A 55,794-nucleotide genomic window follows, 5' to 3' on the forward strand; every position below is an offset into this window, starting at 1 on the left:
TGGGCTACACACGTGCTACAATGGTCGGTACAGAGGGTTGCCAAGCCGCGAGGTGGAGCTAATCTCACAAAACCGATCGTAGTCCGGATCGCAGTCTGCAACTCGACTGCGTGAAGTCGGAATCGCTAGTAATCGCAAATCAGAATGTTGCGGTGAATACGTTCCCGGGCCTTGTACACACCGCCCGTCACACCATGGGAGTGGGTTGCACCAGAAGTAGCTAGTCTAACCTTCGGGAGGACGGTTACCACGGTGTGATTCATGACTGGGGTGAAGTCGTAACAAGGTAGCCGTAGGGGAACCTGCGGCTGGATCACCTCCTTAATCGAAGACATCAGCCTGCTGATGAGCTCCCACACGAATTGCTTGATTCATTGTGTAAAGACGATGCTGTAACGCGACCCTGTTATAGGTCTGTAGCTCAGTTGGTTAGAGCGCACCCCTGATAAGGGTGAGGTCGGCAGTTCAAATCTGCCCAGACCTACCAATTACTTGGTGCGGCTGGTCAAATGGGGCCATAGCTCAGCTGGGAGAGCGCCTGCCTTGCACGCAGGAGGTCAGCGGTTCGATCCCGCTTGGCTCCACCACTCTTTCAGGTTTCGCAGCACTGCTCAGAACTTAGAAATGAACATTCGGTGATGAATGTTGATTTCTGACTTTTGTCAGATCGTTCTTTAAAAATTCGGATATGTGATAGAAATAGACTGAACACCAGTTTCACTGCTGGTGGATCAGGCTAAGGTAAAATTTGTGAGTTCTGCTCGAAAGAGCGACGTGCGAATTTTCGGCGAATGTCGTCTTCACAGTATAACCAGATTGCTTGGGGTTATATGGTCAAGTGAAGAAGCGCATACGGTGGATGCCTTGGCAGTCAGAGGCGATGAAAGACGTGGTAGCCTGCGATAAGCTTTGGGGAGTCGGCAAACAGACTGTGATCCAGAGATCTCTGAATGGGGGAACCCAGCCAGCACAAGCTGGTTATCTTGTACTGAATACATAGGTGCAAGAGGCGAACCAGGGGAACTGAAACATCTAAGTACCCTGAGGAAAAGAAATCAACCGAGATTCCCTTAGTAGTGGCGAGCGAACGGGGACCAGCCCTTAAGCTGGTTTGAGATTAGTGGAACGCTCTGGAAAGTGCGGCCATAGTGGGTGATAGCCCCGTACACGAAAATCTCTTGCCAGTGAAATCGAGTAGGACGGAGCACGAGAAACTTTGTCTGAACATGGGGGGACCATCCTCCAAGGCTAAATACTACTGACTGACCGATAGTGAACCAGTACCGTGAGGGAAAGGCGAAAAGAACCCCGGAGAGGGGAGTGAAATAGAACCTGAAACCGTATGCGTACAAGCAGTGGGAGCCTACTTTGTTAGGTGACTGCGTACCTTTTGTATAATGGGTCAGCGACTTATATTCAGTGGCGAGCTTAACCGAATAGGGGAGGCGTAGCGAAAGCGAGTCTTAATAGGGCGCTTTAGTCGCTGGGTATAGACCCGAAACCGGGCGATCTATCCATGGGCAGGTTGAAGGTTAGGTAACACTGACTGGAGGACCGAACCGACTACCGTTGAAAAGTTAGCGGATGACCTGTGGATCGGAGTGAAAGGCTAATCAAGCTCGGAGATAGCTGGTTCTCCTCGAAAGCTATTTAGGTAGCGCCTCATGTATCACTGTAGGGGGTAGAGCACTGTTTCGGCTAGGGGGTCATCCCGACTTACCAAACCGATGCAAACTCCGAATACCTACAAGTGCCGAGCATGGGAGACACACGGCGGGTGCTAACGTCCGTCGTGAAAAGGGAAACAACCCAGACCGTCAGCTAAGGTCCCAAAGTCATGGTTAAGTGGGAAACGATGTGGGAAGGCTTAGACAGCTAGGAGGTTGGCTTAGAAGCAGCCACCCTTTAAAGAAAGCGTAATAGCTCACTAGTCGAGTCGGCCTGCGCGGAAGATGTAACGGGGCTCAAACCATGCACCGAAGCTACGGGTATCACCTTTAGGTGATGCGGTAGAGGAGCGTTCTGTAAGCCTGTGAAGGTGAGTTGAGAAGCTTGCTGGAGGTATCAGAAGTGCGAATGCTGACATGAGTAACGACAATGCGAGTGAAAAACTCGCACGCCGAAAGACCAAGGTTTCCTGCGCAACGTTAATCGACGCAGGGTTAGTCGGTCCCTAAGGCGAGGCTGAAAAGCGTAGTCGATGGAAAACAGGTTAATATTCCTGTACTTCCAGTTATTGCGATGGAGGGACGGAGAAGGCTAGGCCAGCTTGGCGTTGGTTGTCCAAGTTTAAGGTGGTAGGCTGAGATCTTAGGCAAATCCGGGATCTCAAGGCCGAGAGCTGATGACGAGTGCTCATTAGAGCGCGAAGTGGTTGATGCCATGCTTCCAAGAAAAGCTCCTAAGCTTCAGATAACTGGGAACCGTACCCCAAACCGACACAGGTGGTTAGGTAGAGAATACCAAGGCGCTTGAGAGAACTCGGGTGAAGGAACTAGGCAAAATGGCACCGTAACTTCGGGAGAAGGTGCGCCGGTGAGGGTGAAGCACTTGCTGCGTAAGCCCACGCCGGTCGAAGATACCAGGCCGCTGCGACTGTTTATTAAAAACACAGCACTCTGCAAACACGAAAGTGGACGTATAGGGTGTGACGCCTGCCCGGTGCCGGAAGGTTAATTGATGGGGTTAGCGCAAGCGAAGCTCTTGATCGAAGCCCCGGTAAACGGCGGCCGTAACTATAACGGTCCTAAGGTAGCGAAATTCCTTGTCGGGTAAGTTCCGACCTGCACGAATGGCGTAACGATGGCGGCGCTGTCTCCACCCGAGACTCAGTGAAATTGAAATCGCTGTGAAGATGCAGTGTATCCGCGGCTAGACGGAAAGACCCCGTGAACCTTTACTATAGCTTTGCACTGGACTTTGAGCTTGCTTGTGTAGGATAGGTGGGAGGCTTTGAAGTGGGGACGCCAGTTCTCATGGAGCCATCCTTGAAATACCACCCTGGCAACCTTGAGGTTCTAACTCAGGTCCGTTATCCGGATCGAGGACAGTGTATGGTGGGTAGTTTGACTGGGGCGGTCTCCTCCCAAAGAGTAACGGAGGAGTACGAAGGTGCGCTCAGACCGGTCGGAAATCGGTCGTAGAGTATAAAGGCAAAAGCGCGCTTGACTGCGAGACACACACGTCGAGCAGGTACGAAAGTAGGTCTTAGTGATCCGGTGGTTCTGTATGGAAGGGCCATCGCTCAACGGATAAAAGGTACTCCGGGGATAACAGGCTGATACCGCCCAAGAGTTCATATCGACGGCGGTGTTTGGCACCTCGATGTCGGCTCATCACATCCTGGGGCTGAAGCCGGTCCCAAGGGTATGGCTGTTCGCCATTTAAAGTGGTACGCGAGCTGGGTTTAGAACGTCGTGAGACAGTTCGGTCCCTATCTGCCGTGGACGTTTGAGATTTGAGAGGGGCTGCTCCTAGTACGAGAGGACCGGAGTGGACGAACCTCTGGTGTTCCGGTTGTCACGCCAGTGGCATTGCCGGGTAGCTATGTTCGGAAGAGATAACCGCTGAAAGCATCTAAGCGGGAAACTTGCCTCAAGATGAGATCTCACTGGAGCCTTGAGCTCCCTGAAGGGCCGTCGAAGACTACGACGTTGATAGGTTGGGTGTGTAAGCGCTGTGAGGCGTTGAGCTAACCAATACTAATTGCCCGTGAGGCTTGACCATATAACACCCAAGCAATTTGCTCACGCAGATTGCGGTGGTGAAGACGAAACGAACCGAAAGTTCGCGACGAACCACAAGATCACATATCCGAATTGGCTGGCATGTCTGCAAGGACGTACTGGCAACCGAATTTCTTGACGACCATAGAGCATTGGAACCACCTGATCCCATCCCGAACTCAGCAGTGAAACGATGCATCGCCGATGGTAGTGTGGGGTTTCCCCATGTGAGAGTAGGTCATCGTCAAGATTCATTTCGCAAAACCCCTATCTGCGCGAGCAGGTAGGGGTTTTGTCTTTTCCGCGTCCCGAAAAGCAACGCCACCTCTGCTGTGGAATACACAACGTGGGAGCGGGCTTGCCCCGCGATAGGGCTGGTCCAGGCAAACGGATCTCACCGAGCAACCCAAAGCCCCAGGAAGCCGCTCCCACACGTTTATACTGCCCCCCATGCGAACGTTAACCTGGACGATCAAATGAATTCCTTTGACGACCTGCTAGCCGAAGCCAGTGCTGCAGATGTAACCGGCTGGGGCTTCGACTGGCTGGCAGGGCGCGCCTCCGAGCAGCGCCCACCTTGGGGCTACGCCCAGCTCCTTGCACAGCGTCTGGACGGCGTACGCGCCGCGCTGGATCTCGATACCGGCGGCGGGGAGGTGCTAGGCGAGGCCCCACGCTTCCCGCCCCTCATGTGCGTAACTGAAGCCTGGCCACCCAACGCCCGCAAGGCGCAAGAGCGCCTGGGGCCACGCGGCGTTGAAGTCATCGAGGTAACCCCCGGCACAGCGCTCCCATTCGCCGACGCCTCGTTCGAGTTGGTCACCTCACGCCACCCGGTGAATCCCGACTGGCACGAGATCCATCGCGTCCTCCGCCCTGGTGGCCATTACTTCGCCCAGCACGTAGGACCAGCCTCGGCTTTCGAGCTGATCGAGCATTTCCTGGGCCCGTTGCCACGTGAACGGCAAATGCGCGAGCCGCAGGATGAGGTAGCAGCAGCGCAGGCAGCCGGGCTGACGGTGACTGACTTGCGTACAGCCCGCTGCCGGATGCTGTTCCATGATGTGGGCGCAGTCGTATGGATTCTTCGCAAATGCTTATGGTGGGTGCCGGATTTCTCTGTGCACAAGTACCGCGCTGAGTTGCTGGCCTTGGATAGCCAGATGCGCCAGGGCGAGCCTTTTGTCGCGCATTCGACCCGTCATCTCATTGAAGCGAGGCGTTGAGCTGGTAAAACGGCGCAGGCACAAGAACGACGCCTTAGGCGAGTTCTGAAGTGAAGTGTTATGGCGGTTTTAGCTTTCTCGTTTTTAGGAAATTTCCTTCCGCGTTGGCTGTTGCGAATCAATCCTGCCTAAGGCTACAGTCCCCAAGTCGCAGCAAAATCCGCGACCAGGTGTAGGAACCTGCTGGTAAACTTGGCGCACGCACTAGGCGCCCCATTGCAACGGCTGGCGCCTTTTTTGCGCCCGCTGCGATGTCATGGCGGCTGTGTGTGGGCAGGCTTCGGCCTGGCCGGGTTCCAAGTTTCCCGGTATTCCTACCCCATGCACAGCTGCCACCCAATCCCGTAGGAAGGATCGTGGTAGCTCCAAATCGCAAACTTGGAGTCTCATGCATGCTTATTCGCATTCTGAGCAGGATCCTCGCATCCGCTCTCCGCCGCCCAACCCGTGCGGCCAGCCCATCCCCAATGTTTTACCCGATCAACAGCCAGTCCCTCGCCGAACGTGCCAAGCGGGAGGTGTCCCATGACTGACCGTGAACGCCTGTCTACCCTCCAAAGCTACGTCTGGACTCTCGAGCTGCTAGGCGAGGCCCTGGTCCAGCATGACGAGGTGCTGGAGTGCGAGCACAACCCGCAACTGAGCTTCCGCAACACAGCGGGCATTCATCAGGCGATCCGAATCATCAGCCGGCTGGCCAGCGAGCAGTTCGCCAAGCTGGAGGCGATGAAGGAGGAGGGGGAAAGGTGATGGCGTGCTGCCGCTGAGGCCCTGAATCCCAGGCACAAAAAAAGACGCCCTGGGCGTCTTCTTCTTCGGATTTGGTGGAGCCGGGGGGATTTGAACCCCCGTCCGCCAGTACTCCGCTGTCGGTACTACATGCTTAGCCGTGTCTACTGATTTAATCCGCAGCCGCCCGACGGGCAGGGTGCTTTGGATGAGTTGGGTAAGTTTTAGTCGCTTCGCCCCCAACGTGCTGCACGACGATCCTGTTCTGTATGACAATCATTTCGGGTTTACAGGCATCCCCTGATGATTGCTGGACCCGAAGGTACCAGGAGTGCATGTCAGCTGCAATTAAGCAGCGAGAGCAGCACCGTAGTGGTCGTCATTGGCAACTATAGAAAGTTGCAACAGTGGATTTACGAGTTCTGTTACCAACTCGGCATGCACCTAGAGTTTCGCTACCGGCGTCGAATCCTAATCGGCCCCACACTCAGCTCTAGCTGAACGTGCCTTTCAGCACGCAAGGGCGAGTATACGCGCTTACGCGGGCGACGTCGACAGAAGGTTCGGCCGCCCGCGTGCGCGCAGGGCCTAGGTGCCGCTGCCACCGGCCGAGCCGCTGCCTTTCTCGGTCTTTTCCAGGCGCTCGAGCACCTTGCTGGTGATGGCGATGCATTCCTTCGTATCGCCTTTCGCCTGGGCGGCCTTGGCCTGGTCCACGTGCTCGGTGATGGCCTTGTCCAGGCCTTCGGAGGTGGCGCCGGCGGTGGCCATGCTGTCGTCGATCTTCTGCAGGTTCATGGCGCACAAGTCGTCGGCGGCGAATACAGGCGAGGCCAGCAGGGTCGCGGCCGCGAACAGGGCGGATAGCGCAGTACCTTTCATGGGAGTCTCCTCGTGAGGCCTCGGGAAAGTGGGCCTGATCGATGGACTGCGCGGGTTTGGGCGGGGTTCAATCGGGTTTGCCGCCCTTGTATCGCGGGGGCATGCCCGCTCCCGCGTGTATGGATCATCCACGCATTTCGCTCCCAGGGTTTTCGCACGCGCAAATAAAAAGCCCCGGCACGGGGCCGGGGCTCTTGCATCACGCTAACGCGATCACTCCTGGTTGGCCAGTTTGTGCTCGAGGTAGTGGATGTTGACGCCGCCTTTGCAGAAACCTTCATCACGCACCAGGTCGCGGTGCAGCGGGATGTTGGTCTTGATGCCGTCGACGACGATCTCGTCCAGGGCATTGCGCATGCGCGCCATGGCTTCGTCGCGGTCCTTGCCGTAGGTGATCAGCTTGCCGATCAACGAATCGTAGTTTGGCGGAACCGAGTAGCCGCTGTACAGGTGCGAATCGACGCGCACGCCGTTGCCGCCCGGGGCGTGGAAGTGCTTCACCTTGCCTGGGCTCGGGATGAACTTCTTCGGGTCTTCGGCGTTGATCCGGCACTCCAGCGAGTGGCCGCGGATCACTACGTCTTCCTGGCGGAACGACAGCTTGTTGCCAGCGGCGATGCTGAGCATCTCCTTGACGATGTCGATACCGGTGACCATTTCCGAAACCGGGTGCTCCACCTGAACACGGGTGTTCATCTCGATGAAGTAGAAACGGCCGTTCTCGTACAGGAACTCGAAGGTACCGGCACCGCGGTAGCCGATCTCGATGCACGCGTCGACGCAACGCTTGAAGACTTCCTGGCGGGCCTTCTCGTCGATGCCCGGGGCCGGAGCTTCTTCCAGTACCTTCTGGTGACGGCGCTGCAGCGAGCAGTCACGGTCGCCCAGGTGCACGGCGTTGCCCTGGCCGTCGGACAGGACCTGCACTTCCACGTGGCGTGGGTTGGTCAGGAACTTCTCCAGGTAGACCATCGGGTTGCCGAACGCGGCACCGGCTTCGGTGCGGGTCAGCTTGGCCGATTCGATCAGGTCTTCTTCCTTGTGCACCACGCGCATGCCGCGACCACCACCGCCACCGGCGGCCTTGATGATCACCGGGTAACCCACCTCGCGGGCGATCGCCAGCGCGGTTTCCGGATCTTCCGGCAGCGGGCCGTCGGAGCCTGGCACGGTCGGCACGCCCGACTTGATCATCGCTTCCTTGGCCGACACCTTGTCGCCCATCAGGCGGATGGTGTCGGCTTTCGGGCCGATGAAGATGTAGCCGGAGTTTTCCACCTGCTCGGCGAAATCGGCGTTTTCCGCGAGGAAGCCGTAGCCCGGGTGGATGGCGGTGGCGCCTGTCACTTCGGCGGCGGCGATGATCGCCGGGATGTGCAGGTAGGATTCCTTGGACGATGCAGGGCCGATGCAGACCGATTCGTCTGCCAGGCCCAGGTGCATCAGTTCACGGTCGGCCGTGGAGTGCACGGCGACGGTCTTGATGCCCAGCTCTTTGCAGGCACGCAGGATCCGCAGGGCAATTTCCCCGCGGTTGGCGATCAGAACTTTTTCGAGCTTCCCAGACATCGTTGGCTCTCCGCGAATCAAACGATGGTGAACAGCGGCTGGTCGAACTCAACCGGCTGGCCGTCTTCTACCAGGATGGCGTCGATCACACCGCCGATATCGGATTCGATGTGGTTCATCATCTTCATGGCTTCGACGATGCACAGGGTGTCGCCCTTCTTCACGGCCTGGCCGACTTCTGCGTAGTTCGGCGAAGTTGGCGAAGGCTTGCGGTAGAAGGTGCCGACCATCGGCGAACGGATCACGGTGCCTTTCAGGGCAGGTGCGGCGGCAGCGGCTTCAGCGGCCGGGGCGGCAGCGGCGGCAACCGGGGCTGCGGCAGGCGCGGCGGCCATTGGCGCGGGTGCGTAGAACTGCTGGGCGGCCGGGGTCTTGCTGTGACGGCTGATGCGAACGGACTCTTCGCCTTCCTTGATCTCCAGTTCGTCGATGCCGGACTCTTCCAGCAGTTCGATCAGCTTTTTGACTTTACGGATATCCATTAATCAGCAACTCCCAAGGTTCGGTCGGGGACGTATTTTAAAACGTGTCGAAAACGTTTCTTCATGAGCCTCGGCCCTAAAGGGCCAAGGCCTTGTGTCATCAGGGCTGTGCGTTGGCAGCCAGGTGTTCCAGCGCGGACTCCAGGGCCAACCGGTAACCGGTGGCTCCGAGGCCGCAGATCACCCCTACGGCAACATCCGAAAAGTAGGAGTGGTGACGGAACGGCTCGCGTTTGTGCACGTTGGAAAGGTGCACTTCGATGAATGGGATGCTCACCGCGAGCAATGCGTCACGTAATGCGACGCTGGTGTGGGTGAAAGCGGCCGGATTGATCAGGATGAAGTCCACGCCTTCGTTGCGCGCGGCGTGGATGCGGTCGATCAATTCGTACTCGGCATTGCTCTGCAGGTATTGCAGATGGTGGCCGGCGGCGCGGGCGCGCTGCTCCAGGTCCTGATTTATCTGGGCCAGGGTGGCGGCGCCGTAGTGCCCCGGTTCGCGGGTCCCGAGCAGGTTCAGGTTGGGGCCGTGCAGCACCAGTAGGGTTGCCATCTGCGATTCCTTGGTTTTGTAGGGCAATTCGACATAGCGCGGCGACTATGCCGCAACAGGCGCTGAGTGTCCAGTTCCCGGCAATAGCCAGCACGATGTCCGAGATTCACGCAAAGTATGTGACCGGATGACTGACTTTGGTCACTCGCCAGCGGATTTTTCAGAGGCTGCGGGAAGTTATAGACCGAGTTGGCCGCGCACGCGCGCCAGAACCTGGGCAAAATCGCCGGCGTTTATCTCGCCAATCACCCGATCGCTGGTCATTTCGCTGCCGTTCGCCGCAAAGAACATTAACGCGGGCGGGCCGAACAGGCGGTAGCGGTCGAGCAGGGCGCGCTGTTCGGCATTGCTTTCGGTGATGTCGAAGCGCAGCAGGCGGAAGGCGCCGAGTTGCGTCTCGACCTGCGGCGCGTTGAGCACCTCGTGCTCGATCACCTTGCAGCTGATGCACCAGTCGGCGTACCAGTCGAGCAGCACTGGCTGGCCGGCGGCCTTGGCCGCGGCCAGGGCCGCATCGAGGGCGGCGGGGCTGGTGATGGTCTGCCAGGCGTCGGCCTTGGCCGCAGCGGGGCTGCCGGCCACGCTGGGTGGCGGCAGTGGGCGCAGTGGGTCGCCCTGGCCGCTCAGGGCGCCATACCAGCAGGCCAGGGCGTAGACCAGCAGCGCCAGGCCGAGCAGTTGCGCCAGGCGCTGGCGCGGGGTTTTCACCACGAACTCCAGGGCGCCGAGGAACAGCGCCACGCCGGCGGCCAGCAGGCCGATCAGCAGCAGGGTGACGGGCCCCGGCAGCACACGACTGAGCAGGCCGATGGCCAGGCCCAGCAGCAACACGCCGATGGCATTCTTCACCGTGTTCATCCACGGCCCGCTCTTGGGCAGCCAGGCGGCGCCACCGGTGGCGACCAGCAACAGTGGCGCGCCCATGCCCAGGCCAAGGGCAAACAGTTTCAGGGCGCCGCCCAGCGCGTCGCCGCTGGCGCTGATGTACAGCAGCGCACCGGCCAGCGGTGCCGACACGCAGGGCGAGACCAGCAGGCTGGACAGCACACCGAGCACCGCCGCGCCCAGCAGCGAGCCACCCTTGGTGCGGTGGGCGAGGCTGTCCAGGCGGCTGCTCAAAGCCTGCGGCAGCTTGAGATCGAACAGGCCGAACATGGCCAGGGCGAACAGCACGAAGAACGCGGCGAACGGCACCAGCACCCAGGCCGACTGCAGGCGCGCCTGCAGGTTCAGGCCGGCGCCGAACATGCCCATCAGTGCACCCAGCACGGCGAAGCTCGCCGCCATCGGCAGCACATACGCCAGCGACAGCGACAGGCCACGCAAGCCGCCGACCTGGCCGCGCAGCACCACGCCGGAAAGGATCGGCAGCATCGGCAGCACGCACGGGGTGAAGGTCAGGCCGACACCAGCGAGGAAGAACAGCAGCAGCGACCTCCAGGTCCAGCCCTGCTCGGCGCTTGCCGGCAGCGGGGCGCCCTGGCCGTCGATGCTCAGGCGCGCGGTTTCCGGTGGGTAGCACAGGCCTTTATCGGCGCAGCCCTGGTAACCCACCAGCAGGGTGAAGGCGCGCGGGTCGTTGCGCGGCAGTTCGATGTCGAGCACGCCGTGGTACACCTCGACATCGCCGAAGAACTCGTCGTGCTTGGCCTCGCCCTGGGGGATGTTCGGCGCGCCGAGCTTGATGTCCGCAGGCTCGGTGCGGAACTGGAAGCGGTGGCGGTAGAGGTAATAGCCGTCGGTGGCGACGAAGCGCAGCTTGACGGTCTGGGTGTCGGTCTCGATCAGGCTGAGCTTGAAGGCTTCGTGCACCGGGAGGAAGTCGGCGCTGTTGGACGCGGCGCCGAGGGTGGCGCTGGGGCGGTTGTCGAGCAGGCCGGTGGCGAACGCAGGGCTGGCCAGCAGCAGGAACAACAGGAAAAACAGGCGGCGCATGGCGGACTCGCGAGGTGGAACGTGGCGGCATGATAGCGGACTTGGCAGGGCTATGGGCCATCGCGGGGCAAGCCCCGCGATGCTTTCAGAGCCGGAACGCCCGCACCGCCGTGTTCAACTCACCGCCCAGCTTGAGCAACTGCTCGCCCTGCTCACGCCCTTCGCCAATACGCTGCAGGTTGTCCTCGCCCAGCTCGTGAATCCGCTCGCTGTGATCACGAATCTCGCTCACCGCCCCGGTCTGCTGCGCGGTCACATCGGCAATGCGCACCGCCGTGTCGGAAATGGTGCGGATGGCGCTGACGATCGCCTCCAGCGCACCATCGGCCGACTGTGCCTGGTTGGCCGTGGCCTCGGCGTGCTCCAGCTGGGTGCGCATGCCGTCCACCGAATCGCGGGCGGCTTGCTGCAGGCGGTCGATCAGCGCCTGGATCTCGCCGGTGGCGCCAGTGGTGCGCTGCGCCAGCGAGCGCACTTCGTCGGCCACCACGGCGAAGCCACGGCCCATCTCGCCGGCCCGGGCCGCTTCGATGGCGGCGTTGAGCGCCAGCAGGTTGGTCTGCTCGGCAATCGCGCGGATCACCGTGAGCACGCCACCGATGGTCGCCGACTCTTGCGCCAGTTGCTCGATCATCCGGGCGTTGCCCTGCACCTCGTCGACCAGCGCGCGCAGGCCGGACAGGCTCTGGCCGATCACCGTCTGGCCCTGCTCCACGGCCCGGCCGGCATCGCGGCTGGCCTCGGCGGCGGAGCTGGCATCGCCGGCCACCTGCTGGATGGTCGCCTCCAGCTCGCCCAGGGCGTCGCGGATCTGCGCCGTGTCGCCGGCCTGGCGTTCGGCGCCGTCGTGCAGGGCGCTGCTCATGCCGGCCAGGGCATGGCTGCTGCCGGCCACCTGTTCGGCGTTGTGACGGATGGTGCCGACCAGCTCCACCAGGTACTGGCGCAGGCGGTTCAGCGATTCCTGGATATCGTGCAGCTCGCGGTTGGTGCGGCCCAGGGCGATGGCTTGGGCGAAGTCGCCCTCGGCCCAGCGCGACAGCGCCGGCGCCAGGCTGGTGAGGGTGCGTGCCAGGCGACGTTGCAGGGTATCGATGAGCAGGGCGATCAGCAGGATCAGGCCGATCATCAGGCCCTGGATCAGCCGTACCTCGCCAGCGATGGTGGCGTGCAGGCCGCGCACCTCGGGCTCGAGGCCGGCGATGGCCTGCTGCACCGCCTCCAGGCGCTCACCGGTGCTGGCGGCCAGGGTAGCGCGGCGCTCGATCTGTTCGCGGGTACGTTGCAGTTCGGCAGGGTAGCGGCTGAGCAGGCTGTGCAGCTCGCGCTTCAGGCCCACGGCGACGTCTTCCTGCTCGGCGCTGGCTTGCGACTCCAGGCCCATCATCGCGGCAAAGTCATCGGCATTGGATTCGGCGGCGCGGGTCACCCCCAGCAGCGGCAGGCCGTCGATGGCCTGGGCCTGGGCGGCGATCAACTGAAGTTCGCGGTCCACTTCGTCGGCCAGCTCGGCGCGGCCGCTGCTCACCAGCTTGTCGCGGGCCAGGGACAGGCGCCCCAGGTGAAGCGAGGCTTCCAGCAGCGGCGTAAGGTAACGACTGGCGTCGGCGTTGCCGCTGTCACGGGCATAGCCGGCCAGTTGTTCGAGGTTTGCCCCCAGCTCCCGTTCGGCTTGCAGCAGCAAGGCCTGGGGATCGCCGGCCAGCTTGCCGGCGGCGAGCAGTTCGTTGGCAGTGAAGCCCTGCAGGCTGTCCAGGCTCGGGCGCAGCTTGGCCGACAGGGGCCCGGGCCAGTCGGCCAGGGCTGCCTGCAATTGCGTGTTGGCCTCCATGGCCGCCGCGTGGCGCAGGGCGTCGCCGCTGCCCAGGTAGGCCTGGATGTTGCGCGCGGCATGGTTCTGGAACTGCTGGGACAGGCCCAGGTAGCGCTCCATCAGTTGATAGGGACGTTCCAGGGCGCGTTGCGACCACCACAGGGTCGCGCCCAGGGCAATACACACGGTCACCAGCAACAGGGTGTTGAAATTGGTCAGCCACTTCAGGCGCATAGCCGCGAACTTCCTGCGGAGGGGGAGTGGAGAAGTCGGGCCTGAAGTTATTGCGATTTTGTGACGAGGTGATGACGACGACGGGTTGGCGCCATAAAAAAGTGGCACAATGCCGGTATGGTGCCCTGCGATAAGCTATGGCTCGACCCGCACCACGCAGTTGCGCCCGGCGTGCTTGGCGCGGTACAGCGCCTCGTCCGCGGCGCTGGCCATGGTCAGCGCGTCGAGCTGCTCGTCCAGCTGCACCACCCCGGCGCTGAAGGTGCATTGCAGGTCGTGGGGCTGGGCCGGGTAATGGATCTCGGCAAAGCGTCGACGGATTTCGTCGAGCACCTTGTGCGCCGCTTCCAGTCCGGTATTGGGCATGACGATGGCGAATTCCTCGCCACCGTAGCGACCAATGAAGTCGGTCTTGCGCAGCCGCTGCTTGAGGAACAGCGCCAGGCTCTTGATCACCCGGTCGCCCATGGGGTGGCCGTGGCGGTCGTTGATTTTCTTGAAGTGATCGATGTCGAGCATGGCGAAGCTCAGGGGCTGCACCTCGCGGCGGGCGCGGAAGCTGCAGTCCTCGAGCAGTTGCAGGATGTGGGTGTGGTTGTACAGCCCGGTGAGGCTGTCGCGCACCATCCGTGCCTTGAGGTGGCGGGCGCGGGCGGCGCGGTTGCGCACGGTGGTCACCAGGTGCCGCGAGCGGATCGGCTTGGTCAGGAAGTCGTCGCCGCCCTCGCTCATGGCGTCGAGCTGCTTGTCCAGGTCGTCCTCGGCCGAAAGGTAGATGATCGGCACGCTCACGTAGCGGTCGTTGTGGCGGATCACCTTGGCCAGCTCCGGGCCGGTGCACGCGGGCATGTACATGTCGAGGATGATCAGGTCGGGCTGGAAGTCGGCCAGCTCGCTCATGGTGCGGATCGGCTCGGTGAGGACGCGGGTGATGATCCCGGCGCTGTTGAGCGTTCGCTCGGTGTGCAGGGCCTGGGCCCGGGAGTCGTCGATCACCAGCACGCGGAACGGGTCGTACTGGGTGGCGCTGGTCAGCAGTTCGAGCTTCTCCAGCAGGCTGGAGGCGTCCAGGGTGCCGGTGAGGAACTCCTGGCCGCCAGCGCGTACCGCGGCCAGGCGGGTCGGGGTGTCGGTTTCATGCAGGCTGAAGAACAGCAGCGGCACCGGTTGTTCCAGGCCTTGCTGGGCCTGGGCCGCCAGTTGCAGGCCGATGCCGGCGCCGGTGAAGTCGACGTCCATGACGATCGCCGACGGCAGGCGCTCGCTCATCGACGCCTGGAACGCCTCGGCGCTGCACAGCGCCTGCACGCTGAGGCCGAAGAACTCCAGCTGCTGGGCCAGGCGTTCGGCGCGGTCGTGGTCCTGCAGCACGATGTACACCGGTTTGCGCAGCGGCGGCAGAGGCACGTTGTCGAGCTGGTCGCCCTTGCGCAGGCCGGTGCGTGACAGGCGCTGCATGAGGCGGTTGAGTTCGCTGATCAGTTCCGAGTTCAGGCGAGCGCTGTTGGCTTCGATGGCGCGCAGGGTCTGGCCGATGGCCGTGGACAGGCTGCCATGCTCGGGCTGTTCGAAGCGTTCGGCATAGCGCTGCAGGCGCAGGTTGGCCTCGCACAGTTCGCCCAGGTCGCCGCTGGACCACTCGCCACGCTGCAGGCGCTGCCAGATTTCGAGGATCTGCCGGGCCTGGTGGATCACCCGCTGGGCAAAATGCTGCTTGAGGCGTTCGTGGCTCGGCTCGGCTGGCTGGGTCATGTCCTGACTACTTATGAGTGGGAGGGCGCAGGTTCAATGATGGCTCTATGCTAGCACCGCTTTTCCGACAAGCGAGTGCCTCGGGTCAACAAAGTGTTAAGGGACGGTAATTCAGTTGCTGACCTGTTGGTCGCTTATACGAATGGCGGTGTCTGCTTTATAGTGCTGCCACCTGGGTTTGTCGTGGCACCCTGGCCGAGGCCTGTGGTCCAAACCCTGAACCGTTCGTGACTGATTAAGGACAATGCCATGCTGGATTGGAAAAACCGCGAGGCCAAGGCCGAGCCCCGCGAGCGGGTCGAAACCCGCGGCGCCGCTACCCGTAGCTATGTTGGCGGCCTGTGGAGCCGTGCCCTGGGCACCCTGATCGGCCTCTACCTGCTGGTGTGCATCGGCCTGGGCTGGTACTGGAGCCAGGAGCCCGAGCTGTTCCCGGTGCAGCAGAACGCCCAGGCCGCCGCCGAGCGCAACGGCCAGCAGATGGTGATCGGCTACACCACCATCGAAACCCTCAAGACCGTCGCCGGCACCCTGCTCGACAAGCCGGGTGGCTACATCTCCAACGACCGTTTCCCCCCAGGGCTGTGGATGGACAACATGCCGAGCTGGGAATACGGCGTGCTGGTCCAGGTGCGTGACCTGTCCCGCGCCCTGCGCAAGGACTTCGCCCGGTCGCAGTCGCAATCGACCGAGGACGCCGACCTGGCCAAGGCCGAGCCGCGCTTCAACTTCGACAACAAGAGCTGGATCCTGCCGTCGAGCGAGTCGGAGTTCGAAGAGGGCATCAAGTCGCTGAACCGCTATCAGGTGCGCCTGGCCAAGGGCGACCAGGGCGCGATCTTCTACACCCGCGCCGACAACCTGAACAACTGGCTGGGCGACGTCGCCACCCGCCTGGGCTCGCTGTCGCAGCGCCTGTCGGCCAGTGTTGGCCGGGTCAAGCTCAACAACACCCTGAAGACCGAATCCGTAGCCCCGGGCCAGGCGCCACAGGTCGACGAGGAAGTGGTCGAGACCCCATGGCTGCAGATCGACAACGTGTTCTACGAAGCCCGTGGCCAGGCCTGGGCGCTGTCGCACCTGCTGCGCGCCATCGAGGTCGACTTCGCCGACGTGCTGGCGAAGAAGAACGCCACGGTCAGCGTGCGGCAGATCATCCGCGAGCTGGAAGCCTCGCAGGAAGCGCTGTGGAGCCCGATGGTGCTCAACGGCAGTGGTTTCGGCATGTGGGCCAACCACTCGCTGGTGATGGCCAACTACATCTCCCGGGCCAACGCTGCGGTCATCGACCTGCGCCAACTGCTGTCCCAGGGCTGAGATGCCGGTCAATCCTGCCGAGGTCGCGCACCGCGCGGCCTCCGACGCCGAGCTGGTGGCCTGGGTCGATGAGCATGACCAACTGCTCGGCGCCCTGCCACGGGCTGAATTGCGCGAGCGCGGCCTGATCGGGCGCTGCACCTTCATCCTGCTGTTCAACAGCGCAGGCGACTTGTGCGTGCACCGGCGCACCCTGAGCAAGGCGCTGTATCCCGGCTACTGGGATGTGGCGGCGGGGGGAATGGTCGGGGTGCAGGAGTCCTATGCCGAATCCGCGGCCCGGGAGCTGGCCGAGGAATTGGGAGTGAGCGGCGTCGAGCTGCGCTTCCACGAGACGTTCTACTTCGAGCAGCCGGGCAACCGCCTGTGGGGCGCCGTGTTTTCCGCGGTGTGGGATGGGGCGTTGCGCCTGCAGCCCGAGGAGGTCAGCGAGGCGCGGTTCATCAGTGTCGAGCAGGCCCTGGCGGAAAGTGCAACGCTGCCGTATTGCCCGGACTCGCTGGTGGCGTTGCAGCGCTATCAGGCTGCCCCGCAATGAAGTCGCAAAACTTTCGTAAAATGGCGCAATCCTGTACTTAGCAACAGGCGGATTTATCGTTACACTGCGCGCCCTTTTCGGGCTGCCGCACAACCTTGCGGCAGTAGCGCCGCCCCTGCCAGAGTGGGGCATCGCGGTCGGCTCCCGCCGACCAGTTTTTTGTCCTCGGCACAGAGGAACAAAAGTGGCCAAGAAAGCTTCTTCCTTTTCCGCCCTGGGCGGTCTCGTCTTTTCCACCGATGCCGGTCGGCACTGTCCCGACTGCAGCAAACCGGTGGACGACTGTATCTGCAAGCAGCAGGTCATCCCCGAGGGGGATGGCATTGCCCGCGTGCGCCGTGAAAGCAAAGGCCGTGGCGGCAAGACCGTGACCACCATCACGGGCGTCCCCCTGGCCTTGGAACCGCTCAAGGAGCTCGCCAGCACGCTCAAGCGTCGTTGCGGCACCGGCGGCGCGCTCAAGGACGGGGTCATTGAAATCCAGGGCGATCACGTCGAGCTGTTGCTCGCCGAGCTGATCAAGCAGGGTTTCAAGGCGAAGAAATCCGGCGGCTGAGTGCAGCCGCGCGATTTTTTGCCCAGCGCTTTCTAAACTCGTTCCCGTGGGCAGGGTCTATGCCTGACACGGAAGAATCGTCATTTTCAGTATTTACACTGCCAGCGCCCCGAGGTGGGGCAGTGTTTCGACTTTTCATACAGGGGACTTGAATGTCCGTACGACGCACACGCAAAGACGATGGTAGCCAGTGGACCGTGGCCGACAGCCGCAGTGTTTATGGCATCCGCCATTGGGGCGCAGGTTATTTCGCCATCAATGACGCCGGGCGCGTCGAAGTGCGCCCCAACGGCCCGGACAGCGCGCCGATCGACCTCTTCGAACAGGTCCAGGAACTGCGCCAGAGCGGCCTGTCGCTGCCGCTGCTGGTGCGTTTCCCCGACATCCTGCAGGACCGCGTGCGCCAGCTGACCGGCGCCTTCGACGCCAACATCGCCCGCCTCGAGTACCAGAGCCAGTACACCGCCCTGTACCCGATCAAGGTCAACCAGCAGGAAGCGGTGGTCGAGAACATCATCGCCACCCAGAACGTCTCCATCGGCCTGGAAGCCGGCTCCAAGCCCGAGCTGCTGGCGGTGCTGGCGCTGGCGCCGAAGGGCGGCACCATCGTCTGCAACGGCTACAAGGACCGCGAGTTCATCCGCCTGGCGCTGATGGGCCAGAAGCTTGGCCACAACGTGTTCATCGTGATCGAGAAAGAGTCCGAGGTCGCCCTGGTGATCGAGGAGGCCGCGGAGCTCAAGGTCAAGCCACAGGTCGGCCTGCGCGTGCGCCTGTCGTCGCTGGCGTCGAGCAAGTGGGCCGACACCGGCGGCGAGAAATCCAAGTTCGGCCTGTCTGCCGCCCAGCTGATCTCGGTGGTGCAGCGTTTCCGTGACGCCGGGCTCGACCAGGGCATCCGCCTGCTGCACTTCCACATGGGCTCGCAGATCGCCAACCTGGCCGACTACCAGCACGGCTTCAAGGAAGCCATCCGCTACTACGGCGAATTGCGCGCCCTGGGCCTGCCGGTCGATCACATCGACGTCGGCGGCGGCCTGGGTGTCGACTACGACGGCACCCACTCGCGCAACGCCAGCTCGATCAACTACGACATGGACGACTACGCCGGCGTGGTGGTCGGGATGCTCAAGGAGTTCTGCGACGCGCAGGGCCTGCCGCACCCGCACATCTTCTCCGAGAGCGGCCGCTCGCTCACCGCGCACCACGCCATGCTGGTGATCCAGGTAACCGACGTCGAGAGTCACAACGACGAAGTGCCGACCATCGAAAACAAGGAAAGCCTGCCCGAGACCGTGCAGTGGCTGGCCGACCTGCTCGGCCCGACCGATATCGAGATGGTCACCGAGACCTACTGGCGCGCCACCCACTACATGGGCGACGTGGCCGCGCAGTACGCCGACGGCAAGCTGACCCTGGCCGAGAAGGCCCTGGCCGAGCAGTGCTACTTCGCCGTGTGCCGGCGCCTGCACAACTCGCTCAAGGCTCGTCAGCGCTCGCACCGCCAGGTGCTGGACGAACTCAACGACAAGCTGGCCGACAAGTACATCTGCAACTTCTCGGTGTTCCAGAGCCTGCCCGACACCTGGGCCATCGGCCAGGTGCTGCCGATCATCCCGCTGCACCGCCTGGACGAAGAGCCGCTGCGCCGCGCCGTGCTGCAGGACCTGACCTGTGACTCCGACGGCAAGATCAACCAGTACGTCGACGAGCAGAGCATCGAGACCAGCATGCCGGTGCACGCGGTCAAGGAAGGTGAGGACTACCTGCTCGGCGTGTTCCTGGTCGGCGCCTACCAGGAGATCCTCGGCGACATGCACAACCTGTTCGGTGACACCGACTCGGTGAACATCTACCAGAACGCCGATGGCAGCGTGTACCACGCCGGTATCGAGACCCACGACACCATCGAGGACATGCTGCGCTACGTGCATCTGTCGCCGGAGGAGTTGATGACCCACTACCGCGACAAGGTCGCCAGCGCCAGGATCACCGCCCGCGAGCGTACCCAGTACCTCGACGCGCTGCGCCTGGGGCTGACCCGGTCCTCGTACCTGTCGTCCTGATCGTGCCCGGGTCGCCATGCGGCCCTTTGGCACAGGTGCCGCTACGGGTGATCACCTGTGGCGGCAGCCTTCAGGCGCTGCTGCCCAAGCGCTCGACAAGCAGGGCGGCGTAGCCAGGCAACGCACTGAAATCCCGCGAGCACAGCAACAAGCTGCGTTCCGCCCAGGCCTCCTGCAAGGCGACCCAGCGCAGCGGCAAGCTGTGCTCCCAGCGGCGCACCGAGGTCAACGGGACCACGGCCACCCCCGCGCCACCTGCGACCATCCTGATCACCCCATCGAATCCTTCGGCGCGAACGCGCACCTGCATCCGTTTGCCGAGACGCAGGGCCTGTTCCTCCAGATGCAGCGCCAGGGCGCTGTCGGCACCCAGCCCCACATACCCATGGGCAAGGCTGGCGTTGAAGTCTGCCCGGTCGCTGGCCGCCAGCGGGTGCTCGCGCGGCATCACCAGCACCAGTGGATCGTCGCGAAACGGTAGGGTCTGCAGGGTTGCGCAGGGCGCGGCATTCGAGACGATACCCAGGTCCGCCATGCCCTGGCTGATCGCCTGGACGATATGCAGGCTGGGCAGTTCCTGGATATCCACGCTCACCCCCGGATGCTCGGCCAGGTAGCTCGCCAGCAGCTCCGGCAGGTACTCGGTCAGCGCCGCGGTGTTGCACAGCAGGCGCACCTGGCCTTGCAGGCCGTGGGCGTATTGCCCGAGGTCGAACTGCAGGCGCTCGACCTGCTGCGCGATCAGCCGCGCATGCTGCAGCAAGGCCTGGCCGGCGGGCGTGGGCAGCACGCCGCGGCGGTTGCGTTCGAGCAGGGGAATGCCCAGCGAGGCCTCCATGGCGCGAATGCGCGCACTGGCGGCCGGCAGCGAGAGGTGGCTGCGCCGGGCGCCGGCGGTGATGTTGCCGCTTTCAACGGTGTGCTGGAACAGCTTGAGGTCGATCAGGTCGAAATGCATCTGCCTCTGTCCTGGCAAGAGTCTGCCTGAGTATATGGCAGATTTTCAGCGCGCTTGCCGCACGGCAGGATGGTGGCCATGAATACCTTCCTGGCGTTTTATCAGAACATCGGCCCGGCGCTGTCTTTGCTGGTGATCCTGACCTTTTTCCTGGCCGGCGCGGTCAAGGGTGTCATCGGCCTGGGGTTGCCGACCGTCGCCATGGGATTGCTTGGCCTGGCTATGGCTCCGGCGCAGGCTGCGGCGCTGCTGATCGTGCCATCGACCTTGACCAACCTCTGGCAGCTGGCGGCGGGCGGCCACCTGCTCGCGCTGCTGCGCCGCCTGGGCGGGATGCTGACGATGATCTTCATCGGCACCCTGCTGGGCAGCGTCTGGCTGGGGATCGACAGCGGTCCGTGGGCGGCCCATGGCCTGGGCGCCGCTTTGCTGGTCTATGCCCTCTATGGCCTGGTCGGCCCAGGGCTGCGCGTGGCACCGGCCAGGGAGGCCTGGCTGGGGCCGCTCTGCGGGTTGCTCACGGGCGTGGTGACGGCCGCCACCGGCGTGTTCGTCATGCCCGCGGTGCCCTACCTGCAGGGCCTGGGCCTGAGCCGCGACGAGCTGGTCCAGGCGCTGGGCCTGTCGTTCACCGTCTCGACCCTTGCACTGGCGGTCGGCCTGGCCGGGCAGGACGCCCTGGGTGGCCAGGCCCTGGGGGCTTCACTGCTGGTGTTGGCACCGGCTTTGCTGGGCATGTTCGCCGGCCAGTGGCTGCGCGGACGGATCAGCGCAGCGCTGTTCAAGCGCTGCTTCTTCATCGGCCTTGCGCTGCTGGGCGGGCACCTGCTGGTCAACGGCTAGCGGAAGAGGCGCTGAGCATGTCGATCATCTGGATATCGAAATCGCGCTCCAGGTAATCCATGCGTTTTTCGAAGAAGGCACGCATATGTGGCAGTGCCGAATGCTCGTCCAGCGCGTCCTTGCTGGCCCACACCTCGAAGAACACGAACAGGCTCGGGTCTGCCTTGTCGCGCAGCATGTGGTACTCGATACAGCCCGGTTCCTGGCGGCTCGGCTCCACGTAAGGACGGAACAGCTGTTCGAAGGCCTCGGCCTGCTCCGGGCGGGTCTTGGCTTTGAGAATGAAAGCGTATTGCTCGGTCATGGGAAAACGCTCTGTAAGGGGAGTGAGCAAATTCTAAATCAACAATATGCTTACCATTCGTGATTTACAGGCAAAAGAATTTTGCCCTGCCCTGGCTGTTTCCCCGCCGCCTGGTTGCCTAACCTGCCGGCAACTTCACTTACAGGGCTGACCCTCCCATGAAAAAGATTCTCCTGCTCAACGGCGGTAAACGCTTCGCCCATTCCGACGGCCGTCTCAACCAGACCCTGCACGATGCCGCACTGGCCCATCTGGACCGCGCCGGTTTCGATGTGCGGGAAACCTTCATCGACGGCGGCTACGACGTCCAGGCCGAGGTGGAGAAGTTCCTCTGGGCGGATGTAGTGATCTACCAGATGCCCGGTTGGTGGATGGGCGCGCCTTGGACCGTGAAGAAGTACATCGACGACGTGTTCACCGCCGGCCACGGCAGCCTGTACGCCAACGATGGCCGTACCCGTTCGGACGCCTCGCAGAAGTACGGCAGCGGCGGCCTGGTGCAGGGCAAGCAATACATGCTGTCGCTGACCTGGAACGCGCCGCAGCAGGCGTTCGATGACCCCAGCGATTTTTTCGAGGGCAAGGGCGTGGACGCGGTGTACTTCCCGTTCCACAAGGCCAACCAGTTCCTCGGCATGAGCGGGTTGCCGACCTTCCTCGCCGTCGATGTGATGAAGCGGCCGGATGTGCCAGCGGCGCTGGCGGCCTATGAGCAGCATCTGGACCAGGTGTTTGGCAAGGCTCAATGACAGCGCGGCTCCAACTGTCTTGTTGTTCCTGCACGGGCCTCTCGCCGGCAAGCCGGCGAAAGGGGCGCGTAGCGGCCCCTTGCGCGGTTGCTGCCCAACCGCTATGAATCACGGCATCCACCTGCCAAGGCCATCCGCGTGAAAACCCGATCCGAAGAACTCCAGGTATTTGTCGCCGTCATCGACAGCGGCTCGATCTCCGCCGCCGCGGAGCAGATCGGCCAGACGCCCTCCGCAGTCAGCCGCACCCTGTCGCGCCTGGAAAGCAAGCTCGGCACCACGCTGGTCAACCGCACCACGCGGCGCATGGACCTGACCGAGGAAGGGCGCTTCTTCCTGCAGCGCGCCCGGGCGATCCTCGAGCAGATGGACGACATGGAAGAGCGCCTCTCGCTGAACCGCCAGACCCCGACCGGGCGCCTGCGCATCAACGCCGCCGCGCCGTTCATGCTGCACGCGATCCTGCCGTGGATCGGCGAGTTCCGTCAGCAGTACCCTGGCATCGAGCTGGAACTGAACACCGACGACCTGATCATCGACCTGCTGGAGCAAAGCACCGACGTGGCCATCCGCATCGGCGAACTGGCCGACTCCAGCCTGCATGCCCGTTCGCTCGGCTGCAGCCCGGTGCAGGTGCTTGCCAGCCCCGACTACCTGGCCCGGCATGGCACGCCGCAGCGGGTCGAGGATCTCGAGGCCCATTGCCTGCTCGGCTTTAGCACCCTCGAGTCGCTCAACCAGTGGCCACTGCGCCATGCCCAGGGCGACCGCTGGGCGATCCGCCCGCAGCTGGTCGCCTCGAGCGGCGAGACCTTGCGTCAGCTGGCCATCGCCGGCGAGGGCATGGTCAGCCTGTCGCACTTCATGACCCACGAGGACATCCGCGCCGGTCGGCTGAACGTGATCCTCGCCGAGCACAACAATGGCTATCGCCAGCCGATCCACGCGGTCTACTACCGCAATACCCAGCTGGCCCTGCGCATCCAGTGCTTTCTCGATTTCATCCAGAAAAAGCTGGCGGTCTATGCCTGCTGAGTTGCCTGAACGCGACAGGGTCTGCCCGTCGGCGGCGTGAAACGACCGGGGTGTTTGCTTAGTGACAGGGCTTCGGCCTTAATGACTGATCAACAAAAACAACACCAAGGAAGTGCGCATGCGTATTGTCATGTTCCAGCCCCTGGCCCTCGGGGCCGCGATCCTGAGCTGCTCCTCCGCCTTTGCCGTGACGCTTGAAGGCGGCGCGGTGGCCGCGCCTGATCAATATGGCGCACAGGTGGCCGCCGACATCCTGAAGAAGGGCGGCAACGCGGTGGACGCCGCCGTCGCCACCGCCTTCACCCTGGCGGTGACCTACCCCGAGGCCGGCAACATCGGCGGCGGTGGCTTCATGACCCTGTTCGTCGACGGCAAACCCTACTTCCTCGACTACCGCGAAGTGGCGCCCAAGGCCGCGACCAAGACCATGTACCTGGACGACAAGGGCGAGGTGATCGAGAACCTCAGCCTGGTCGGCGTGCGCGCTGCCGGTGTGCCGGGCACGGTGATGGGGCTGTGGGAGGCACACCAGAAGTTCGGCAAGCTCAAGTGGAGCGAGCTGCTGACCCCGGCCATCGGCTATGCGCACAACGGTTTCAAGATTGCCCAGAAGCAGTACCAGTACCGTGATGACGCCCAGGGCCTGTTCAAGACCGCGACCAACTTCAACGACTACTTCGGCAGCATGAAAGTCGGCGAGCTGTTCAAGCAGCCGGAGCTGGCGCAGACCCTCGAGCGTATTGCCGACAAGGGCGTCAGCGAGTTCTACCAGGGCAAGACCGCCGACTTGCTGGTGGCGCAGATGCAGGCCGACAAGGGCCTGATCAGCAAGGACGACCTCAAGGACTACAAGGCCGTGTGGCGCGACCCGATCGCCATCAACTGGCGCGGCAACGTGGTCTACACCGCGCCGCCGCCAAGCTCAGGCGGCGTCGCCCTGGCCCAGCTGCTGGGGATCAAGGAAGACCGCGCGGCGGACTTCAAGGGCGTCGAGCACAACTCCGCCAAGTACATCCACCTGCTGGCCGAGATCGAGAAGCGCGTGTTCGCCGACCGCGCCGACTATCTCGGCGATCCGGCCTTCACCAAGGTTCCGGTCGACCAGCTGGTGGCCAAGGATTACCTGGCCAAGCGTGCCGCCCAGGTCAACCCGAACGCGATTTCCGCAACCGACCAGGTCAAGCCGGGGCTGGAACCGCACCAGACCACCCACTTCTCCATCGTCGACAAGCAGGGCAACGCGGTGAGCAACACCTACACCCTCAACCTCGACTACGGCAGCGGCGTGGTGGTCAAGGGCGCGGGCTTCCTGCTCAACGACGAGATGGACGACTTCAGCGCCAAGCCGGGCGCGGCCAACGCCTTTGGCGTGGTCGGCGGCGACGCCAATGCCATCGCGCCGGGCAAGCGCATGCTCTCGTCGATGAGCCCGAGCCTGGTGGCGCGTGACGGCAAGGTGGTGCTGGTGCTGGGCACCCCGGGCGGTTCGCGGATCTTCACCTCGATCTTCCAGGTGATGAACAACCTGTACGACTTCGGCATGCCGCTGGAGAAAGCCGTGGCGGCGCAGCGCGTGCATCACCAGTTGCTGCCCAAGGACACCATCTACTTCGACAGCTATGCGCCGCTCAAGGGGCAGGTGGCTGACGACCTGAAGAAGATGGGCTACGTGCTGGAGGACCAGGGCTGGGAGATGGGCGACATCCAGGCGATCCGGGTCACCGGAGAGAAGCTGGAGACGGCGTCTGATCCGCGTGGGCGCGGGGTGGGGATGATCGTCAAGTAACCCGAGGCGCAAATGAACGCGGGGCAAGCCCGCTCCCACGAATCTGTGGGAGCGGGCTTGCCCCGCGATGCGTTACAGGATCAGACGCGGAACTGGCTGACCAGGGTCTGCAGGTGGCCACCCAGGCGCGCCAGCTCGACGCTGGAAGCGGCGGTCTCGTCGCTGGCCGCGGCGGTCTGCTCCGACACGTCGCGCACGTTGAGGATGCTGCGGCTGATCTCTTCGGCCACGGCGCTCTGCTGCTCGGCGGCGGCGGCGATCTGCTGGTTCATCGACTGGATGTTCGACACCGTGCGGGTGATGCTTTCCAGCGAACCACCGGCCTTGCGCGCCAGCTCGACGCTGCTGTCGGTCAGGTTGCGGCTGCCGTTCATCACTTCGGCAACCTGCTGGGTGCCGTGCTGCAGGCTGGCGATCAGGCCTTCGATTTCCTCGGTGGACTGCTGGGTGCGCTGGGCCAGGCCACGCACCTCGTCGGCGACCACGGCGAAACCACGCCCGGCCTCACCGGCACGGGCGGCCTCGATGGCGGCGTTGAGCGCCAGCAGGTTGGTCTGTTCGGCCACCGACTTGATCACATCCATGACGCTGCCGATCTTCTGGCTTTCCTGCTGCAGCAGGGTCATGGCTTCGGTGGAACGGTGCACTTCGTGGGCGAGGCGCTCGATCTGGCTGATCGCTTCACCCACTACCTTGTCGCCGACACGGGCTTCGTCGTCGGCGTTGGTCGCGGCGTGGGAGGCTTGTTCGGCGTTGCGCGCGACTTCCTGCACGGTGGCGGCCATCTCGTGCATGGCGGTGGCTACCTGGTCGGTCTCGACCTTCTGGCTGTTGGCGCCGGCGCTGGTCTGCTCGGTCACCGCCGACAGTTCTTCGGCGGCGCTGGCGATCTGGGTGACGCCGTCGCGGATGCCGGTGATCAGGTCACGCAGGGTCGTGCCCATGCGTGCGATGCCTTGCTGCAGGGCGCCCAGTTCGTCGCGGCGGGTGACGCGCAGTTGCTGGGTGAGGTCGCCGCTGGCGATGCGGTTGACCACGTCCATGGTCTCGCGCAGCGGACGGGTGATCTGACGGGTGATGATGAACGCGGCGAGCACGCCTACCAGCAGCGCCAGCAGGGTTGCGGTGGTTTGCAGGCTGCGGGCCTGGACGCTTTCGTCGTCACGGCGCTCGATCTGGATCTTGTACAGCTCGTCGCTGCGCTTGACGATATCGGCGCCCTGCACGGTCATTTCGGCACGGGCTACGCCAATGGCGGCAGTGGCGTCGCGGAACTGACGCACGGCATCACGGTAGGCCAGCACGGCGCTTTCGAACTGCTGGATGCGCGAGGCTTCGGCCGGCAGCTGGCGCTTGAGGCTGTCGATTTCGCTGAGGGCGTTTTCCAGCTGGCGCAGGGCGGCCTGCTCGGCTTCGCTGGTCAAGTCGGCGATGTAGCTGCGCACGTCCAGGCGGACCTGCACCAGCTGCTGCTTGGCCTTGCTGATCAGCAGGTATTGGGCCAGGCGGCTGGCATCGCTTTCGCTGCTGGACAGCACGGCGCCGCTGATCGCTTCGATGGCGTCGTTGGCGCGGGCTGCGGCCTGGTTCATCGAGTCGCGGGCGGTGAGGGTGGTCTTGTAGCCCTGGCGCATCTTCTCCAGCGAAACCCGGTACTCGCTGATGCTCTGGCCCTGCTCGCGCAGCAGCTTGAGGTTCTCGGGGCTCTTGAAGGTGTTGACCAGGTGCTGCTGCTGGCTGCCGAAGGCGTCGAGCTTGGCCTGGACGTTGGCTGCCGAGGCGTCGTCGCCGTTGGTCAGCATCCACTGCAGGCGGGCCACGCGCAGGTTGGTCAGGTCACTGTTGAGCTGGGTGATGTCGCTCATCCAGTTGCTGCGGTCGATAAGGCTGCCCAGGCTGTTCCAGCCGGTCAGGGCCAGCAGGCCGGTCAGGACCAGGACCAGGCCGAAGCCCAGGCCGAGTTTGAGGTTGACGCTGATATTGGCGAACCAACTGTTCATGCACGCTCTCCCAGAGAATGATTTCGCTCACTTGATCTCAAAAGTTGGGCGTTGTTGTTGTCAGATAGCCCGCAGATTTGTGTAGGACTTATCGGCAACGCTGGGAGAAGCTGAAACGCTTTTTCAGCAATTTTGTAACTTGTTGAATACGTTTACGTTTTTGATGTTGTCAATTGCGGGTCAGCGGACTCGCAGCAGGAGCCGGCTGACCGCCGATCGCTATTTCAGAGGCTACGCGCGCTGAAGGTATCGCACTGGTTCAGGTCGCCGCTGGAGAACCCGGCCTTGAACCAGCGCATGCGCTGCTGGGAGGTGCCATGGGTGAACGAGTCGGGCACCACGCGGCCCTGACCCTGCTGTTGCAAACGGTCGTCGCCAATGGCGTTGGCGGCGTTCAACGCCTCCTCGACGTCACCCGGCTCCAGCCAGTTCAGACGCTTCTGCGCCTGGTAGGCCCAGACCCCGGCCAGGCAGTCGGCCTGCAGCTCCTGGCGCACCAGCAAGCCATTGTCGCCCTCCATGCGCTGGCCACTGCGGCGCGCCGCATCGACTTTGGCCGAGACGCCCAGCAGGGTCTGCACATGGTGGCCGATCTCGTGGGCGATCACATAGGCCTGGGCGAAGTCGCCGGCGGCCTTGAAGCGGGTTTCCATTTCGCGGAAGAAGGTCATGTCCAGGTACACGCGCTGGTCGCCGGGGCAATAGAACGGCCCGACCGCCGAGGAGGCGAAGCCGCAGGCGGAGTTGACCTGGCCGCTGAACAGCACCAGCTTGGGGTCGCGGTACTGTTTGCCGGCCTGGGCGAACAGTGCCTTCCAGGTGTCCTCCGTGTCGCCGAGGATCGAGGCGACGAATTCGGCCTGCTCGTCGTTGGCCGGCGGTGCCTTGCCGTCGACGTTGGCAGGGGCGGTCTGTTGCTGCTCCATCTGCCCGGCCAGTTGGCCGAGGATCTGCAGTGGGTCCTGCCCGGTAAGCCAGCCGATGCCGACGATCAGCAGGATGGCGCCGAGCCCCAGGCCCTTGCCGCCGCCGAAGCGCATGCCGCCGCCACCCCCTTCGCCGCGGGCATCGACCACGTTGTCGCTGCGTCGGCCTTTTCGCCATTCCATGTAGAGCTCTCCGGTTGCTGAAACATGAAGTCCAAGATTAGTTCAGTGCAGACCGAGGTGTATCCCCGACCGCTGACGCATAACCAAATGGTTATGCCTGGGACCGCTGAATTCAATATTCATCCCGTCGCACCTGCCGGAAACTGCAAGTCCGCCTGCCACGCCCAGGCGTTCGATAATTCCAAGAGAGGAAACCGGCATGCCCGCCCAGGACACCAGCCGCTTCGTGATCCGTGATCGCAACTGGCACCCCAAGGCCTTCACCCCCGACTACAAGACCTCGGTGGCGCGCTCCCCGCGCCAGGCGCTGGTCAGCATCCCGCAGTCGATCAGCGAAAGCACCGGCCCGGACTTTTCCCACCTGCGCTTCGGCGAGCACGACCATGACCTGCTGCTCAACTTCAACCAGGGCGGCCTGCCCATTGGCGAGCGCATCATCGTTGCCGGACGGGTGGTCGACCAGTATGGCAAGCCGGTGCCCAACACCCTGGTGGAAATGTGGCAGGCCAATGCCGGTGGCCGTTACCGGCACAAGAACGACCGCTACCTGGCACCGCTGGACCCGAACTTCGGCGGTGTCGGCCGCTGCCTGACCGACCGCGACGGCTACTACAGCTTCCGCACCATCAAGCCCGGCCCGTACCCCTGGCGCAACGGCCCCAACGACTGGCGTCCGGCGCATATCCACTTCTCCATCAGCGGCCCGTCGATCGCCACCAAGCTGATCACCCAGTTGTACTTCGAGGGCGACCCGCTGATCCCGTTGTGCCCGATCGTCAAGTCGATCGCCAACCCGGATGCCGTCGAGCGGCTGATCGCCAGGCTCGACATGAGCCACGCCAACCCCATGGATTGCCTGGCCTACCGCTTCGACATCGTCCTGCGCGGCCAGCGCCAGACCCACTTCGAAAACCGCTGAGGAGCCCCGTCATGCCTATCGAACTGCTGCCGGAAACCCCTTCGCAGACCGCCGGCCCCTATGTGCATATCGGCCTTGCCCTGGAAGCGGCCGGCAACCCGACCCGTGACCATGAAATCTGCAACCGCCTGGCCCAGCCCGATGCACCGGGCGAGCACATATTGCTGATCGGCCAGGTGTACGACGGCAATGGCCACCTGGTGCGCGACTCGTTCCTGGAGGTGTGGCAGGCGGACGCCGAGGGCCGCTATCAGGACGAGTACCACCTCGAGAACGCCTTCAACAGCTTTGGCCGCACCGCGACCACCTTCGATGCCGGCGAGTGGACCCTGCACACGGTCAAGCCGGGGGTGGTGAACAACGCCGCGGGCGTGCCGATGGCGCCGCACATCAACCTCAGCCTGTTTGCCCGGGGCATCAATATCCACCTGCATACCCGGCTGTATTTCGATGACGAAGCCGAGGCGAACGCCAGGTGCCCGGTGCTGAACCTGATCGAACAGCCGCAGCGGCGCGAGACCTTGATTGCCAGGCGCTGCGAAGTGGACGGCAAGACCGCGTACCGCTTCGACATTCGTATCCAGGGCGACGGGGAGACAGTGTTCTTCGACTTCTGACGCCCCCGGTCGGCAAGCCCGGCAACACTGGCAGGGCTTGCCGCTTGTACTAATGAGTTACGACTAATCCTTTTGTGGCACATCCCTGCGCGCGTCGTCAAGCCACTGAAATTCTTCTTGTTTTCCCGCCCTCATTGCCCCTGCCACAGGTACTAACACCAAGTTGTGAGCTACCCGATTCGGCGCCATGCGCTTTCACTGCTGTTGTGAGCAAAAACAATCAGCAGCAGCGGGAGTCCTTCCATGAACACTCAAGCGTGGATCAAGGCGGCAACGGCGCTGACGATGGCCGTGAGTCTGGGCCTTGCCGGTTGCAGCAGCGGCGGCGGCGGGCATCACAGCGAGGTCGATGGTTCGTCGTCCGACGGCGGCGCGGGTGCCGGAGCCGGTGGCGGCGGGGGCGATGGCACGGGCGGCAGTGGTGGAGGCGGTAGCGGTGGCACCACGTCCCCGGGTGATGGCAGCGCCGGTACCGGTGGCGGCGGCGGTGGTGGAGGTACTGGCGGCGGCAGCACGCCTGGTGGCGGTGACGGCGGCACGGGCGGTGGTACCACACCCACCGCGCTGGTCACCGGCCAGGTGGTCGATCAATTGGGCAATACTGTGTCCGGGGTCGGTGACGGCGTGAGCAATCTCGGCCAGGTGATCGGTGCGCTGCCCATTGCCGGCAATACCTCGTTGAGCGGTGGCGTTGGCACTCTGGTGTCCTCCGCCGGCAACGCCGTGAACAGCGTCGGCGGTGGTCTGAGCGAGGGCCTGGGGCAATTGGGTACCGGCAACAATGCCGTGGGCACCACGGTCGGCGTGGTCGGTGCGGCCACCGCCGACCTGGGCGGCGGCGTCTCCGGCCTTGGCCAGGGCGTGGCCGGGCTGGCCAGCAACGGGCCGGTCGAGCAGGTGCCGGTGGTCAACCAACTGGTTGCCGGGGCCGGTCAAGGCGTCGACCGGGTCGGCCAGGCGGTGACCATGCTCGGCGACACCCTGTCGCCGGTCGGCACCAGCGGCCCGCTCGCCGGGGCGACCCAAGGCGTGAGCGATGCCTTGGTGCCGGTGGTCTCGCTGGTGGAAAACACGGCGGCCAATGCCACGCGGCAGACCGGGCTCGCCGGGCCGCTGAACCAGGCGCTGAACCAGACCGGTGGTGCCCTGAACCAGGCCGGCCAGCAACTGGCGGGGGCGGGCAACGGCAACCCCTTGAGCAACACGCTCGGTCAGGCGGTGGCCAATACCGGTACCACGGTCAGCACGGCGAGCGGGCTGGCCCCTGTCACCGGCGGCCCACGCAGCGGCCTGCTGGAAACCGTCGGCGGCGTGGTGGCCGGTGCAGGCAATGGGCTGACGGCGAGCACCACCAGCCCGACCGTGAGTGGTATTGGCGGCACTTCGGTGCAGACGGGCAATACCGTCGCCAGCCTGGGCACTGTGCTCGGTGGCAACGGCGTGGCCAACAGCGCTGCCGGGGCGCCGGTCGCGGCGCTGACCCAACAGGTGGGCAGCGGCCTCAACCCGGTGGTCACTGGTGTCTCCAGCGTCACCCAGCAAGTTGGCGCCAGCACCGGCGTCGGCGCCCCCGTGGCGGGGCTGCTGAACCAGGTCGGTGGCGCGGTGGGCTCTGCCGGCACGCAGCTGGCCGGTACCACAGGCAACCCGGTTGTCAGCCAGGTTGGCGCGACGGTGACCGCGGTCGGTACAACGCTCGGCCAGGCGGGCACCTTGGTCAACGGCGGCGCGCCCGCCGGTGGTCTTGGTGGTGCGCTCAATGGTGTGTCAGGGGCTCTGGCAGGCGGGCAGCGCTGACGCCACGGGCTACGCTCAAGGTGAGTGAGACCGACCGGTGCGCTGTTCGCCGGTCGGTCACCCCGCAATTCGTGGATCATGGAGTGTCCGAATGCGCCGATTGCTGCTGACGATGCTGGGGCTGTCCGCAGCCTGCCTGGCCCGGGGCGAGCCCCTGCCGAGTTTCCTCAACAGCAATGAGACCGAACGCCGTCTGCCCACGCCCAACCTGCCGGTGGATGCCTATCGCCCCGACCAGCCCGGCTTGCGCGTGCCCAGCGTGGACACCGCGCGGCAACCCCCATTGCTGATGAGTACCCCGGTGGCGGTGCGCAAGGTGCGTTTCGAAGGCGGCACCGTCTACCCCCTGAGCGACCTGCGCGAGCATTACCAGCCGGTGATCGGGCGCGAGGTCACGCTCGCCGAGCTGATCGAGATCACCCGCCGCTTGACCCAACGCTACCAGCAGGACGGTTACCTGCTGTCATACGCCTACCTGCCGCCCCAGGACTTCGCCGATGGCCGGGTGCGGGTGGTGCTGGTGGAAGGCTACATCCACGACTATCACATCGAGGGCGACATTGGCGCGGCGCGGGCCTACCTGGTGCAACTGCTGGACCGGCTCAAGGCCGAGCGTCCGCTGACCCGCGAAAGCTTCGAGCGCTATACCAGCCTGGTCGGGCGCATCCCCGGGGTGACGTTCCAGGCCCAGGTGCCGCCGCCGGCGACCACCGACGGCGCGACCCGCCTGCTCGCCCAGGTTTCGCGCAAGCCGGTCACCACCACCTTGAGCCTCAACGACGGCAGCCGCGACGACCTGCAGGCACTGCTGGGCGCCAGCAGCAACGCGCAGACCCACTTCGCCGAACAATTGAGCGCCAGCGTGCTGGTACCGCCCGGCGAGGACAAGGAGCATTACTACCGCCTCGACTACAGCCAGTTCCTCGATGCCGAAGGCTCGAAACTGTTGTTGTCGGCTTCGCGCTACCGCAGCGATCCCAAGGCGCGCATTCGTCTGGACAACGGCATCGACCTGACCCAGCACCGCGAGAACGAACGCTACTCGGTGGGCATCAGCCAATCGCTGATCGCCTCGCCCAGTGAATGGCTGGAGGTGGTCGGGCGCTTCTACGTGGTCAACGACCGCATCGACTACCAGGTGGTTGGCTTGCCCCTGCGCCTGGACAGCGAAACCGATATCCGCGCTCTGTCCTTCGAAGGCGACTGGCGCAAGGCTGATGCGCGCCGCCTGCGTATCCTCAGTGCCGGGGTCTATCAGGGGCTCGACCGCCTTGGCGCCAACACCAATGCCGACTACGACCTGGACTTCCTGCGCCTGCGGGTCTCGGGCGTGCAGAGCGACAACTTCAGCGACAACTGGCAGGGCGTGGCATCGGCGGCGGCCTACTGGAGCAACGACAGCCTGCCCGACAGCGAGCGGGCGGTGTTCGGCGGGCAGAACTTCGGGCGCGGCTACCCCAGCGACCAGGGCTCCGGAGACAAGGGCTGGGGGTTGGCCTACGAGCTCAACTACAGCTTCCGGCGCGACGCTGGCTGGCTCAAGGTCGTGCAGCCGTACGTGGCGCTCGACACCGCGCGGGCCTGGTTCAACGCGCTGGACGTGCGCGACTCGAAGATGTCGTCGGCGGCGCTGGGGCTTCGCTTTGGCGATATGCGCTACTACAACATTGCGCTGGAGGTGGCCAAGCCGATGTCGGACATGGCGCTGGACAGCTTCAACCGGCGGCCACGGCTGAACCTGAGTTTCAGTTATCAATTGTAAGGGGGGCCGTGCCCCTCATCGCCGGCAAGCCGGCGATGCGCCGCGTCAGCGGCGCCTTCTGTAAGGGCGTTGTACGGTGCCGACTCCGGCGTTATTTCACCGCCTGCATCAACGGTTTGGGAAACAGGTTCTCCAGCGTCTCGAGCAAGCGGGCGTGATAGATCGGCTTGCGAAACAGGTCGAGTACCTGCAGCCGCAACAGGTCGCTGACATCGTCCATGTCGGCATGCCCGGACATGACGATTACCGGCAAGTGCTGGCGGGCGGTGTGGTCACGTAGGCGCTGGACCAGGCCCAGGCCGCTCTCCTCGGGCATGCGCAGGTCGGTGATCACCAGGGCGACATCGGGGTGGCGGGTCAGCTGTTGCAGGGCTGACCTGACCGAAGTGGCGGTGTGACAACAGAAACCTTCGTTTTCCAGCAGCTCGGCCAGCTCCAGCAAGGCCTCCTCCTCGTCGTCCACCAGCAGGATCTGTTGACGCAAGGAAGAGGTCGGCATGCTTGGCTCCGGGCGGTTGGACTACACGTCTCGCTGGCGCGGTGCGGTCACTGGGTGATCGCGGTCTGGATCTTGGTCATGATCTCCGACACTTCGCCCGAAATGGGGGTGACGAAGCCAGCCAGCACCACCGCGACCATGGCCGCGATCACCGCGTATTCGATACCGGAGGCGCCATCCTTGCGCACGAGGAAGGTCTTCACGTGGAGGAGGATCTGTTGCAGCAGCATGGCATGTCTCCTTGCGCTCGATGGGCGCCGGTCGGAGGGGCTTGATAAGTGATACCCCTTTGCCATCAGAGCATCGCCAAGCCGTGGCGGCCTGCAAATGTAAAAAAGCGGCGGTTGCAGGAGCTGAGTGCAACACGGTCATTGAATTGAAACTGGAGCATCATGCCGCATAGCCATGGCCTTCTGCATCACCTCGCCCATAACTTCGATTGGGCATTTGAAGTCGAAGCGCTTACGCGGACGCATGTTCAGTTGCAGTGCGATGGCATTCAGTTCTTCCTGGCTGTGTACCGACAGGTCTGTGCCTTTGGGCAGGTACTGGCGGATCAGGCCATTGATGTTTTCGTTGCTACCGCGCTGCCAAGGGCTGTGCGGGTCGCAGAAGTAGATCGCCACGCCGGTTCTTTGGGTGATCTCGGCGTGTCGCGCCATCTCCCGGCCCTGGTCGTAAGTCATGCTCTTTCGCATCTCCAGCGGCATGCCATTGAGCGCGGCGCTGAAGCCTTCCAGCGCCGAAGTCGCCGTCGCGTCGTTCATCTTTACCAGCATCAGGTAGCCACTGGTGCGTTCCACCAGCGTACCGACGGACGAGGCGTTGGCCTTACCCTTGATGAGGTCGCCTTCCCAATGCCCCGGCATCTGCCTGTCTTCAATCTCCGGCGGGCGCACATGAATACTGACCATCTCGGGGATCTGGCCGCGCCGATCCACACCACCAGAGCGCGGTCGGCGTGTCGTCTTGCTTTGCCGCAGGCAGATGATCAGCTCCTTGCGCAGTTCACCGACCGGCAGGGCATAGATCGCGTTATAGATCGTCTCGCGACAGACGTAGGCATCTCTGAGGCTGGGAATGTTCATGCTGCGCAGCTTGCCGGCAATCTGCTCGGGAGACAAACGCTCACGGAGCATATGCGCCACCAACTCGAAGCGCTCACCACCCGGCAACAGCTTTCGCTTCGGTCGACACACCTGGCGGCGAGCCTGCATCTGCTGCTGGGCCGCGTGGGCCGAGTAGCCGCCACAGACATCTCGATTGCGGCGCAGCTCCCGGCTGATGGTCGAAGGGGATCGGTTGATCAAGCAGGCAATCCTACGCAGGCTGAAGCCTTGAGTACGACCGATTTGAATGGTGGCGCGCTCTTCAACGCTGAGTTCGGTATAAGACATAGTGGCAGCACCGTACCGGAAAGGTCAGGTGTTGCACTCAGTTTTTGCCGCCGCCAGCATTAATCCAAAAGTATTGGTTGGAATTGGCGGCGCTAAGTTTTTGTTTTGTCGGCGCGTCAATTTCGTGGCTCGAAAAAACCAGCGCAGGTAATGGCGAAAGATTGCGCCTCAGCTACCGTCCAATAGCGAAATAGTTACTTTTTGCCATCATTGGTCCCGGGCGTAAGGGAGAGCGCAGATGAGCAGTCGCCTGACCATGATCCTCGCCGGCCTGTTCCTGCTCGCGGCCTTGCTCGCGGGGTATTGGGGCCTGCGCTTGAGCCGGCCGCCAGAGCCCGCGCCGACGCCCTTGACCCCGCCTTCCGAGGCTGCCATTCCGGTCGCTGCCGTGCCCGTCGCGCCCCCGGAACCGGCGCGTTCGCCCATCGTTATCCTGCGCAGGGCGGTCGCGGCCAACACCCCCTTGAGCGCGGAGGATGTGCTGCTCGAGCGCCTGCAGGTGGTGCCTGTCGGCGCGTTCCAGCAACTTGACCAGGTGCTTGGGCGCAGCAGTACCCGCCCCCTTGCTGCGGGCAGTTGGCTGGACGAGTCAAGTTTCCAGGCCGGCGGTCCATTGGCGCGGATGATTCGCCCCCACGAACGGGCGGTCGCGGTGGCCATCGACGATGTGATCGGTGCCGCCGGGCAACTGCGCCCAGGCGATTATGTCGACGTGCTGCTGTTCCTGCGTGAAGAAAACAACAACCCGCAATCTTCAGCCCAGGTAGTGCTGCCGGCCTTGCGTGTGCTGAGTGTCGACCAGCAGACGGGCCTGGCCAACGATGGGCGCCCGGCCCAGACCGCCGAAGAGCTCAAGGCCCGGCGAGACCAGCAGACCATCGGTGGCAATCCGGCGCGCACCGTGGGGCTGGCGGTGCCCGAGGCCCTGGCCAGCCGGCTGATGCTGGCGGCCCAGGCCGGCACCCTGCGCCTGGCAGTGCGCAGTGCCGACGAACCGCTGTTGGCGGGGTACTGGTCCGGCCAGGACGCCAGTGCGCAGGTGGAAACGGCCAACCGCAACCTCTATCGCTTCAGCCAGCTGTCCCAGGTGCCCCTGGCCAGCCAGGCGGCGGCCGCGGCGGCTGGCGCGCCGACCATGCAGATCATCCGCGGCGCGCAGAACGGCGACAACAACAAGACTCCCTGAACCGGCAAGGATGCGATCCATGCGTAGTTCTTTGCGTGTTACTCCACGAGGTAACTGGCTGGCCCCGGCGCTGCTGGCCCTGGCCCTGCTCGCACCGACGGCGCAGGCGGCCGCAAAGGGTTGCGCGGCCTTCGGCCAACTGCCCTCGGTCATCGAGATGGACCAGGGCCTGCAGCAAGAGCTGCGCTTGCCGGTGGCCATCACCCGGGCGGCGGTGGGCGAGCCCAAGGTGGCCGATGTCCAGCCCAGCGGCGCGCGGGCCGTGCTGCTCACGGCAGTGGGGCAGGGCACCACCAGCCTCATGCTGTGGACCGACTGCGCTGCCCAGCCGCATCGGGCCATGCTGTTCGTCAAGGGCCGGGCCAGCGCCGACATGGCAGAGGCCGCGCAACTGCCCACGGCCCAGGAGGACCTGCCCGTGCAGGTGCAGGCCGATATTCGCTTCGTTGAAGTGCGCCGCCTGAAATACAAGGAGGCCGGCGCGCGGTTGTTCTTCAAGGGCTCGAACAACAGCCTGATCGGCTCGCCCAATACCGTGCCCAACACCGTGGTGCGCCCCGGCTACGTGCCGGGCGTCGCCACCGGCACCAACCCGGTGACCTACGCCGATGTGCGGCCCGGCATCCCGCTCGACAACGACGTCTTCAACATCGTCTGGGGCGGCGGCAGCAGCCGCTTCCTGGCGATGATCAACGCTTTGGAGAACAGCGGCTTCGCCTACACCCTGGCCCGCCCCAGCCTGACCGTGCTCAGCGGCCTGACCGCGAGCTTCCTGGCCGGTGGCGAGATCCCCATACCGGTGCCCAGCAGCGGCAGCGACAACGTGTCGATCGAGTACAAGGAGTTCGGCGTGCGGCTGGCGCTGACCCCGACCGTGGTCAGCCGCAACCGCATCACCCTCAAGGTGGCGCCCGAGGTCAGCGAGCTCGACTACAACAACGCGGTGGTCATTGCCGGTACCCAGGTGCCGGGCCTGAGCGTGCGCCGCACCGACACCAGCATTTCGCTGGCCGATGGCGAGAGCTTCATCATCAGCGGGCTGATCAGCAGCAACGTGCGTTCGGCCGTGGACAAGATGCCGGGCCTGGGCAACCTGCCGATCATCGGCGCGTTCTTTCGCCAGTCGGCACTAAACCGCGAAGAGACCGAGCTGCTGATGATCGTCACCCCGCACCTGGTCCAGCCGTTGGCCGTCAATGCGCGCCTGCCGGAGCTGCCGGGCGAGGCGCTGCGCACCTACGACCCCAGCTGGGGCCGCCTGTTCTTCATGGAAAACGGCAACTTCGAAGGCCGTGGCGGGTTGTCCCAATGAGCGAAAGCCTGAACCAGACTTACCTGGCCCTGACCCGCAACGACGAAGACCTGCACTGGCTGCAGGGCGCGTTGGCGCCGCTTGGGCAGGTGATCGGCGCCAGCAGTGCGAACCTTGATGAGTTGCTGGCGCTGGTCGACATGACCTTCAGCAACCTGGTGTTCATCGGCCTGGACCGCGAACAGCTGATTGGCCAGTGCGCGTTGATCGAGGGCCTGCTGGAAGCCAAGCCGATGCTGGCCATCGTCGCCCTCGGCGACGGTATGGATAACCAGCTGGTGCTGCACGCCATGCGCGCCGGCGCCCGTGACTTCGTCGCCTACGGCTCGCGCGCCAGCGAGGTGGCGGGGCTGGTGCGGCGCTTGGGCAAACGCTTGCCGACGGCCACCAGCAACCCCAGCCTGGGCGGGCTCACCGTGCTCTATGGCGCCCAGCGCGGCGCCGACGGCGCGCTGCTCACCACCCACCTGGCGCGGGTGGTACAGGAGAGCGGGCAGCAGACCCTGCTGCTCGACCTCGGCCTGCCCCGTGGCGACAGCCTGGCTTTGCTTGGCCTGGAGGCGTCGTTCCATTTCGGCGATGCCCTGCGCCACCTGCGCCGGCTCGACGCCACCCTGATCGACAGCGCCTTCACCCGCGACAAGGGCGGCCTGCGCATCCTCGCCTATGCCGACAGCGACGAGGCCCTGCAACAGTCCAGCGCCGCCGAGCTGCACATGCTCCTCGGCGCCCTGCGCCAGCACTTCCAGCACATCGTCGTGAACCTCACCGGGCAGGCCGACAGCGAGGCGCTGCGGACCCTGGTCAGCCACTGCGACAAGTTGATCGTCTACACCGACCAGAACATCCTCGACTGCCGGCGCAACCTCGACGTGCTCGAGCAGTGGCGCGACCGTGGCATCAAGCTCGAGCACGCCAGCCTGCTGGTGGACCGCTACCTGCGCCAGGTGGCGCCGGATGCCGAGGCCCTGGCCAAGCGCTACGGGCTGCCCTTGCTCAAGGTCATGCCGTACAGCCCGGAAGTGCGCCTGAACGCCAAGAACCAGGGCCTGAGCCTGTTCGAACTGGCCCCGCGTGAAAGCCTTACCCAGGCCCTGCGCGGTCTCGGTGAGCGCCTGGCGCGGCGCTCGGAGAACCTTTCGCCGCCGGGCCAGACCTGGCTGCGCCGGCTGTGGGGCAACCGATGATCAGCGAAGAACCCTTTGGCGGGCCCCGTCACGCGGCCAGTGACCCGCAGGCGCTCAAGCGCGCCCTGCACCGGCACGTGATCGATGCCATCGAGGACAGCGGCCGCAACCTGCTGGAGGGCGCGCGGCCGGTGCTGGCGCAGTTCGTCCTCGAGCAGGTGGGCGACTATGTCGCGCGCCTGCGCCTGGCCCTGTCGCGCTACGAGATGGAGCGCCTGGCCGAGGAGATCGTCGACGAGCTCACCGGTTATGGACCGTTGGAGGTGCTGCTGCGCGACCCGAGCGTCACCGAGATCCTGGTCAACGGCCCGTACCGGGTGTTCGTCGAACGCTCCGGCCTGCTGCAGCAGACCGACCTGCGCTTCATCGACGCGCACCATGTCGAGCGGGTCATGCAGCGCATCCTCGCGCCCCTTGGTCGGCGCCTGGACGAGTCGTCGCCGATGGTCGATGCGCGCATGCCCGATGGCAGCCGGGTCAACGCGATCATCCCGCCGGTGGCCCTGGACGGGCCGTGCCTGTCGATCCGCAAGTTCCGCCAGGACATGCTCAAGAGCGCCGACCTGCTGGCCACCCGGGCCATCGACCAGCCCATCTACGATTTTCTCGAACGCGCCGTGGGCCGGCGCTGCAACATCCTGGTCAGTGGCGGCACCGGCACCGGCAAGACCACCCTGCTCAACATCCTCAGCCAGATGATCGCGCCCCAGGAGCGCCTGGTGACCATCGAGGACGTGGCCGAACTGCAGCTGCACCACCCGCACGTGGTGCGCCTGGAAACTCGCCCGCCGAATGCCGAGGGCCACGGCGAGATCAAGGCCAGCGAGCTGATCCGCAATGCCCTGCGCATGCGCCCCGACCGCATCATCCTCGGCGAGATCCGCGGCGCCGAAGTGCTCGACGTGATGACCGCGATGAACACCGGCCACGACGGTTCGATGAGCACGGTGCACGCCAACACCGCCCAGGACGCCCTGCTGCGCCTGGAGACCCTGGTCGGCCTGACGGGGCGGCAGATTGCCGAGAAGACCCTGCGGCAGATGATCTGCGCCGCGCTGGACGTGGTGATCCAGCTGACCCGCCTGGCCGATGGTCGGCGCTGCGTCAGCGAGGTGCTCGAGGTGGTCGGGGTGCGTGACGACGTGTATGTCACCAACACCTTGTTCCGCCTGGACCGGCGCAGTGGCGAGGGCTTTCTGCGCGAGGCGCCGAACCCCGCCGGCGGCAAGCTGCGCCACGAAGGGGTGCTGTGATGGGCCCGCTGCTGCTGGCGCTGTCGCCCCTGTGCCTGGGCATGGCCTTGCTGCTCTGGCGTCTCGGCCTGTACAAGCGCGGCGAGGAACGCATCCTCGAACGCCTGGGCCGGTCCTACCGTGTCGTGCGCAGCGGTAAGGCCCGGCGTGACTGGCTCGACCCGTTGCTGCAGCGTGCCGGCCTTGCCCATGCCGATTTTTCCCCGCGCCCCTGGCTGCTGGGCTGGCTGGCGCTGGCCCTGCTCGCCGGCCTGCTGGCCGGCTGGGTGGCGGCGCTGATGGTGCTGGCGGGCCTCCCTTTGCTCGGCCACCTGTATCTGAGTTGGCGCTGTCGGCGTCGCCTGCAGCAGATCGTCCAGCAATTGCCCGGCCTGCTCGACTACAGCGTGCGCAGCCTCAAGGCCGGACGCACCCTCAACGAGGCGGTGCTCGGCGGCGTCGACAGCACCCGCGAGCCGTTGCGCTCGGCAATGTTGCGGGTGCGGCGCAACGTGCAGCTCGGTGTGCCGCTGGAGGATGCCGTCAGCGAATTCGCCGAACTCTACGGCCAGGCCGAGCTGCGCATGTTCGCCCTGGGATTGCGCATCAACCAGCGCCACGGCGGCAACGCCAGCGAACTGATGGAGAACCTGATCAAGCTGATCCGCGAACACGAGCAGGGCGACCGGCAACTGCGCGCCATGACCGGCGAGACCCGCATCACCGCGTGGATCCTCGGCGCGCTGCCGCTGGTGATGGTCGGCTACTTCCTGTTCGCCAACCCCACCTACCTGCTGGCCATGTGGCGTGATGCCAGCGGCCAGATGATGCTGCTGTTCGCCTTTGTCATGCAGGCGGTCGGCTGCCTGGTGCTGTGGCGCATGATGAGGAGCCTGTGACCATGGCCCTGATGCTCAGCGCCCTGTGCCTGTTCGCCGCGTTCGCCCTGCTGGCCACGCAGGCCATCGGCCAGTGGCGCGCTCGCCAGCGCGTGGCGCGGCGCCTGCAGGGGCGGCTGGACCGCGACGAGCGCCTCGGCGACTGGTTGCAGTGGCTGGGCAGCAGCCCGTGGGGGCGGCGCCTGCAACGGCTGGACGGCGAGACCCAGGCGCTGCTCGACCGCCTGGGCTGGCGACGCAGCCGGCAACGCGCACTGTTCGCCGCCGTGCAATTGGGCTTGCCGGTGCTGGCAGTGGGCATGGCGCTGCTGTTGGCCCATGGCCTGCCCGGGGAAAACCGTGGGCACTGGGGAGTGCTGTTGCTTTGTGCGCTGGGCGCGGGCTACCTGTTGCCCAAGCGCCTGCTGGTCGTGGCGGCGGCCCGGCGCCAGCGGCGGATCGCTGAGGAGGTGAGCCTGCTCATCCCGTTGCTGCGCATCCTCTTCGAAACCGGGCTGGCGGTGGAGCAGGCCCTGCGCGTGCTGGCCCTGGAAGGCCGCAGCCTGGTGCCAAACATCAGCGACGAGTTGCGCCTGGTGTTGCAGCGGGTCGATTCCGGCCTGGCCCTGGGCCCGGAGCTGGAAAAGACCGCGCGCCTGCTGGCGGTGGACGAGTTCATCGACACCTGCGTCATCCTCCAGCAACTGCTGGTGCAGGGCAGTGGCTCGATGAAGTCGCTTCTGGCACTCAAGGAACTGCTCGACGACCGCCGCTTGACCGGCCTGCAGGAGCGAGTGTCGAAGATGTCGGCGAAGATGTCGGCGGTGATGATGGTGTTTCTGTTCCCGGCCCTGCTCATTGTCCTGGCCGGGCCGGGGTTTTCCGCCCTGGCGCGGGCCTTGGGCTCATGAGCGCCGGAACATTCGGGCATTGATAGGGGAGACGCGCAATGAAAGCCATCCTGACGTTCATCAGCCTGCTGCTGCTCGGCGGCTGCGCCGGGCAGCCCCCCGAAGGCCTGGCACGCCTGCTGGGCGGCGGCACCTGTGGCAAGCCCGATGCCGACCAGCAGTTGAGCCTGGACATGGCCGACCAGATGATCAGCGAAGGCCGCCCGCACGCCGGGCTGGCCCACCTGGAGCAGTTGCCCGAGCAGCTCGACCAGGTGCGTCTGCGCAAGGCCAAGGTGCTGCGCCTGCTCGGGCGCCCCGAGGCCGAACCGCTTTACCGCAGCCTGCTCGGCGGCTGCCTGGCCGCCGAAGGCGAGCACGGCCTGGGGCAACTGGCCTCGGCCCGTGGCGACGACACCCAGGCCCTGCGCAACCTGCAACGGGCGGCGCGGCTGGCGCCCACCGACGAGAAGGTGCGCAACGACCTGGGCGTGGTGCAGATGAATCTGGGCAATCACGAACAGGCGCGTTTCGAGTTTCTGACCGCCATCGAGCTCAAGGACGATAACCCGCTGCCGGCCGTCAACCTGGTGACCCTGTCGCTGGTGCAGGACAACTGGCGCCAGGCGGAGGACCTGGTCAATCGCCTGCACCTGAAGCCCGAGCAGTTCGCCGAGGCCCAGGCCCGGGCGCAGCGCATTCTTGCCAACGGGCGTGGCCCGCTGGCCGCCACCGAATCCCCGGCCGCGGCCATCAACTGAGCGGAGGTGAACATGTTCAAGCCCTGGATCGTCCTCGCCTGCCTGGCCGCGCCACTGTCGGCGCTGGCCGAGGACCCGCCGCGCCAGCCGCGCCCGCAGACCGCCACCGAAGCCCTGTTGCAGGTGCAGGCGAGCAACCGCCAGGCCTCCAGCGTGCGCCAGGTGCAGACCGACAAGGAGCGCGACCAGGCCATGCAGCGCTGGCTGGACAGCTACAAGTATCCGATCCCGGATTTCTACCGCTGGACCAAGATCAGTTCGTCGAACAATTGAGTGCCTGATCGCGGCCTGGCCCCGCGATCAGAATCAAGGCATTCAATGGGTGGTAAAGCGCTGATGCACTGGCGAAGAGCGTGGGGTCAGCGCCAGCGCCAGTTGCGTGCGGTTGTGCATGTGGGTCAGGCGCAGCACCTGGGAAACGTACAGCTTCACCGTGTTTTCGGTGATGCCCAGTTCGCAGGCGATCTGGTAGTTGGTCTTGCCCTTGCTCACCAGCCGGGCGACTTCCAGTTGCCGCGGTGACAGCTTCTCGAACGCCGCCGGCAGCTCCGGCTCGCCTTCCTCGCTATCGCCGGCGCGCCGATGGGCGCCTTGGCCCCGGGCTTTCTCCAGGTCCTGGTAGAGGTCGTCGATGGACTCGGCCAGCTCCTGCAGGCGTTGGTTGAGGCTGCCCAGTTCGCGGAAGTTGCGCCGCCGCTCCAGCAGCGCGGCTTCCTGCCGGCGCACGCCTTCGAGCAACTCTTCCAGGTTCATGGGTTTCTGGTAGTAGTCCGCAAAGCCCTCGCGCAGGGCGCGGATAACGTCCTGCTTGTCGGCGCGGCCGGTCAGCATGATCGCCTCGAACATGCGCTGCGGCCCGGCGATCTGCTTCAACGTGCGCACCAGTTCGATGCCATCGCGTTCGGGCATGTGCAGGTCACACAGGATCAGGCCGATGGTTTCGTCCGCCTTGAAGCAGTCGATGCCCTGGCCGGTGGAGTGGGCGGGGACACAACGGTAGCCCTCGCTTTCGAGGAATTCGCACAACTCTTCGACGATCACTGGCTGGTCGTCGACCACCAGCACTTTCACCTCACTGACGGGTTTGTTCACGATCAACTCCCTGTTGTATCGGCCCTGCTCCCGGGCCAGACGCTCTGGCAGTTAGAAAAGTAGTCGCACTTTGCCGTTATGTACATCGTTCCTACTCCAGAATCCGACCCTTCGGTCGTTTATTGGATCCATACCGCTGTCAGCAGGAAGCCAGCAAGCACGTAGGGGGCAAAGGGCTGCTTGTCGCCGACCTGTTCGGCCAGCGCCTGCAGGCGCTTCTTCACCTTGGGGTTGAGCAGGGTCCACAGGCGCCGGCGGCCGAACATCCAGGCCAGGACGGTGACCCCGGCGCCGATGAAGGTACCGAGCACGTACTGCGGGCTGGTGGCCAGCGCCAGGGCGCCCATCAGTTTCACGTCGCCGGCGCCGAATCGGCCGAGCATGTAGCCGGGCAGGGTCAGCAGCATGACGATGGCCAGGCCCCAACCGGCCTCGCTGGCGTCGGCGCCGATCCAGCTGCGTCCGGTGGCGAACAGCCAGGCCAGGGCGCACGCCGCGACGCCCAGGGTCAGGGCGTTGGAGATTTGTCGTTCACGGACATCTTGTTCGGTGCACAAGGCAAGCCACAGCAGGAGAACAATGCTTTGCATTGGCAAATTGCCATCCCTATTCGTTGAACGGTTCTATGCTTTCAGACAGGTCTCACAGTCAGGGTAGACGCGAACATGAAAGCAGGCCCGGCGGGACAACAAAAAGGCGCGGCTGCCATCGAGTTTGTCGCGGTATTCATGGTGTTTTTCGCGGTGTTCTACGGCCTGGTCAGCTACGCCTTGCCAATGCTCATGCTGCAGTCGTTCAACCAGGCCAGCAGCGAAGCGGTGCGCCGTTGCGTGGCCGTGGACCCGAGCAGCCAGACCTACGAGCTGGATGTGCAGGGGCTGGCCCGCCAGGTGATCGGCCAGCAACTGGCGTGGATGCCCAATGCGCTGGGCTTCAATGTGAACACCGATACCCGGGTCACCGTGGGCACGGACAAGGTGCTGACGGTGGTGATCGACTATCCCCGCGAACGCCTCAATCGGGTCTTGCCGACCCTGCTGCTGCCGGTGATCGGTGATGTGCCCAAGCTGCCCGCGCGGCTGCAGGCCCAGGCGAGCCTGCAACTGTGAGTGGCGGTCTGTTCGACCGCTGGTTCGCCGCGCCGGCTCCTGCCCAGGCGCCCGAGGCGACACCCGCCGTCGGCCTGCAACTGTGGCTCGACGACCAGGCGCGGGTGCTGCGCCTGGCCGGCCCGCTGCGCAGCTTGCTGGCATTGCCCGGCCAGGCTGGCGCACGGGTGCACGACTACCTTGAGCGACACAGCTGGCTGGTGCTCGAAGGCCATCCCGCGGACTGGCAGGGGCAGCCACTGGACCTGGATTTCCATACGGTCATGGGCCACGCCCTGCACACCCGTGGCTGGCTGCAACGCCACGAGCAGGGCTGGATGCTGCAACTGTTCGACATCGGCGACCTGCTCCGCGAACAGCGCTGGGATCGCCAGCGACCGCTGCTCGGAGAGATCGGCCATGCCCTGCGCGAATGCGGCGCCGAGCGCCTGGCGCAGACGGTGCGCGAGCAGTTGCGTAGCCTGACTGAACACTGGCAGGCCGCCGCGCTGCGCCTGGTTCTGCGCGAGCCGGGCGGCTGGCGCCACTTTGCCAGCAGCGATGATGCCTGGCCCTGGCCCGATGATCGTCGGTTGCGGGACAGGCTGGACCAGTGGCCGGCCCAGACCCTGATCGAGGTGCGCGACGACCCTGATCTGCTCGCCCTGTGCGGAGGCGCCTCGCTGTTCCTGGTGCCCTATCGGCAAGGGCTGGAGGCCGAGGCCTGGATGTTGTGCGCCGGGGCGCGCCAGGTGCCTGCGGTCGACATGGCCCTGGCCCTGGTGCGCAGCCTGACCGAGCCGCTGCTGGTACGGCATCGCCGCCAGCAACTGCAGCACCAGGCCCATCACCTCGACGACCTGCAGCAGCAGTTGGGCGCGGGGTGGTGGGAGTGGCCGGCGCACGGCGACCTGCAGTTGGACCCGGCCCTGGCCGCAGCCCTTGGTTTCGACAGCCGGGTCGGCCAGGCCCAGTGGCTTGCCCGCCTGCACCCGGCCGACCGCGAGCCCGCGCAGCTGGCCCTGGACCAGGCCCGTGACGGGCAGGCGTTGAGCCTGGGCGTGCGTCTGCTGGACCGTGACCCGCTCGCGGCGCCGCGCTGGTTCCATTGGGCCGGCCAGGGCCGGGGCGGCCAGTTGCGCGGTTTCCTGCTCGATATCAGTGCCCTCAAGGCCCAGGAGCAACAGGCTGGCGCGGCCCGGGCGCGGCTGGAGAACCTGATTGCCCGCTCACCCGCGGTGATCTATGTGCAACGCTATGCCGAGGGCGCGCTGCACAGCGATTTCTACAGTGCCAGCCTGGCGCCGTTGCTGGGTTGGGAGGCCGACGGCGAACTCGCCCGCCAGCCGGGCCTTGCGGTACATCCCGACGACCGTCCACTGTGGCTGGAGCGCACCCGCAGCCTGCTGCGCGATGGCCTGGTGCGTTGCCGCTATCGCCTGCGCGACCACCTCGGTGGTTACCACTGGATGCTCGACGAGGCCCGCCTGCTGCGTGACGACTTGGGTCAGCCGCTGGAGGTGGTCGGCCTGTGGCTGGACGTCAGCGAAGCCACCGAGGCCGCCGAGCGCATGCGCCAGAGCGAGGAACGCTACCGGGTGCTGGTGGAGGACTCGCCGGCGATGATCTGCCGCTATCGCCCGGACCTCAGCGTGCTGTTCGGCAATCGCCCGCTGGCCGATTACCTGGGTTGCACGCCCGAGCAGTTGCAGGGCGCGGACCTGGGGCAATGGTTGTCCGCCGACCAGCGCGAGGGATTCATCCAGCGCCTGCGGGCACTGACGCCCGAGCAACCGGTGAGCAGCGCGGAGATCTGCCTGCAGTTGCCTGGCCGTGAGCATGCCTGGTGGGTCTGGGCCGACCGCGGCATGTTCGACGGCGAAGGCCGCCTGCTCGAGGTCCAGGCCGTGGGCCGTGACAACACCGAGGTGCGGCGCAGCCAGCAGCAGCTGTTGCAGGGGGCCAAGATGGCTACCCTCGGCGAGTTGGCCACCGGCCTGCTGCACGAGATCAACCAGCCGCTCAACGTGATGCGCATGGCGGTGGTCAATGCGCTCAAACGCCTGGAGAACGGCGCCGCCGATCCGGCCTACCTGGAGGACAAGTTGCGTCGTATCGAGGCGCAGGTAGAGCGCGCGGCCCGGCTGGTCGAGCACATGCGCGTGTATGGCCGGCGTTCGACGGTCGAGCGCGAGCGCTTCGCCGCCTGGTGCGCGGTGCAGGGCGCCCATGCATTGCTGGAGGAGGGCCTGCGCGGCAAGGGCGTGGCGCTGCAGCTGGAATCGCCCGAGGCGATGCCACAGGTGCTCGGGCATCAGGACCAGCTGGAGCAGGTGCTGATCAACCTGATGGTCAACGCCCGCGATGCCTTGCTGGAGCAGCAGGTGGCGCAGCCATGGATCCGCGTGCGCCAGGCACTGCATGGCGAGCGGCTGTGGCTGCTGGTGGAGGATAATGCCGGCGGCATCGATGCGCGGCTTCACGAGCGGATCTTCGAACCCTTTTTCACCACCAAGCCGGCTGGTGTCGGCACCGGCCTGGGGCTATCGGTCAGCCATGGCATCGTCAGCCAGATGGGCGGCGAACTGACGGTGAGCAATACGCCCGGGGGCGCGTGCTTCTGCATCGAGCTGCCGGTTCACTGCACCAGTTGAGCGTGGCCGCTGGAGCAACTGAGGTTGGCGCCGACCTCGGCGCTGGCCAGATCGATGCCCAGCACCTTGAGCAAGCCGTTGACCAGTGGATCGAGCAGCGGGCTGAGCAGGTTCCTGATGATCGGCTCGAGGATGTTCTTCACCCCATCCAGCAGGCCGGCGGTGAGCACCAGCACCTGGCCGAGGCCACTGTTGGCAGTGGGTCTGTAGGCTTCCAGATGTACTCCCGCAAGCGTGCCGGACAGACTGCCCACCACCTGGCCCTGGTCGCTATCCATGGGCTGGAACATCGGATCCTGGCCGATAGTGCGTGGGGCATGGTCGCCGGCGAAGACCAATGGTTTTTCCGTCGGGCTGCTGCCGAGCAGCTTGGTGTCCACCCGCAGGCCGATACCGCCGCCGGCATAGGGCACGCGTGTACCGCAGGAAGGCGGCAGGATCAGCAGGCGGCTGCAGACATTGGTGCCGATATCGATTACCGGCAGGGCCTGCACTTTCACTAGGTCAGGCCCATTGCTGAGGAACTCGGCCGGTGAGTCGAACTTGCCGATCGCGATCCTCGCCGCCGAGCGCTGGGTGAGAGTGGTCAGGCTCTTGGGCGCGCAGCTGTAGTTGTCGGGTGGTGCCGGGCGCAGGCGGCTGGTGCCTTCGGCCACTTCGATGCCGATGTCGATGTGCACCTGGCTGTCCAGCAGCTTGATGTCGCTGACCTTGCACGGGATGCCCAGGGCGCAGGTCAGCGACTGCACGGTGCCCAGCAGGTTCAGGCTGAGCAGGTTGTTGAGCACGTTGGTCAAGGGCGCCGCCAGGTCCAGCACGGCATTGAGCAACCCGGCGATGCCGGTCAGCAGGGGCAGGTCCAGTGATACCAGCGCGCGGATCTGCGCGGTATGGACGCGCAACTCATCGCTGCGCGGGTCGCCCACGGCGGAGTTCTGCGGGGGCTGGATCACCTTCAGATACACGCGGCCGTTGATCAGACCCAGCACGGTGATGGGGATCTCGGCGTTCACCGCTTGCCGATTAGCCGCCAGTTGAATCATGGCCTGGACCAGTTGCAGCAGTTGCACGTTCGCGTCCAGGCCGGCCTGGACGGTGCCGGTCTGCAGGTTGAGTAATTGTCCAACGGTGATCGGCCCTTTGAGGTCCGCGGCGAGTTTGAGCAGATTGCCGGTCACCTCCACGGCGGCGCCGCTTTGCTGCAGTACCTTGACGGCGACGTCCAGCAGCTTGTCGGCGGTGGTCTGGAGGTTCAGCAGTTGCTGGTAGTCGCCCAGGTTCAGGTGCAGGTCGGTGGACAGTGCGTCGAGGTAATCGAGCAGGTTGAGCTGGGTATCGGCGATGCCTTGCCAGCCCAGCACGGTGAGTTGGGTGCTGGCGCCGATGGCCTTCAACAGGGCGTTGAGAATGGCCGACTGCATCGAACTGACCTGCAGCAGTGTGCTGCGAATGCTCAGCATTGCCTGGGGCGGCCCAGGGTTGGCGGCCACCGCGCTGGCGCGCAGGGTGGTGGTGCGGGCGATGGCACCGCCCTGCACCAGCGCGTAGATGCCACCGGCAAAGCTGGTGACCACCACATTGCTGACCTCGACCTTGATCGCCTCGTTGCGCTGGTTGTCGGCAGTGAAGGTGCGCAGGTTGTCATTGCCGGTGCGCAGGTAGCCACAGCTGGCGATCAGCGGGTTGAGCGGCGAATGGCCGTTGCGGGTGGCGGCGGTGCGGGCCAGGGTGGATGCCTGCGGGCCGCTGCCGGTGCAGGCGCCGTCATGCTCGGCGGCTTCCAGCGCAGCCATGTCGGCGATGCGTTGCAGCTTGCGTTGTTCGAGGTAGAGGCGGCCGCTGTCGACGGTCAGGAGCATGAACACCAGGGCCAGGCCCATGGTCAGCGCGGCCATCAGGCCGATCGCGCCGCGTTGGCGCACAACGGAACGGGGAACCACGGGCACTCCTTTGCCGGCCTGGGGCCCGGCAGCGTGGCGGCGGTGCAAGGAGTGTAGTCAAGGTGATGGCAAGTTGCCTTGATCGAAGTGCCCCGCCCCAGCGGCGCATCGCGGGGGCGGGGCAGCGGGTTTGCCCCGCGATCAGGGGCTCAATGTGGCGGATAGTTGCTCAGCACCTGGGTCACGGTCTTCTGGATCGCCGCGTTGCGCTCCTGCGGGCTGGGTGGGTAGTTGTTCATGATCTGTTCGGCGCTGCCACGCCACACCAGCTTGCCGTCACGCCCGTCGAACAGGTCGACCTGGATGGTCGCCACCTTGTAGTCGACGCTGCGGGTCTCGTTGTACATCGGCCCGCCCCAGTAGCCGCCCCAATAACCACCCCAGGCGCCGCCATAGTTGGTGGTGATCTGCTGCTGGCGGTCCTCGACGATCAGGTAGGCGCGCACCTTCACATCGGCCCGGGCACTGCCCTGGACCGGGCGCAGGCCACGCTGGTCGAGTTGCCCGGCGACCGCCTGACGGATGCGCTGCTCGGTCAGGTCGCTCTTGATCCGCGGATCGTCCGGACGGTATTGCAGGGCCGGCTCCTGCCAGGCCCAACTGCGGTAGGCGGCGAAGTCGCGGCTGGCATCGAAGTCCTGCTGCACGTTGTTGCTCGAACAGGCCGCCAGCAGCAGGGCGAAGGACAGAAGGACGAGACGGCGCAACATGATGGTTCTCCGTAAAGGGTCAGCTGGGAGGATAGCCGCTCATCGCCTTGCTCACCGACTCGCGCAGGGCGCTTTCGCGTTCACGCGGCGAGTCCTTGTCGCTGCCGCTTTCGGCGCTGGCGCTCCACACCGGCTGGCCGTTGCGGGCATCGAACAGGTCGATGCGCACCACCATCACTTCGACCTGGTAGGTGCGCACGATCGGCACGCTGCCATAGGCGCCATAACCATTGCGGTAGCCGCCGTAGCCGACGCTGCCATAGGGGTAGGGGCCGTAATAGGGATCGTAGTCGTAGTCGCGTACCTGGCGCAGGCGCCGCTCCAGGCGCACGTCGGCGCTGACCAGCAGGTCGGCAGGAGCATTGTGGGCCGGGCGCAGGCCGTGCTGGTCGAGGGCGCTGCTTACCGCGTCGGCCAACTGGCCCGGCGTAGCGTTCGCCAGGCCGCCGGGGGGCTGGCTGTTGCGCCAGCTCCAGCTGCGGTACCGGCCATAGTCGCGCGGTGGCGTGGGGTAGGCGCTGGCGTCGAAGGTACCGGCGGCTTGCGGCGGTGCCGGTGGCAGCGGCTTGCCGCTGGCGACATAGGGGTTGCTGCTCTGGCAGGCGGCCAGGGCGAGGGGGAGCAGGGCCAGGCAGAGCAGACGGTACGGCATGTATCCTCCTGGCGGGCGGGTCAGTGGGGCCGGCAGATCCAGTGCAGGTAACGACCCAGGCCGGCGAAGCTGGGGTGGCGACGGTGCGCCAGCTCCATCTCCAGCAGGTCGAGCAGCTCGGCCTTGGCCTGGAACTCCTTGGGCATGTAGTCGTGGAACACCCGCACGCCGCTTTCGCTTTCGACCTGCCACATGGGCTCAAGTTGCGCCTTGAGCTCGCGTGGATCAAGTGGTTTCTGTGGCGTCAGGCTCTGCTTCTCGCCGGCCAGGCGGTTATGCCGCAGCTTGCGGAAATGCCCCTTGAGCAGGTTGCGGTAGACCAGCGCGTCGCGGTTGTAGAAGGCCAGCGACAGCCAGCCGCCCGGCGCGGTCAGCTGATGAAGCACCGGCAGGATGCTTTCGGGTTCGGCCAGCCATTCGAGCACCGCGTGGCACAGCACCAGGTCGTAGGGCTCGGTGAGCTGGCCAAGCAGGTCCTGCCAGGGCGCCTGGATGAACGTCGCCTGCTGGCCGGCCTCGGCGAAGCGCGCACGGGCACCGTCGAGCATCGGCGCGGCGGGCTCGGCGAGGGTCAGTTGGTGGCCACGCTGGGCCAGCCACAGGGCCATGTGGCCCAGGCCGGCACCGATGTCGAGTACCCGCAAGGGGCGGTCGGGCAAGGTTTCGGCCAGGTCGGCCTGCAGCACCGCCAGGCGGATCGCCCCTTTGGCGCCGCCATAGATCTTCTCGGCGAAGCGGCTGGCCAGCTCATCGAAATGACGGTCGTTCATTTGGCGAAGCGCCTCTCGCTGTCGGCGAGCTTGGCCCGCACCACCTCGTTCATGTCCAGGCCAAGCTCGCTGCACAGCAGCAGCAGGTAGAGGACGATATCGCCCACTTCCTGGCCGGCGTGGGCAAGCTGGTCGGCGGGCAGCTGGCGCGACTGGTCTTCGCTCAGCCACTGGAAGATCTCCACCAGCTCGGCCATTTCGACGCTGGCGGCCATGGCCAGGTTCTTCGGGCTGTGGAAACCCCGCCAGTCGTTGGTGTCGCGGATGCGGTGCAGGCGTTCGGTCAGTTCTTGCAGGTTCATCGGGATCTCCTCGTGGCGCATAGCTTCCGGCGAGGTTCCTTGCAAAGCAAGCCCGATCAGAGCGCGCGCCAACTGCCGAGCATGTGCACCAGCCCACCGTGGCCATCCAGGCGCAGCTCGCCGGCCGGACCCGCCTCGCTGGCGCTCAGCACTACTTCCGAAGGCAGTCGCACCGGCTTATGGAAATCCACCGCGAATTCATAACCGGCTTTCGGCAGGTGCCCCTGCAGCGCCGCCAGCGCCATGGCCTTGCTCCACATGCCGTGGGCGATGGCTCTGGGGAAACCGAACAGCCGTGCGCTGAGGCGGCTCAGGTGGATCGGGTTGTAGTCGCCGCAGACCCTGGCATAGCGCCTGCCGATGTCGCTGTCGGCGTACCAGCGGGTGGCCTCGGGCAATGCGGCGGGTGTCTGCGCGGTGGCGCTGGCGGCCTGTTGCTCGAGCTTGAGGCCGCGCACCAGCATGCGGCTGGTCTCGCGCCAGAGCAGCCCGAGCCCGTCCTCGGCCTCGGTCACCAGGTCGAAGGTGCCGCCCTTTTCGTGGGGCTGCAGGTTGTCGGCGAACACCGCGAAGCGCAAGCCATCGATGCCGCCCAGTGGGCGCAGCACCCGCAGGCTGTTGTGCAGGTGCACCAGCCCGAGCAGGGGGAAGGGGAAGTCGTCGCCGGTAAGCAACTGCAATTGCAGGCTGAAGGCCATGACGTGCGGGTAGGTGCCCGGCAGGCGGCCGTCATCGGCGAAGTGGCAGAGCCGGCGGTAGGCTGCCAGGTTGGTGCCATCGACCCGCAGGTAGCAGCGCAGGCCCGGCTCAGGCAACTGGCTGCCACGGATCTTGCGTCTGCCGAGGGCGCGCAGGTAGAGGTTCAGGCGTGAGTCGGGGCTGTGCAGGTCGTGCCAGGGTCGGGTCATGGTCAGGCTCCCATCAAGGCCTGGCCGCAGACCCGCAGGGCCTGGCCGTTGACCGCGCCGGAACCTGGCTGGCTGAGCCAGGCGATGGCCTCGGCGACATCCTGCGGCAAGCCGCCCTGGCCGAGCGAGCTCAGGCGCCGGCCGGCCTCGCGCAGGCCCATGGGCATGGCCGCGGTCATGTGCGTCTCGATAAAGCCCGGCGCCACCGCGTTGATGCTGGCACCCTGTGCGGCCAGGCGCGGCGCCCAGGCCTGGGCGAAACCGATCAGCCCGGCCTTGCTGGCCGCGTAGTTGGACTGGCCGCGGTTGCCGGCGATGCCGCTGACCGAGGCGAGCAGGGTGATACGGGCGTCGCGCTGCAGCTTGCCACCCTCGAACAGCGCCTGGGTCAGCACCTGCGGGGCCTTGAGGTTGACGGCCAGCACCGCGTCCCAGTATTCCGGGGTCATGTTGGCAAGAGTCTTGTCGCGGGTGATGCCGGCGTTGTGCACCAGGATGTCCAGGCCTTGCGGCAAGGCTTCGAGCAACTGCGCGGCGGCATCGGCGGCGCAGATGTCCAGGGCCAGGGCACGGCCGCCCAGGCGCGCGGCGAGGGCGTCGAGGTCGCGCTGCGCCTGGGGCACGTCGAGCAAGGTCACCTCGGCGCCATCGCGGGCCAGGGTTTCGGCGATGGCCGCGCCGATACCTCGCGCGGCACCGGTGACCAGGGCGTGACGGCCGGCCAGCGGGCGAGTCCAGTCTTCGACCTGGGCGGCGCACGCCGACAGGCGCAGGACCTGCCCGGAAACGAACGCACTCTTGGGCGAGAGAAAGAAGCGCAGCGCGCCTTCGAGCTGGTCTTCGGTGCCGTCACCGACATACAAGAGGTTGGCCGTGGCGCCGTTGCGCAACTCCTTGGCCAGCGAACGGCTGAAACCCTCCAGGGCGCGTTGGGCGACACTGGCTTGCGCATCGTCCAGGCTTTCCGGGGCGCGCCCCAGGATCACCACATGGGCGCTGGGGGCCAGGCTGCGCAGCAAGGGCTGGAAGAATTCGTGCAACTGCTTGAGCGCGTCGCTGTCGGACAAGCGACTGGCATCGAATACCACGGCCTTGATTTTCGGCCCCAGGCCGGCGACCCAGGCGGGGGCGTCGAGTGCTTCGGCGTCGAAGCCGTAGCAATCGGCGGTCAGGCGTGGGGCGATTGCCGCGACCTGGCTGGCCAGTGGGCCGCCACCGAGCACCAGCGCGCCCTCGATGGGGCGCAGGCGCCCGGCCTGCCAGCGCTCCAGCGGCACCGGGCGCGGCAGGCCGAGGGCATCGACCAGTTTGCGGCCAAGGGTGGAGTTGGCAAAGCCCAGATAGCGGTCGCTCATGTACGGTTCTCCCTGAAGGCAAGCATGCAAGTGTGGACCAACTTTGTGGCAGGGTCGTTCGAATAGCCGAAAAGAACCTAGTCTTAAGGCTCAAATTGTTTCAGGAGGAACAGGCATGCAGTCAATTCGCCGGGTCGCGATCCTGGGGGGCAACCGGATTCCCTTCGCCCGCTCCAATGGCGCCTACGCCAAGGCCAGCAACCAGGCGATGCTCACCGCCGCCCTCGAAGGCCTGGTGGAGCGCTACCGCCTGCATGGGCTGCGCCTGGGCGAGGTCGCGGCGGGGGCGGTGCTAAAGCACTCGCGTGACATGAACCTGACCCGCGAGTGCGTGCTCGGCTCGCGCTTGTCGCCGCAGACGCCGGCCTACGATATCCAGCAGGCCTGCGGCACTGGGCTGGAGGCGGCGTTGCTGGTGGCCAACAAGATCGCCCTGGGACAGATCGACAGCGGCATCGCCGGCGGCGTCGACACCACCTCGGATGCCCCCATCGCGGTGAGCGAAGGGTTGCGTCAGATCCTGCTGCAGGCCAACCGTGGCAAGAGTCTTGGCGAGCGCCTCAAGCCTTTCCTCAAGTTGCGTCCGGGCCTGCTCAAGCCCGAGCTGCCGCGCAACGGCGAGCCGCGCACGGGGCTGTCGATGGGCGAGCATTGCGAGCGCATGGCGCAGACCTGGCAGATCGAGCGCGGCGACCAGGATGCGCTGGCGCTGCTCAGCCATCAGCACCTGGCGGCGTCCTATCGCGAGGGATGGCACGACGACCTGCTCACGCCCTACCTGGGCCTGAGCCGCGACAACAACCTGCGCGCCGACCTCACCCTGGAACAGCTGGCCAAGCTCAAGCCGGTGTTCGAGCGCAGCGGCCTTGGCACGCTCACGCCGGGCAACTCCACGCCGCTGACCGATGGTGCCTCGCTGGTACTGCTCGGCAGCGAGGCATGGGCCGAGGAACATGGCCTCAAGGTGCAGGCCTACCTGGTCGACGGCGAGGCGGCGGCGGTGGATTTCGTCCATGGCCAGGAGGGCCTGCTGATGGCGCCGGTGTACGCGGTGCCACGGCTGCTGGCACGCAACGGCCTGACCTTGCAGGACTTCGATTTCTACGAAATCCACGAAGCCTTTGCCGCCCAGGTGCTGTGCACTCTCAAGGCCTGGGAAGATGCCGACTACTGCCGCACACGGCTGGGGCTCGATGCGCCGCTCGGTGCGATTGACCGTACCAGGCTGAATGTGAAGGGCAGTTCGCTGGCTGCGGGGCACCCGTTCGCCGCGACGGGCGGGCGGATTCTGGCGAACATGGCCAAGCTGCTCAGCGAGCGGGGCAAGGGGCGCGGCCTGATCTCCATCTGCGCGGCGGGCGGCCAGGGAGTGACGGCGATCATCGAGCGATAGGTTCGGCGTTGACTGCGATGGCTGATACCCTTGTCCGTCCCGAGACACCAGGCCCAATCATGTCGACTATCGGCCCGCGCCCCATCCCCACGCTGGACCACTTGCCCAGGCCGCTCTATGCCCGCGCCGAGAGCCTCGGTGCCGGATCCTGGACCACCCGCCACCGCCACGACTGGGTGCAGTTCTCCTACGCCATCAGCGGGGTGCTTGGCGTGTACACCAGCGACGGCAGCTACTTCGCCCCGCCGCAATGGGGCGTGTGGATCCCGGCCGGCACCGAGCACGATGTGGTGACCTCGATGCAGGCCGAGATGCGCAGCCTGTATGTGCGC

The 55,794-nt window shown here is 65.1% G+C and carries 49 protein-coding genes, 2 tRNA genes, 3 rRNA genes, 1 other RNA gene and 1 pseudogene (2 of these 56 running past the window's edge); 31 read left to right on the forward strand and 25 right to left on the reverse strand.

Going from position 1 to position 55,794, the window contains the following annotated elements; all coding sequences use genetic code 11:
* The 7 genes from C3F42_RS21370 to C3F42_RS21400 all read left to right on the forward strand — a co-directional run.
* Nucleotides 1-324 (forward strand): 16S ribosomal RNA (locus C3F42_RS21370); it begins 1,213 nt to the left of the window's first position.
* Between the two features lie 86 nt (nt 325-410).
* Nucleotides 411-487, forward strand: a tRNA-Ile gene (locus tag C3F42_RS21375).
* 24 nt (nt 488-511) lie between these two features.
* Nucleotides 512-587, forward strand: a tRNA-Ala gene (locus C3F42_RS21380).
* 245 nt (nt 588-832) lie between these two features.
* Nucleotides 833-3,726 (forward strand): 23S ribosomal RNA (locus C3F42_RS21385).
* A 133-nt stretch (nt 3,727-3,859) separates the two neighbouring features.
* Nucleotides 3,860-3,975, forward strand: a 5S ribosomal RNA gene (gene rrf, locus C3F42_RS21390).
* The 16S, 23S and 5S rRNA genes sit together here with 2 tRNA genes alongside, the layout of an rRNA operon.
* Nucleotides 3,976-4,201: 226 nt before the next feature.
* Nucleotides 4,202-4,951 (forward strand): class I SAM-dependent methyltransferase, encoded by a 750-nt coding sequence (locus tag C3F42_RS21395; protein WP_104444871.1) that lies wholly within the window; start codon nt 4,202-4,204, stop codon nt 4,949-4,951.
* Nucleotides 4,952-5,476: 525 nt separating this feature from the next.
* Nucleotides 5,477-5,701: a hypothetical protein gene (locus C3F42_RS21400; RefSeq protein WP_023631555.1), complete on the forward strand. Its 225-nt coding sequence runs from the start codon at nt 5,477-5,479 to the stop codon at nt 5,699-5,701.
* 72 nt (nt 5,702-5,773) lie between these two features.
* Here the strand turns inward: C3F42_RS21400 and ssrA are convergent.
* The 8 genes from ssrA to C3F42_RS21440 form a co-directional block, all read right to left on the reverse strand.
* Nucleotides 5,774-6,163: a transfer-messenger RNA gene (gene ssrA, locus C3F42_RS21405) on the reverse strand.
* A 105-nt stretch (nt 6,164-6,268) separates the two neighbouring features.
* A complete protein-coding gene (locus C3F42_RS21410) occupies nt 6,269-6,562 on the reverse strand; it encodes a hypothetical protein (protein WP_023631557.1) in 294 nt (97 codons plus the stop codon).
* 213 nt (nt 6,563-6,775) lie between these two features.
* Complete coding sequence (gene accC / locus C3F42_RS21415) at nt 6,776-8,131, reverse strand: acetyl-CoA carboxylase biotin carboxylase subunit (protein WP_023631558.1); 1,356 nt, start codon at nt 8,129-8,131, stop codon at nt 6,776-6,778.
* 17 nt (nt 8,132-8,148) lie between these two features.
* Complete coding sequence (gene accB / locus C3F42_RS21420; protein ID WP_023631559.1) at nt 8,149-8,613, reverse strand: acetyl-CoA carboxylase biotin carboxyl carrier protein; 465 nt, start codon at nt 8,611-8,613, stop codon at nt 8,149-8,151.
* A gap of 100 nt (nt 8,614-8,713) precedes the next feature.
* Complete coding sequence (gene aroQ, locus C3F42_RS21425) at nt 8,714-9,166, reverse strand: type II 3-dehydroquinate dehydratase (protein WP_011535870.1); 453 nt, start codon at nt 9,164-9,166, stop codon at nt 8,714-8,716.
* A gap of 177 nt (nt 9,167-9,343) precedes the next feature.
* Entirely contained in the window at nt 9,344-11,101 is a 1,758-nt protein-coding gene (locus tag C3F42_RS21430; protein WP_104444872.1) for a protein-disulfide reductase DsbD, read from the reverse strand.
* 85 nt (nt 11,102-11,186) lie between these two features.
* Nucleotides 11,187-13,148 (reverse strand): methyl-accepting chemotaxis protein, encoded by a 1,962-nt coding sequence (locus C3F42_RS21435; protein ID WP_104444873.1) that lies wholly within the window; start codon nt 13,146-13,148, stop codon nt 11,187-11,189.
* A gap of 135 nt (nt 13,149-13,283) precedes the next feature.
* A complete protein-coding gene (locus C3F42_RS21440) occupies nt 13,284-14,900 on the reverse strand; it encodes a diguanylate cyclase (RefSeq protein WP_104444874.1) in 1,617 nt (538 codons plus the stop codon).
* 249 nt (nt 14,901-15,149) lie between these two features.
* Between C3F42_RS21440 and C3F42_RS21445 the strand changes: the two genes are divergently transcribed.
* From C3F42_RS21445 to speA, 4 genes are all read left to right on the forward strand, one after another.
* Nucleotides 15,150-16,217: a DUF2333 family protein gene (locus tag C3F42_RS21445; protein WP_094012484.1), complete on the forward strand. Its 1,068-nt coding sequence runs from the start codon at nt 15,150-15,152 to the stop codon at nt 16,215-16,217.
* A 1-nt stretch (nt 16,218) separates the two neighbouring features.
* Nucleotides 16,219-16,755 carry an NUDIX hydrolase gene (locus tag C3F42_RS21450; protein ID WP_094012485.1) on the forward strand — a complete coding sequence of 179 codons (537 nt, stop codon included), beginning with the start codon at nt 16,219-16,221 and terminating at the stop codon, nt 16,753-16,755.
* Between the two features lie 184 nt (nt 16,756-16,939).
* Nucleotides 16,940-17,311: a translation initiation factor Sui1 gene (locus C3F42_RS21455; protein WP_023631654.1), complete on the forward strand. Its 372-nt coding sequence runs from the start codon at nt 16,940-16,942 to the stop codon at nt 17,309-17,311.
* 152 nt (nt 17,312-17,463) lie between these two features.
* The gene (speA, locus tag C3F42_RS21460; RefSeq protein ID WP_023631655.1) at nt 17,464-19,377 is read left to right on the forward strand and encodes an arginine decarboxylase; all 1,914 of its coding nucleotides are present in this window, start codon (nt 17,464-17,466) and stop codon (nt 19,375-19,377) included.
* A 70-nt stretch (nt 19,378-19,447) separates the two neighbouring features.
* Here the strand turns inward: speA and C3F42_RS21465 are convergent, their stop codons facing one another.
* Entirely contained in the window at nt 19,448-20,335 is an 888-nt protein-coding gene (locus tag C3F42_RS21465; protein ID WP_104444875.1) for a LysR substrate-binding domain-containing protein, read from the reverse strand.
* Between the two features lie 78 nt (nt 20,336-20,413).
* Here C3F42_RS21465 and C3F42_RS21470 point away from each other — a divergent pair, with 78 nt between their 5' ends.
* The gene (locus tag C3F42_RS21470) at nt 20,414-21,178 is read left to right on the forward strand and encodes a sulfite exporter TauE/SafE family protein (protein WP_104444876.1); all 765 of its coding nucleotides are present in this window, start codon (nt 20,414-20,416) and stop codon (nt 21,176-21,178) included.
* Here C3F42_RS21470 and C3F42_RS21475 read toward each other — a convergent pair.
* Nucleotides 21,168-21,482 (reverse strand): putative quinol monooxygenase, encoded by a 315-nt coding sequence (locus C3F42_RS21475; RefSeq protein WP_023631587.1) that lies wholly within the window; start codon nt 21,480-21,482, stop codon nt 21,168-21,170. The genes C3F42_RS21470 and C3F42_RS21475 overlap by 11 nt on opposite strands.
* A gap of 158 nt (nt 21,483-21,640) precedes the next feature.
* On the opposite strand from C3F42_RS21475, the gene C3F42_RS21480 reads away from it, so the two are divergent.
* The 3 genes from C3F42_RS21480 to ggt all read left to right on the forward strand — a co-directional run bounded on the left by C3F42_RS21480 (nt 21,641) and on the right by ggt (nt 25,052).
* Nucleotides 21,641-22,231: an NAD(P)H-dependent oxidoreductase gene (locus C3F42_RS21480; RefSeq protein ID WP_023631586.1), complete on the forward strand. Its 591-nt coding sequence runs from the start codon at nt 21,641-21,643 to the stop codon at nt 22,229-22,231.
* A 138-nt stretch (nt 22,232-22,369) separates the two neighbouring features.
* Nucleotides 22,370-23,266 carry a LysR family transcriptional regulator gene (locus C3F42_RS21485; protein ID WP_094012512.1) on the forward strand — a complete coding sequence of 299 codons (897 nt, stop codon included), beginning with the start codon at nt 22,370-22,372 and terminating at the stop codon, nt 23,264-23,266.
* A 118-nt stretch (nt 23,267-23,384) separates the two neighbouring features.
* Nucleotides 23,385-25,052 (forward strand): gamma-glutamyltransferase, encoded by a 1,668-nt coding sequence (gene ggt / locus C3F42_RS21490; RefSeq protein ID WP_094012487.1) that lies wholly within the window; start codon nt 23,385-23,387, stop codon nt 25,050-25,052.
* 80 nt (nt 25,053-25,132) lie between these two features.
* On the opposite strand, the gene C3F42_RS30365 is transcribed toward ggt, so the two are convergent.
* The 3 genes and pseudogenes from C3F42_RS30365 to C3F42_RS21500 all read right to left on the reverse strand — a co-directional run bounded on the left by C3F42_RS30365 (nt 25,133) and on the right by C3F42_RS21500 (nt 28,161).
* Nucleotides 25,133-25,996, reverse strand: a complete 864-nt coding sequence (locus tag C3F42_RS30365; protein WP_371041621.1) for a methyl-accepting chemotaxis protein — start codon at nt 25,994-25,996, stop codon at nt 25,133-25,135.
* A gap of 39 nt (nt 25,997-26,035) precedes the next feature.
* A pseudogene (locus C3F42_RS30370) lies at nt 26,036-26,917 on the reverse strand (methyl-accepting chemotaxis protein); the annotation flags it as partial.
* Nucleotides 26,918-27,276: 359 nt separating this feature from the next.
* Complete coding sequence (locus tag C3F42_RS21500; RefSeq protein WP_038706842.1) at nt 27,277-28,161, reverse strand: neutral zinc metallopeptidase; 885 nt, start codon at nt 28,159-28,161, stop codon at nt 27,277-27,279.
* Nucleotides 28,162-28,360: 199 nt separating this feature from the next.
* Here C3F42_RS21500 and pcaH point away from each other — a divergent pair, with 199 nt between their 5' ends.
* From pcaH to C3F42_RS21520, 4 genes are all read left to right on the forward strand, one after another.
* Nucleotides 28,361-29,080 (forward strand): protocatechuate 3,4-dioxygenase subunit beta, encoded by a 720-nt coding sequence (gene pcaH, locus C3F42_RS21505; protein WP_094012489.1) that lies wholly within the window; start codon nt 28,361-28,363, stop codon nt 29,078-29,080.
* Between the two features lie 11 nt (nt 29,081-29,091).
* On the forward strand, nt 29,092-29,697 hold the full coding sequence (pcaG, locus tag C3F42_RS21510; RefSeq protein ID WP_023631026.1) for a protocatechuate 3,4-dioxygenase subunit alpha: 606 nt from the start codon (nt 29,092-29,094) through the stop codon (nt 29,695-29,697).
* A 243-nt stretch (nt 29,698-29,940) separates the two neighbouring features.
* Nucleotides 29,941-31,494 carry a collagen-like triple helix repeat-containing protein gene (locus C3F42_RS21515; RefSeq protein ID WP_104444877.1) on the forward strand — a complete coding sequence of 518 codons (1,554 nt, stop codon included), beginning with the start codon at nt 29,941-29,943 and terminating at the stop codon, nt 31,492-31,494.
* A gap of 91 nt (nt 31,495-31,585) precedes the next feature.
* Entirely contained in the window at nt 31,586-33,256 is a 1,671-nt protein-coding gene (locus tag C3F42_RS21520) for a ShlB/FhaC/HecB family hemolysin secretion/activation protein (RefSeq protein ID WP_104444878.1), read from the forward strand.
* Nucleotides 33,257-33,347: 91 nt separating this feature from the next.
* Here C3F42_RS21520 and C3F42_RS21525 read toward each other — a convergent pair whose 3' ends face one another.
* The 3 genes from C3F42_RS21525 to C3F42_RS21535 all read right to left on the reverse strand — a co-directional run bounded on the left by C3F42_RS21525 (nt 33,348) and on the right by C3F42_RS21535 (nt 35,152).
* Complete coding sequence (locus tag C3F42_RS21525; protein WP_023632522.1) at nt 33,348-33,755, reverse strand: response regulator; 408 nt, start codon at nt 33,753-33,755, stop codon at nt 33,348-33,350.
* A gap of 47 nt (nt 33,756-33,802) precedes the next feature.
* Entirely contained in the window at nt 33,803-33,985 is a 183-nt protein-coding gene (locus tag C3F42_RS21530) for a Flp family type IVb pilin (protein ID WP_104444879.1), read from the reverse strand.
* A 138-nt stretch (nt 33,986-34,123) separates the two neighbouring features.
* A complete protein-coding gene (locus C3F42_RS21535; protein ID WP_100774681.1) occupies nt 34,124-35,152 on the reverse strand; it encodes an IS30 family transposase in 1,029 nt (342 codons plus the stop codon).
* Nucleotides 35,153-35,390: 238 nt separating this feature from the next.
* On the opposite strand from C3F42_RS21535, the gene cpaB reads away from it, so the two are divergent.
* From cpaB to C3F42_RS21575, 8 genes are read left to right on the forward strand one after another with little or no spacing between them, the layout of a single operon-like run.
* Complete coding sequence (cpaB, locus tag C3F42_RS21540) at nt 35,391-36,338, forward strand: Flp pilus assembly protein CpaB (protein ID WP_104444880.1); 948 nt, start codon at nt 35,391-35,393, stop codon at nt 36,336-36,338.
* A gap of 19 nt (nt 36,339-36,357) precedes the next feature.
* Nucleotides 36,358-37,650, forward strand: a complete 1,293-nt coding sequence (locus C3F42_RS21545; RefSeq protein WP_052062228.1) for a type II and III secretion system protein family protein — start codon at nt 36,358-36,360, stop codon at nt 37,648-37,650.
* Nucleotides 37,647-38,837 carry a pilus assembly protein gene (locus C3F42_RS21550; RefSeq protein ID WP_038706839.1) on the forward strand — a complete coding sequence of 397 codons (1,191 nt, stop codon included), beginning with the start codon at nt 37,647-37,649 and terminating at the stop codon, nt 38,835-38,837. The genes C3F42_RS21545 and C3F42_RS21550 overlap by 4 nt, the downstream gene beginning before the upstream one ends.
* Nucleotides 38,834-40,090 (forward strand): CpaF family protein, encoded by a 1,257-nt coding sequence (locus C3F42_RS21555; RefSeq protein WP_038706838.1) that lies wholly within the window; start codon nt 38,834-38,836, stop codon nt 40,088-40,090. The genes C3F42_RS21550 and C3F42_RS21555 overlap by 4 nt, the downstream gene beginning before the upstream one ends.
* On the forward strand, nt 40,087-40,968 hold the full coding sequence (locus C3F42_RS21560; RefSeq protein ID WP_104444881.1) for a type II secretion system F family protein: 882 nt from the start codon (nt 40,087-40,089) through the stop codon (nt 40,966-40,968). The genes C3F42_RS21555 and C3F42_RS21560 overlap by 4 nt, the downstream gene beginning before the upstream one ends.
* Before the next feature lie 2 nt (nt 40,969-40,970).
* Nucleotides 40,971-41,858 (forward strand): type II secretion system F family protein, encoded by an 888-nt coding sequence (locus tag C3F42_RS21565; RefSeq protein WP_104444882.1) that lies wholly within the window; start codon nt 40,971-40,973, stop codon nt 41,856-41,858.
* A gap of 38 nt (nt 41,859-41,896) precedes the next feature.
* Complete coding sequence (locus tag C3F42_RS21570; RefSeq protein WP_038706835.1) at nt 41,897-42,598, forward strand: tetratricopeptide repeat protein; 702 nt, start codon at nt 41,897-41,899, stop codon at nt 42,596-42,598.
* Nucleotides 42,599-42,610: 12 nt separating this feature from the next.
* Nucleotides 42,611-42,871, forward strand: coding sequence for a DUF3613 domain-containing protein (locus C3F42_RS21575; RefSeq protein ID WP_038706834.1), 261 nt, complete (start codon nt 42,611-42,613; stop codon nt 42,869-42,871).
* 42 nt (nt 42,872-42,913) lie between these two features.
* Here C3F42_RS21575 and C3F42_RS21580 read toward each other — a convergent pair whose 3' ends face one another.
* Nucleotides 42,914-43,696: a response regulator transcription factor gene (locus C3F42_RS21580; protein WP_201754850.1), complete on the reverse strand. Its 783-nt coding sequence runs from the start codon at nt 43,694-43,696 to the stop codon at nt 42,914-42,916.
* Nucleotides 43,697-43,809: 113 nt separating this feature from the next.
* On the reverse strand, nt 43,810-44,280 hold the full coding sequence (locus tag C3F42_RS21585; RefSeq protein WP_038706832.1) for a prepilin peptidase: 471 nt from the start codon (nt 44,278-44,280) through the stop codon (nt 43,810-43,812).
* A gap of 75 nt (nt 44,281-44,355) precedes the next feature.
* On the opposite strand from C3F42_RS21585, the gene C3F42_RS21590 reads away from it, so the two are divergent.
* Nucleotides 44,356-44,799 carry a TadE family protein gene (locus C3F42_RS21590; RefSeq protein WP_023632045.1) on the forward strand — a complete coding sequence of 148 codons (444 nt, stop codon included), beginning with the start codon at nt 44,356-44,358 and terminating at the stop codon, nt 44,797-44,799.
* A complete protein-coding gene (locus C3F42_RS21595; RefSeq protein WP_104444884.1) occupies nt 44,796-47,432 on the forward strand; it encodes a PAS domain-containing sensor histidine kinase in 2,637 nt (878 codons plus the stop codon). The genes C3F42_RS21590 and C3F42_RS21595 overlap by 4 nt, the downstream gene beginning before the upstream one ends.
* Here the strand turns inward: C3F42_RS21595 and C3F42_RS21600 are convergent.
* The 7 genes from C3F42_RS21600 to C3F42_RS21630 all read right to left on the reverse strand — a co-directional run bounded on the left by C3F42_RS21600 (nt 47,417) and on the right by C3F42_RS21630 (nt 54,069).
* A complete protein-coding gene (locus C3F42_RS21600) occupies nt 47,417-49,372 on the reverse strand; it encodes a pilus assembly protein TadG-related protein (protein WP_232888279.1) in 1,956 nt (651 codons plus the stop codon). The genes C3F42_RS21595 and C3F42_RS21600 overlap by 16 nt on opposite strands.
* 149 nt (nt 49,373-49,521) lie before the next feature.
* Nucleotides 49,522-50,082, reverse strand: a complete 561-nt coding sequence (locus C3F42_RS21605) for a DUF4136 domain-containing protein (RefSeq protein WP_023630953.1) — start codon at nt 50,080-50,082, stop codon at nt 49,522-49,524.
* Nucleotides 50,083-50,101: 19 nt separating this feature from the next.
* Nucleotides 50,102-50,734: a DUF4136 domain-containing protein gene (locus C3F42_RS21610; RefSeq protein WP_094012502.1), complete on the reverse strand. Its 633-nt coding sequence runs from the start codon at nt 50,732-50,734 to the stop codon at nt 50,102-50,104.
* 20 nt (nt 50,735-50,754) lie between these two features.
* Nucleotides 50,755-51,504 carry a methyltransferase domain-containing protein gene (locus C3F42_RS21615; protein WP_094012503.1) on the reverse strand — a complete coding sequence of 250 codons (750 nt, stop codon included), beginning with the start codon at nt 51,502-51,504 and terminating at the stop codon, nt 50,755-50,757.
* The gene (locus tag C3F42_RS21620) at nt 51,501-51,806 is read right to left on the reverse strand and encodes a MazG-like family protein (RefSeq protein ID WP_046857688.1); all 306 of its coding nucleotides are present in this window, start codon (nt 51,804-51,806) and stop codon (nt 51,501-51,503) included. Before C3F42_RS21620 ends, C3F42_RS21615 begins: the two co-directional genes overlap by 4 nt.
* A 56-nt stretch (nt 51,807-51,862) precedes the next feature.
* Nucleotides 51,863-52,714, reverse strand: a complete 852-nt coding sequence (locus C3F42_RS21625; RefSeq protein WP_094012504.1) for a MaoC/PaaZ C-terminal domain-containing protein — start codon at nt 52,712-52,714, stop codon at nt 51,863-51,865.
* A 2-nt stretch (nt 52,715-52,716) separates the two neighbouring features.
* Nucleotides 52,717-54,069, reverse strand: a complete 1,353-nt coding sequence (locus tag C3F42_RS21630) for a 3-oxoacyl-ACP reductase (protein ID WP_094012505.1) — start codon at nt 54,067-54,069, stop codon at nt 52,717-52,719.
* A 115-nt stretch (nt 54,070-54,184) separates the two neighbouring features.
* Between C3F42_RS21630 and C3F42_RS21635 the strand changes: the two genes are divergently transcribed.
* Nucleotides 54,185-55,462, forward strand: a complete 1,278-nt coding sequence (locus C3F42_RS21635) for an acetyl-CoA C-acetyltransferase (RefSeq protein WP_104444885.1) — start codon at nt 54,185-54,187, stop codon at nt 55,460-55,462.
* Nucleotides 55,463-55,521: 59 nt separating this feature from the next.
* Nucleotides 55,522-55,794: the 5' end (the start) of a helix-turn-helix transcriptional regulator gene (locus tag C3F42_RS21640; protein ID WP_038706826.1), read on the forward strand. The gene runs 504 nt beyond the window's last position; 273 of the gene's 777 nt are visible here — the first part of the coding sequence; it begins with the start codon at nt 55,522-55,524; the stop codon falls past the right edge of the window.

The organism is Pseudomonas sp. PONIH3 (genome assembly GCF_002934345.1).
GTDB classification, from domain to species: Bacteria; Pseudomonadota; Gammaproteobacteria; order Pseudomonadales; family Pseudomonadaceae; genus Aquipseudomonas; species Aquipseudomonas soli.

What these genes read in the sequence shown, in the direction of transcription:
- ggt (WP_094012487.1), top strand. Translation starts at nt 23,385, where the DNA reads ATGCGTATTGTCATGTTCCAGCCCCTGGCCCTCGGGGCCGCGATCCTG.
- C3F42_RS21470 (WP_104444876.1), top strand. Translation starts at nt 20,414, where the DNA reads ATGAATACCTTCCTGGCGTTTTATCAGAACATCGGCCCGGCGCTGTCT.
- C3F42_RS21430 (WP_104444872.1), bottom strand. Translation starts at nt 11,101, where the DNA reads ATGCGCCGCCTGTTTTTCCTGTTGTTCCTGCTGCTGGCCAGCCCTGCG.
- C3F42_RS21525 (WP_023632522.1), bottom strand. Translation starts at nt 33,755, where the DNA reads ATGCCGACCTCTTCCTTGCGTCAACAGATCCTGCTGGTGGACGACGAG.
- C3F42_RS21520 (WP_104444878.1), top strand. Translation starts at nt 31,586, where the DNA reads ATGCGCCGATTGCTGCTGACGATGCTGGGGCTGTCCGCAGCCTGCCTG.
- C3F42_RS21555 (WP_038706838.1), top strand. Translation starts at nt 38,834, where the DNA reads ATGATCAGCGAAGAACCCTTTGGCGGGCCCCGTCACGCGGCCAGTGAC.
- C3F42_RS21465 (WP_104444875.1), bottom strand. Translation starts at nt 20,335, where the DNA reads ATGCATTTCGACCTGATCGACCTCAAGCTGTTCCAGCACACCGTTGAA.
- C3F42_RS21630 (WP_094012505.1), bottom strand. Translation starts at nt 54,069, where the DNA reads ATGAGCGACCGCTATCTGGGCTTTGCCAACTCCACCCTTGGCCGCAAA.
- C3F42_RS21625 (WP_094012504.1), bottom strand. Translation starts at nt 52,714, where the DNA reads ATGACCCGACCCTGGCACGACCTGCACAGCCCCGACTCACGCCTGAAC.
- pcaG (WP_023631026.1), top strand. Translation starts at nt 29,092, where the DNA reads ATGCCTATCGAACTGCTGCCGGAAACCCCTTCGCAGACCGCCGGCCCC.
- C3F42_RS21530 (WP_104444879.1), bottom strand. Translation starts at nt 33,985, where the DNA reads ATGCTGCTGCAACAGATCCTCCTCCACGTGAAGACCTTCCTCGTGCGC.
- C3F42_RS21440 (WP_104444874.1), bottom strand. Translation starts at nt 14,900, where the DNA reads ATGACCCAGCCAGCCGAGCCGAGCCACGAACGCCTCAAGCAGCATTTT.
- C3F42_RS21410 (WP_023631557.1), bottom strand. Translation starts at nt 6,562, where the DNA reads ATGAAAGGTACTGCGCTATCCGCCCTGTTCGCGGCCGCGACCCTGCTG.
- cpaB (WP_104444880.1), top strand. Translation starts at nt 35,391, where the DNA reads ATGAGCAGTCGCCTGACCATGATCCTCGCCGGCCTGTTCCTGCTCGCG.
- speA (WP_023631655.1), top strand. Translation starts at nt 17,464, where the DNA reads ATGTCCGTACGACGCACACGCAAAGACGATGGTAGCCAGTGGACCGTG.
- accB (WP_023631559.1), bottom strand. Translation starts at nt 8,613, where the DNA reads ATGGATATCCGTAAAGTCAAAAAGCTGATCGAACTGCTGGAAGAGTCC.
- accC (WP_023631558.1), bottom strand. Translation starts at nt 8,131, where the DNA reads ATGTCTGGGAAGCTCGAAAAAGTTCTGATCGCCAACCGCGGGGAAATT.
- C3F42_RS21450 (WP_094012485.1), top strand. Translation starts at nt 16,219, where the DNA reads ATGCCGGTCAATCCTGCCGAGGTCGCGCACCGCGCGGCCTCCGACGCC.
- C3F42_RS21500 (WP_038706842.1), bottom strand. Translation starts at nt 28,161, where the DNA reads ATGGAATGGCGAAAAGGCCGACGCAGCGACAACGTGGTCGATGCCCGC.
- C3F42_RS21575 (WP_038706834.1), top strand. Translation starts at nt 42,611, where the DNA reads ATGTTCAAGCCCTGGATCGTCCTCGCCTGCCTGGCCGCGCCACTGTCG.
- C3F42_RS21400 (WP_023631555.1), top strand. Translation starts at nt 5,477, where the DNA reads ATGACTGACCGTGAACGCCTGTCTACCCTCCAAAGCTACGTCTGGACT.
- C3F42_RS21480 (WP_023631586.1), top strand. Translation starts at nt 21,641, where the DNA reads ATGAAAAAGATTCTCCTGCTCAACGGCGGTAAACGCTTCGCCCATTCC.
- C3F42_RS21395 (WP_104444871.1), top strand. Translation starts at nt 4,202, where the DNA reads ATGAATTCCTTTGACGACCTGCTAGCCGAAGCCAGTGCTGCAGATGTA.
- C3F42_RS21475 (WP_023631587.1), bottom strand. Translation starts at nt 21,482, where the DNA reads ATGACCGAGCAATACGCTTTCATTCTCAAAGCCAAGACCCGCCCGGAG.
- C3F42_RS21610 (WP_094012502.1), bottom strand. Translation starts at nt 50,734, where the DNA reads ATGCCGTACCGTCTGCTCTGCCTGGCCCTGCTCCCCCTCGCCCTGGCC.
- aroQ (WP_011535870.1), bottom strand. Translation starts at nt 9,166, where the DNA reads ATGGCAACCCTACTGGTGCTGCACGGCCCCAACCTGAACCTGCTCGGG.
- C3F42_RS21615 (WP_094012503.1), bottom strand. Translation starts at nt 51,504, where the DNA reads ATGAACGACCGTCATTTCGATGAGCTGGCCAGCCGCTTCGCCGAGAAG.
- C3F42_RS21545 (WP_052062228.1), top strand. Translation starts at nt 36,358, where the DNA reads ATGCGTAGTTCTTTGCGTGTTACTCCACGAGGTAACTGGCTGGCCCCG.
- C3F42_RS21515 (WP_104444877.1), top strand. Translation starts at nt 29,941, where the DNA reads ATGAACACTCAAGCGTGGATCAAGGCGGCAACGGCGCTGACGATGGCC.
- C3F42_RS21635 (WP_104444885.1), top strand. Translation starts at nt 54,185, where the DNA reads ATGCAGTCAATTCGCCGGGTCGCGATCCTGGGGGGCAACCGGATTCCC.
- C3F42_RS21605 (WP_023630953.1), bottom strand. Translation starts at nt 50,082, where the DNA reads ATGTTGCGCCGTCTCGTCCTTCTGTCCTTCGCCCTGCTGCTGGCGGCC.
- C3F42_RS21570 (WP_038706835.1), top strand. Translation starts at nt 41,897, where the DNA reads ATGAAAGCCATCCTGACGTTCATCAGCCTGCTGCTGCTCGGCGGCTGC.
- C3F42_RS21445 (WP_094012484.1), top strand. Translation starts at nt 15,150, where the DNA reads ATGCTGGATTGGAAAAACCGCGAGGCCAAGGCCGAGCCCCGCGAGCGG.
- C3F42_RS21590 (WP_023632045.1), top strand. Translation starts at nt 44,356, where the DNA reads ATGAAAGCAGGCCCGGCGGGACAACAAAAAGGCGCGGCTGCCATCGAG.
- C3F42_RS30365 (WP_371041621.1), bottom strand. Translation starts at nt 25,996, where the DNA reads ATGGGCACGACCCTGCGTGACCTGATCACCGGCATCCGCGACGGCGTC.
- C3F42_RS21585 (WP_038706832.1), bottom strand. Translation starts at nt 44,280, where the DNA reads ATGCAAAGCATTGTTCTCCTGCTGTGGCTTGCCTTGTGCACCGAACAA.
- pcaH (WP_094012489.1), top strand. Translation starts at nt 28,361, where the DNA reads ATGCCCGCCCAGGACACCAGCCGCTTCGTGATCCGTGATCGCAACTGG.
- C3F42_RS21550 (WP_038706839.1), top strand. Translation starts at nt 37,647, where the DNA reads ATGAGCGAAAGCCTGAACCAGACTTACCTGGCCCTGACCCGCAACGAC.
- C3F42_RS21435 (WP_104444873.1), bottom strand. Translation starts at nt 13,148, where the DNA reads ATGCGCCTGAAGTGGCTGACCAATTTCAACACCCTGTTGCTGGTGACC.
- C3F42_RS21620 (WP_046857688.1), bottom strand. Translation starts at nt 51,806, where the DNA reads ATGAACCTGCAAGAACTGACCGAACGCCTGCACCGCATCCGCGACACC.
- C3F42_RS21565 (WP_104444882.1), top strand. Translation starts at nt 40,971, where the DNA reads ATGGCCCTGATGCTCAGCGCCCTGTGCCTGTTCGCCGCGTTCGCCCTG.
- C3F42_RS21535 (WP_100774681.1), bottom strand. Translation starts at nt 35,152, where the DNA reads ATGTCTTATACCGAACTCAGCGTTGAAGAGCGCGCCACCATTCAAATC.